This window comes from Peribacillus huizhouensis, assembly GCF_014138605.1.
Classification (GTDB): domain Bacteria; phylum Bacillota; class Bacilli; order Bacillales; family DSM-1321; genus Peribacillus; species Peribacillus huizhouensis.
The window spans coordinates 1-57,671 of the sequence record NZ_JACJHX010000014.1 but is presented as its reverse complement, the minus strand read 5'-3'; the positions used below and the strand labels follow the sequence as shown (position 1 = coordinate 57,671).

Here is a 57,671-nt window from a genome sequence, read left to right as displayed (position 1 = left end):
AGCAAATCTCTATTTTGTCAGGTGTGCTATCGGTGAGTCTTCTATCAGCATGTAATCTTGGTAATAATGAGGTGAATGATCAAGATGATGGAGTAAATTATCGACCAGTTCGTTATGAAAAAGACAATAATGATGTTCTTGATAATCGAACTCCTTTAACTCCTAGTAGAGACTTTGATCCAACTGATGTAAGGTTTGATAGGGACAATAACTTTGGCATAAATAACAACAGAGATACAGATATAGATCTAGAGCCATCTGAAGAAAGAAAAGGTTATTAAACAGATTCGCGTTAGTAGACGAAGCCCTAACTGGACTCCGTCTACTAGTTTTTTGATGTAACATCAATTGCTGATCTGTACTTTGTTTATATAAACAATTATTACTTCTCGGTACTTACAAATACTACAGAAATCTAAAGTGTAATTTAATGAGCTTCGAGAAAAGGGAAAAAAGTACTAAACCGTATCCAGTGGTCCGAAATAAGACCGTCTCTTGACGGTGCTATTTATACTTGTTTTTCATTTGTCAACCAAATATTCCGACGGATTTAGTAAAAAGAATTCATCTTGATGTAACATCTTTAACTGTATCAGAAATACGGTCAACGACTGCTTTTCCAACATCTTCAACCGTATCAATTGCATTTTTTGCTACATCGCTTACTGTTTCAACGCCACTTTTTACACTGTTTCGTCCTTGGTCAATAGCAGATTTATTTTGTTCAGTCATTCGTTATTCCTCCTTAAAATCAAATTCAATCTTAGTATAAGATCATGTAATTTATTTATTCATACATTTGAGGAGCAACACGTATTCAATTTAATGACTAGCAAAATATGAATAACTGTGGCGATATTTTAAATAGCTTTAAAATGTTTCGTTATTTTCCCAAGATTCAACGGTTAAATAGGCGTTATGAGGATCCATGCCTTTCCATATTAAATAGGTCATTGCAGCAACTTCTTGTAATGCATGCTCATATGAAATTGCTTTTGCTTCTTTTAAGCCATATTTAACAAAAGGATCAATGGTACTTAATACTTGATGTTTCAAATGAGGGTATAAAGTTTGTTTAATTACTTGCCCTGCCTATATCTCTGACTGAGGATATAGTGGAAACTGGCTGACATATTGCCGTTGATTATAAGGAATATGATAAGAATTGAAATAAAAGCAGATGGCACAGCGCGAAGTTTTTAATAGCTTCACACTACCATCTGCTTTTATTTAACACAGAACTCAAACATTCTTATGCAGAAATATCATCATCCGGATTACCCTCTAATGGTACTCTCTTATCCATTCTTAACACGTAATAACTTACTGCGACAATAGCGAGGAAAATGACTCCCACAATAAGAGATATTCGAGTACCAGGGTTAAACCACATACCAACTAACACCATCAGTAAAAAGGCAATTGTTGCATAGTTGCTGTATGGGGCAAAAGGCATTTTGAAAGGATGGTTGCCCATTTCTGTAGCTCTTACCTTTCTGAATCTAAGCTCACTAATAAGTATGACAAACCATGGAATCATTCCAGGTAAAACACTAGCACTGTAAACATAAAGGAATAGTTGTGGCGGTGCAAGGAAGTTCAAGACAACACCAATGGCTAAACCTAGAAGGACAGCGATCGTACAATATGCTGGCACTCCATTTTTTGATACTTTTGCAAAGATTATCGGAGCTTGACCGTTCAATGCTAAAGTGTAAAGCATACGCCCTGCACTAAAAATCCCACTGTTACATCCAGACATCGCTGCTGTAATGACGACAAAGTTAATAATACCTGCTGCTGCAGTAATACCGATTTTAGCAAAAGTTGAAACAAATGGACTACCGATGTCATCTAATCGATCCCACGGATAGACCGTTACAATGACAAAAATTGCGCCAATATAAAAGATTAATATACGCCAAATGATCGTTTGAATCGCTTTGGTTATGGTCTTTGTTGGATCTTTCGCTTCACCAGCAGTAATTCCGATAAGTTCAACGCCTTGATAAGATGCTATGACAAGGGAAAGCGCAAAGAAGAATCCTGAAAAGCCCCCTGTGAAGAAGCCGCCATTTGCCCAAAGGTTTGATAAGCCAATTGCATCGCCTCCATTTCCGATTCCGAAAAAGATAAGGCCTATACCAGCAATAATCATCAGCACAATTGTAATAATTTTAATAAGTGCAAACCAAAATTCAAATTCCCCGAAAGTTTTTACAGAGATGAGGTTTGCAGCTCCAAGAATAAGCATGGCGATCACACCTGGGATCCACGCTGGTAGATCTGGGAACCAATACTTCATATACATTCCAACGGCAATGATTTCGGACATGCCGACAATTACCCATTGAAACCAATTACTCCACGCAGTCATATAACCCGCTAAAGGATGAATATAGTTACTTGCAAAGGTTGCAAATGAACCCGTAGTAGGCTCTAGATAAAGCATTTCACCCATAGAGCGCATAATGAAAAATATAAATATTCCACAGACAGCATAAGCAAGCATAACAGATGGTCCAGTCCATTTAATAGTACTAGCTGAGCCCATAAATAACCCAACGCCAATAGTACCGCCCAATGCAATCATCTGAATATGCCGTGCCTCTAGCCCTCTCTTTAATTCTTTGTTTGCCAAAATTATTTCCTCCAATTGCCTATTTTACCCAATTCAGACCTTTATAGATTCTATCTATCAAAGTATTTTTGTTATATAATAATAATATTATGTTCTCTGTAAAAATACAATTGTATTTTCAGAAAACCACTTACCAATATTATCATAACAATCATTTCAATGATCTATTTGAACGTAAAGGTAAGACAATTAGTATTTTATTAAAATATTTACAAAAGAAGAACAATATGTTTATGAAGCTGAATACTAATAAAATGTATAAATAGGATGAAACAAATTCTTCCTATCACATGTGCTCAAAAGATAAATCATTTAAATAAAAACAGGTGGTAGCACGTATCTTTTTATAGATTATCGCGCTACCACCTGTTTTTTTCACGTACATTCAATATTGCACAACACTCTGCATGGTTTGGGATGTAATTAGGCACTTATCTTAACAGATGAGGGCCTCTATATTTGATTTATCTGTGAATTGGAATTGAACATCGGGTTTCTTCTTGTACGAGCTGTAATACATTTGCAAGTCGTTCTTCTGCTAAAGGATCGATCTGAAATTGATTATTTTCTACGTACTCAATCTGTGTATCCAGAACGAAGGCACCTTTCAATATCATTCTTGCACCTAGTGCCGATAGTACCGGCTTTAGCGCATAGTCAATGACTAACAAGTGACCAAACGATCCACCAAGAACAAGTGGCAAAATCGTTTTCCCCTCAAATCCTTTTTGTGGTAGTAAGTCTAGATAGGTCTTCAAGATACCACTGTACGAAGCTTTATAAGTAGGCGTTACGATAATAACCACCTCGGCTGCCGCTACCTTTGCATTCGCATCTATGATGGATTCACTCTTAAAGTTAGCGCTGATTAAATCTTGTGCAGGCAATTCGTGAACATAAATTGTCTCAAACACAAAATGGTTCTCAGAAAGGAACTTTTCTGCTCTATCCAGCACTCCCTTTAATCGAGACTTTCGGGTATGGCCTCCATAAATTATGACCGCTTTTGTCACGCCGCCCACCCTTTCCATGTTTAGAATTTCTATTTTTCAGAAAGATCTTAAGTACATTCATGCATGGATAATTTGTTAGATATTCTATTAAGCGTTTTGTTTCAATCCACTCTCGATGAATACTTTCCAATAATTATTTAAACAACCAATCAAGCCACCTGGCCCAAATTTAATCTTCGCTCTTTTATCACAGTACTGATTTAGACTTTGCGAAAATTTTAGAATGTATTTGCGGCGCTGAGTAATTTCCTTTACCCCTTTTTGGTAGAACCAGGAATCGATAGTATTATATACACCACGGTTTATACCAAATTCAGCATCACACCATTGTATAAATAATAAATCAGGCAAATGTATAAGGGCATTCATATCGTTTTTCATACATTCACCTTACACATGAACAACGTGTTTATTATTTTGATTGCTTCGATCGATAAATCGCAATTTTTCCCTAACATAAGCAACATCACTATGGATTTGTTTAACAAGTTCAGAAATATCGTTAAAGAACCTTTCTTCTCTTACCGGAAAACATATTTCCACATTTATATTTTCATGATAGATATGCTCATCAAAATCTAGTAAATGCACTTCGTAACTCACTTCAGAATGGTCATGAAATGTTGGTCTTATTCCTATATTCATAATGCCTGGAATTTTACTACCCTTCCAATCGACAATGACTCCGTAGACTCCATAATCTAACTTCGGAATTTCAGATAATAGGCGTAAATTGGCTGTAGGAAAACCAATTGTTCGACCTATTTGTTTCCCCAAAATGACTGTTCCATGGATGGAAGTAATGAATGAATTCATTTAGAAACACCCCATTTTTAGAGTAATTACATGGTGTAGTTATCTCTAACCGTTTATCCCGTATTAGCGGGCAGTAAGCCCCCCACTGATTGAAGTTTCGCTTTATTTGGCTGTGTAGCCCCCATCGATTACTAATTCCGTTCCAGTAACAAATTTAGCCTCGTCTGAAGCAAGATAGAGAACGCCATAAGCTACATCTTCTGGATTTCCCAAATAAGGAAGAGCTGTTTGGCTGTAAATGTATTCACTTCTTTCATCATCAGTAAGTTGTTCTGCGGTCATTGGAGTTAAAATATAACCTGGGAAAACAGAGTTCACTCGAATATTACTTTTTGCATAATCAATTGCTGTATGTCTTGATAAGGATCTAACAGAACCCTTTGAGGCAGCATATGCAGCAGAACTACTACCACCTACAAGACTGTCGATGGATGAAATATTAACAATTGAACCCCCACCTGTTCTAAGCATTTCTGCAATGGCATACTTCATTCCTAAGTAAACTCCTGTTGAATTGATGTTCTGAATCTTATTCCATTCATCCGAAGTGCAGTTTTCAATATTATTTGAGATAATGACCCCTGCATTATTCACAAGAATATCTACTTTCTCATAGGTTTTAACAGTATGTTCTATTACTTTTTTCCAATCTTCTTCTGAGGACACATCTAGTTTTATGCCAATCGCTTCTCCACCAAAATCTTTTATGTCTGATACTACTTGTTGAAGAAGATCCATCTGTACATCGACCGCAACAACTTTTGCTCCTTCTTTTGCAAATATTTCAGCCTCACAGGCTCCTTGGCCACTGGCTGCTCCTGTAATTATCGCTACTTTTCCGTTTAAACGCCCCATTAAAAACACCTCTTATAATTTTTCTGAAACAGTCCATTTACTTTATGATAAATAACTACACCTGGATAAAGTGAAACTTCTATCAGTGTGGGGTTCCTTCATCCCCTACTACTCCCATGAAAATAACCAATTTCAAACTTTTTAGTGAAGCTTGCTTCATGTTTGCTACCTATAAAATCGGGATAAAAGTATAACAAGCCCTTAATAGTAAACTACTCGATTATGTTTTAATCTTGGAAGGACCTCTTCCTTTAGTAGTCTCATAGATTTCTTCCATACTTCAGGATTGTCGAGATAATCATAACCAGGAGTCAGTAAAGTGCCAAAACCTCCAGAGATTTTATAGAAATGATCTAGTTTCTTTGCCACAGTATCAGGAGACCCGATAAACCAACAGTTTTCTGCTATATAATCTACTGTTACATCTTCATCTGGAATATTCTCATCCTCTTTAAAAATAGACAATCTGCCTAAGCTCTTAAATAAAGGAATGGTGTATTCTCTAAAATGTCTTCCCATCATTGAATTTACCGAATATTCATATGCCTCTTCATCCGTATCAGCGACAAAAACGTTTTTACCTACTCTCCAATCTTGGCGATCAGGGGTTTTACCACTTCGTTTCGCTCCTTCAACAACAGACTCCCAGTTTTTTGAAGCTGCACTATGTCTATAAGCTAAACTCATCGGAATAAAGCCCCGTTGTCCTGCGATTTTTAAAGTGGCTGAATGAGGACTCAACCCAGCGACTCCAATTGGAGGGTATGGTTTTTGATAAGGCTTCATATGAGGTCCTAATACTTCATGCATACGGTCCGTTTTATTCACATTCCAATAGTTCCCTCTATATTCAAACGGCTCTTGCTCAGTCCATAATTTAAGAATAATTTCGAGTGCTTCAGCTGTCATCTTAACATTTTCACCAGTACTACCATCTACGTTGAATAGAGCTAAGTCACTACCTAAGCCACTTGAGCCAACCCCAAATAAAAATCTACCTTGAGCTAAATGATCTAAGTATGCTACACGATGAGCCAGTTCAGCAGGATGATGGTATGGCAACAAGTGTGCCCCAACACCTAGTTTAATCTTCTTTGTCTGAAGCAGTGCCTGGGCTACCACGAGATCAGGGGCAGGAATCGGTTCCCACTCTGCTGTAAAATGCTCGCCCATCCACACTTCTTCATAATCTAATTCATCCGCATACCTTATCATTTCTAAATCCCATTGTGTCGCATCATAATAAGATCTTTCTGGTGGGTGGGAAGCATATAAAAACAGACCTAATTTCATCTAAAATTCCTCCTAATTTTTTATTTATCCTTTAATTGAGAGAGGCTTCTTTTCATTAGAGTGACAAGCAACCAGAACCTTGTAAGGGTTTACAAGAAATTTGTAGAGTAATTCCTCTCAATAAAGTGTATTTGCTTATTTATAACTATAATCACCGTCTTTACATAAGTAAAATGAATATTTATAATATTAAGTATAATTATAACGAATGTATGAGGTGAGCTAATGACCATTTCACGATATGAAGTAATCAATAGAGTTGTTGAATTAAAGAGTCTTACAAAAGCCGCAAATTCCCTTAATTTAACACAACCGGGCGTAAGCCATGCCATCAATAGTCTTGAAACAGAATGGGGACTACCATTGATCACTCGATCTCGATCAGGCGTTCAACTAACGAGTGATGGAGCCCGAATTATCAAACACATTCGCGAACTATTACTAATAAATGAAGAAATTAAACAAGAGGTAGCTGCAATTAAAGGAATGGAAGTAGGTACGGTAAAAGTAGGCACTTTTGCAAGTGTGGCATCTCAATGGCTACCTAAGATTATCACTTTTTTTCAAAATAGTTATCCGAATATTGAAATTAAATTGTTTGAAGGAGATTATAAAAAGATTGAGCATTGGTTAATAAATAATGAAGTGGATTGTGGATTTTTGGCTCTTCCAGCTTTGTCTAAATCCCTAGAAGTCATCCCATTAAAGAAAGATCCAATGGTTTGTATCGTGTCTAGTCAAAATCCGTTACATAAACAAAAAAAAATTACCTTTAACCAAATTGAGAAAGAACCCTTCATTATTCCTAAAGAAGGTGGAGACACGGATGTAACGCGAATTTTTAAAGAACATTCTATTAAACCAGATATAAAATATGAATTGTATGAAGACAAAGCGATCGTCTCAATGGTTAAACATAATCTTGGGATTAGTATTCTTTCAGAAATGGTGGCATTGGATGATTACTCTCAAGATTTTTCTATTCTTGATTTAGAGGTTGATAGTTTTAGGATCATTGGTCTCGCAACTACACCCACAATATCCCCAGCAACGGAAAAGTTTATAGAGTGTGTGAAAGTTTGGGTGGAGCAATTCACTTAAGATCTTCAATTCTAATTTATACGTGCATACAAGAAAGACTACAATGAAATGGTCTGCAGTAAAATTTTCATGTATCACCTTGTTATTGTTAGCAATCCAGTAAATAGTTAACATCATTTGATCTAAGAATTCTTTAAAGTCAGGAAAGGTTTTTTCGGCATTCAATTTCTTCTACAAAACTTTCAATAAATATGTCTAGCATAAGTAATCCTAATCCTAACTATCATTTATATTCATTTTACATAGATTAAAAATTGGTCAATACTTAAATAAATCGCCAATAAAATAAATTTTCGGCATTTTCTAAAAAACAAATTCGAAAAGGGGGTACACTATGATTTATATACAAAATTAGCTATGTCCATGGAGATTGTTTTAAAACCTTTCTACTGATCTGAGTGGGTTACATGTGAATAGTGTTTACATTGTACAGTACAGCATGATTATATCCATGTTTTCTGATATCAAAATTTTAAGCGCTTTCATATAAGAGATTTGGGATTCCAAACAGGACAAGCTAATTATGTTATTACAAAAGTAATGATGATATACAAGCAAATCATTCCAATGGTAATTCAATTACCAGAACTGGGGGATATAAATGTCAAACATAAGGAAACAGCCTCGATTGCCAAGACTGGGAGAAATTATTATTCTTTTAGTTTTTTTTATGGTTATAATGTTCAGCTCAGTTAGTGTGTTTGAAATAGATATTTCACTCTCTCTTTTCATTGTCTGGTTCGTCGTTATATTCTTCGGACTTTATCTTGGACATACGTACGATGACCTTCAAGAGTCAATTATTAAAGGTATCACTAATGGGCTTCAAGCTCCATTAATTATATTAGCTGTGGGCTCTTTAATTGGAACGTGGATTGCAGGAGGCGTTGTACCGAGTATTATTTATTACGGGCTTGAAATCATGCATCCGAGTGTTTTTCTGCCAGGTACAGTGATTATTTGTGCCATTACCTCGTTAGCTACTGGTACTTCATGGGGAACAGCAGGTACCGCAGGCATAGCCATGATGGGAATCGGTCAAAGTTTCGGATTACCGCTACCACTTGTTGCTGGTGCTGTCATCTCGGGATCATTTTTTGGTGATAAGCTATCACCAATTTCTGATACGACCGTATTAACTGCATCTTTGTCTAAGGTTAAGTTGATGGATCATATTCGATCTATGCTTTATGTCAGTCTGCCAGCGATCATTATTACTGCAATTTTGTTTTATATTGCGGGAATGATGTATGGAAATGAAAACTTAGATGTGAGTAAGGTACAAGAAAACGCCAATGCTTTAAGCAGCCATTTTAATATTACGTGGTATTCACTCGTCCCTGCTTTGATAGTCATGATTTTACTAGCTTTGAACAAACCATCTATCCCAACTATAACGTTTGGTGCACTTCTTGGAGTGATTTGGTCTTGGGCATTTCAAGGAATGGATTTTATTCCTGCATTAAGAACAGCTTATGAAGGATACAGTGCCAATACGGGAATTGAATTTTTAGATTTATTGTTAAATAGAGGCGGAATTAGTTCTATGTCTGGATTAGTTGTATTTTTCTTGGTTGCTCTTGGTTTTGGTGGTTTAATGGAGCAAACTGGAGTCATAAAAGTGGTCAGTGATATTCTTTCCCGCTGGGCAAAAAATGCCGGAAGATTAACTGTTTCAACTATTGCTGCGGGATTCTTTGGAAACTTTTTTGGAAGTGCTGCTTTTGTAGCTCTTATTACAGCTACTAAAATGACGGGAGAAAACTATGACAAACTAAAAATCGAACGACGCGTACTCTCAAGAAATGCTGAAACAGGAGGAACGTTGACTGGTGTAATGATTCCTTGGACAGAAAACGCCATGTACATGACAGCGGTTCTTGGTGTATCGACCTTTGCTTATACACCGTTTGTATGGTTTCCTTTTGTAGCAATTACTATTGCTGTTATATACGGGTATACAGGAAAGTTTATCTGGTATGTAAAGGATGAACCTACAGTTGAAGAAGAATACCGAGCACATTCGCAATAACAAGATACGAATCCCCTCTTGTCTATAGTAAAAAAGCACACATGATAGGGCCAGACTCACACTATCTACATCATTTAAAATCGATATATATAGTGTAAGTCAGACCCTTTCTTTGAAAAATATGATATTTAAATTGGAAACGATATAATAAAGTGAAACTTCCATCAGTAAAGGTTTTCTTCATCCCTCACTGATGGTTAGTCCCGTACTACTGTCGCTATAATCCTCGCTACCGCTTCGATCAATCGGACCTTTACGGGCAGTTTATCACACCCGACTTCATTTACATACTTAGAATCTTGAAGTGGGGGGCTCACTGCCTGTAAAGAGTAGGATAAAGGAATTACAGCCCAAAAACAGACCCGTATCTCTGTTACAACCGGAATCAAATGTTGAGTAATTAAAAGTAAAATCACAAAGAAATAATGACTTTACTCTCATTTCTTGATTAAATCGGTCACCTTATCCGACCTTGCTACTTCAATTCCCTTGTTAGTAGAATCTATATCTTCACTACTAATAATATCTTGGGCAGATTTTTTAAACTCAGATAAGGTTTTCCCAAAGGCAGAACCAACTTCAGGCAGTTTTTTCGGACCAAAAATTATCAGTGTAATGATAAGAATTATGATTAAACCTGGAATTCCGATGTTTTGTAACATACTCCATGCCCCTTTCTAAACAAGCTGGCCTCCATTTTTACTATATTTCACAATCCCTTCTGCTGCACGATAAGCGAGCGCTCCAAGCGTTCCCGTAGGATTATAGCCGCTATTATGTGGAAAGGCAGAGGCACCGACGACAAATACATTATCAGCATCCCACATTTGCGAATAATTATTCACCGCTGATATATTTGGGTCATCTCCCATTATGACACCACCCACATTATGAGTCGTCTGGTATGGCACAATATTGTAGTCCACTAATTTCCCAATATTCATAACGGTATCTGCGCCCATTTCCTTCATGATCTTTTCACTTTGCTTAGTTAAATATTCATGTAACTTTCGATCTTGATCAGTAAAATTATAAGTCATTCTTAATAACGGTACTCCATATGCATCTTTAAAGGTAGGATCTAAATCAAGATAGTTGTCCCGGTGAGGCAAAGATGCGCCTTGGAACCCAGCATTAATGGTCCGAGTATAATATTTAATCGATTGTTCTTTGAACTCTTTTCCCCATAATGGTGTTCCAGGAGGGACGGGATTGCTTGCAATTGGACGATATCCAGATTGACTAACGACCAATGTACCTCCATGAATAAAATCAAGATTACTATGATCAAAGTTATCGCCATTAAAATCATCAACAACTTGACCAAGAGCTCCAGCACCCATATAAGTATTAAATCGTTCCTTTTCAAAGAAACCGGTACTGCCAGGAGTTAACTGATAGGAGTAATTTTTTCCAATCACACCTTTGCCGGTTTTTGGATCGTATGGGTTTCCAAGCTTCGATACGAGTAACAACTTTGCGTTATTCATGACATAGCTTGTTAATACAACGACATCAGCTGGCTGGATGAATTCTTCGCCTTGTAAGGTGTCTATATACTTGACTCCTGTTGCCTTACCGCCTTCGTGAATGATTTCAATCACATTGGCGTGTGTTCTCAACTCGAATTTACCTGTTTTCATAGCCGTTGGAATAACTGTTATATTTGGAGAAGTTTTTGCTCCATATTCACATCCAAATCGCTCACAAAAGGCACAATATTGACAAGCATTAAGTTTTTCTCCATCAGGATTCGTATACGCCTCAGACAAATTTGCAGATGGTAAAGAAAACGGGTGTAAATTGAGCTTTTTTGCCGCGTCTCTAAATTTATTTGTTATGACCGTATTTTTCATTGGCGGTGTAGGATAATCACTGCTCCGTTTGCCACCAAGCGGATTTGGTTCACCAGAAATTCCGCATGTTTTTTCAAACGTATCATAGTATGGCTCTAACTCATCATAGGTAATGCCCCAATCCTGGAGCAAATAATCATCTTTAATTTTCGACTTCCCATACTTTTCGATTGTTTTTGTTTTAATTTCAAAATCGTATGGAAGGAAGCGGAAAGTATGACCATTCCAGTGGACACCTGAACCACCTACGCTAGAACCGAGGAGGAAAGAACCTAATTGCCTCATTGGTAACGCCCTTTGATCTAATTTGTTGCGAAATGTGATAGTCTCTTTTGACACATCTTGCATTAAATCATAGCGGATGGCATATCTTAATTCATCATGGATCATGGAGAAATCTTCTGTATTGCGATTCCCGCCTCGTTCTAAGCCAACTACGTTTAATCCATTTTTCGCACATTCGGCTGCGATAATTCCTCCAGCCCAACCAACTCCGACTGTTAATACATCGACTTTAGGTAATGTTTTAGCCACTTTTTACTTCCTCTCTGTCTTAAAATATGTATGTCTCATTCACGTTATTTTTTTGGTGAAGCAATATGAGAATGTAGACTGCTCGGTTCAATTTCGAGAAATTCCTTTGATTCAATTTGTGCCAAATAACTCATCTGATTGCCAGGAAACCCTTTCATTTTCCAACCCGCCATGTCACGATTACCACCATATAATGGATCAGCATAAACTCCTTCTAACACCGACATGCGAAGCAAAGTAAAGAAATCATTTGAGCTTACACCTTTCATTTTCACTTTTCCTTTTTCAAAAGCAGCCAATATATCATCTTGTTGTTGCTCGTTTAACTCTGTGAATTTCTTCTTAAAATTCTCTTTGCTAACCGACTGTATTCTAGCAATTCCTTGACTAATGATTTCATTTCTTTTTAAATGCGACTGGAAACCTTGCGTTTCTATACCAGGATAAAATGGCCCCAACATATAGTCTCGCGCATTATTTCCCCAAGCTCCTGCTAATTGATGATCGATATAAAAAGGAACATCTAAATCAATCGCACCTGGTCCAAGGTCATCCGCCGGAAAAATTCGTTCAGAGGCTTGAGCAAGAACTTTAAAATCCTCTTGTTTATTGAAGAACATAAGTGCTTGATTATAGCGTTCTACATCGGCTTTTTGGACACCTTCATTTTTAGTCTTACTTATTTCTGGAGATGGAGATGGAGCTGTCGGCATAAACATTTGAGAAATTGAAGCACCCAAAATCCCACCACCAATAGCTCCGCCAGCAACATAGCCTCCCTTACGAATAAATTGCCTACGGGTCATCGCATCTTTTCTTTCATCTTTTTCACTCATGGAATATCCCCCTTATACCTATAATTGATGTATTTGGAAATTATTATGTTCATTTAGTTTAAAAATAAACATTCGGCATCTGGAATTTTTACAAAAACCACTAAAATAAGACAAAAACCACCCCAGGAGAAGATGGTTTTAAATAGATATAACTTTTTTAGATTTTATGAAGAATTTAGAATGGGACATAAAAAATAAAGTATCACCACAAATGCCTGACACGACAATCCAGTTTTTTCATAAAATACAAATAAGAACAAATTTCCATATTCATGAATTGAGGAGAAAGTTGTGATATTAAGATATGAGAAACGATTTGGATAATCAGTACCTATTTCAAAATCTACAGGAAAGTTGGATGTCCTTTGACCAGGTTTTTGAACATATTGTGAAATTCATGAAATCTAAACCTTGCAGTCACTTTCGATTAATGGTAGGAACAGATTCTCAAGTTCACCAAACACATACGACCTTTATAACAGGAATTGTCATATTTAATGAAGGAAATGGTGTATGGGCTTGTATAAGAAAAGTTATAATTCCTAGGAGAATGTTGCATTTGCATGAGCGAATTTCCAATGAATTATCTCTATCCGAAGAAATTGTTGCTTTATTTACGGAGGAAAGAAAAAATCAATTAATCGACATCGTTCTACCTTACCTTTATCAGGGAGCCACATTTACAATGGAAGGCCATATTGATATTGGCGCTGGAAAAAAGAATAAAACGAGTGAATTTGTCAATGAAATGGTAGCAAGAATGGAAGCCATGGGTGTAGAACCGAAAATTAAACCGAATGCATTCGTAGCATCTAGCTATGCAAACCGTTACACCAAATAGAAGATTCGGATGAAAGCGATCTTGTGTAAAAAGCCAAAATAATTATTATGTTATTACGAATTGAAAAAAGTACGGATTATGTATAATTTATTCCTATCGGCAAAGTGCTGGTCGCACCCTGCCCTCTACACCAGTCAATAAATTAAACAGCAAGTCGCTCCCCGAAGCCCGATTCCAACTAAAGAACTGTTAATTCTGAATGGTGCAGAGGCTATGGGCTATTTTATTATTTTCATTCCCTCCTTTATTGTACATATATAGAAGCAAATTTTATTTAGAATGGTCCCCTATCTACTCTACCGATTTCTTCGATTTATTCCTCTTCGAGTACCTTATAAATGTCTCTCGTTTGAACTAAATCACCAAATATCAAACAAGCAATAATGTACCTGTTTTTTTTATATGTTAAAATAAAGGTATTTTAAAAGGTAGGTGGCACTAGATGCAAAAACTTCAGTATGAATCATCTTGGGATAAAACCTTATCCAATAAAGATCGTAAAATCATTGAAGAAATTTTTTTAGAAACTAGTTTGCCGAAACAAAGTCGTTTTCAATTCACCTCTTTATGGCAAGCAATGAATCATAAAGGTGAATTATTAGTTACCGTGCTTGTCCATAATTTCAGTCACCAAGTATGTTCATTTATTAACAAAAATCTGCGGTATATTGAAAAGAATGAAATCATTGCAGAGCATACTTTCACTCTCCCTTCACTAACCGTTCAGCCGGAAACGAGTATGCCGTGGACGTTCATTTTTCCTATTGAAAGTTTGATGAGTCATGGATCATTAGAAAATGGGCATTTAGAATATTTAAATGATTAAATTCAATTTGTCTGCTCTGATTGTAGTCTTAATAGGAGTCGCAAAACGAAGGGTCTGACCTTTTTGGTTTTGCGACATCTCCGTAATGGATTATATAGATCTGTAAAGAAATTCTCCCTCAACTCCAATTAAAAATAAGAGGGCTTGACATAGAGCTGCATTATCAGAAATGGTCGTAGAGACAGATATAAAAATGAGCTTCCTCCTCTTTTTTATCCCTATTTAGTACCATAGTTCCACAATGCCCCAAGTGCAAAGCATATCGGTTTTTAATTTGGATAGAATGAGTTAGTAAGTTAGTAATATACGAAGTTGCGGGATGGACTTACACACCAGAGACGCAATTTGCCGTAAGAAGTAGTCAGTAAAGTAACTTTATTAAATATTGCTATTCTATTACATTTGTTGGTGTTGCTACTTTTACAATAATAATACCGTCATATGCTTCATTGGGCGTCATTTCAATCGTGTAAAACGTCTTTAAAAACTTATACCACGCTCGGAAATCATCCCCAATATTCGGCATCTTCTGCTCCCTCGTGATGATATCCAATAACTCATCCGTCTCACTCGCTTTTCCAAAATCAACATAGAAAATATTTGACTCCACTTTACTGAATGCATCAACTAAATCATTGTGATTCTCCAGTGTATGACTCTGCCTTTCACCAGAGCCTCCATTTTTCGCCTGAAACTCGCTGATGATAAAATCAGTACCAATTGCAAAGTACTCTTCACCATATAACTCATCTAAATAATTCCCCATCGATTTGTAGCCAGCTAACGATGCAGATGTTTTTTCAATATGCCCATTATGTCCCGTGATGAATATTTTATCGTGACCTCGTGTTGCTTCAAATTCAACAATCCATTGTAAATTGTCCGCCAAATATTGATCACGAAGTTTCATATAATCTCCTTCATTTAAAAATAACTGAGTACGCTGTTTCATGATTTTTGCATATTGTAAAGCAAAGGCATAGGAATCAGTAGACGTTTGTTCCACGTAAGTCACTTCATTTGATTGCAAGTCTAAAATGATATTTTCTATTGTTTCATCGATTTCATTCAATTGCTCCATCGTTAACTTACGCATTTTATTAGTTGAAGCGTGTTTCAGCTGTGATGCATATTTTTTTACTACATCTGCGTTAACAACTTTATAATAGTCAAGAACGCCTTTCTTACTGTAGTCATAGCGTTGCATATCGTTTCCATAAAAATAAACTTTCTCGTCCCCGCTTACCGTCGCGTTATAATCATGCATCCATTGAACAAGATCAACCATTTGTTCTGTCTTATAAATACTATAATCAAGGGTATTCACTGCCTCTTCTGCTGTACCATTTCCGTTTAAAATGAACTGATTAATTCGTTGTCCACCTCCAAAATCACCTTCTAAGACAAAAACTCTTAATCTTTCATTTTTTACCAACACTTTAAAAACATCTTTTTTCAACTCTTGGAATTCAATGTTTCCATGTGTTGCCTCCCCCAAACCGATTATCTTCACATTATCTGGTATATCAATTTGTTCAACGGTTGAAGTGTATTGATCTGTTTCTTCAACTACTTTAGCACTCCCGCAACCTGCTAATAAAACCAAAAGAGAAACTACTGTAAATAATAAAGAACTCTTTGTAGAAAAAATCATTTTATATCCCCTCATTTACTTTGAATTTATAAGACATTTTCGCTGAGGATAAATTTTTACTGAATATGCCTTTTTACTAAAACGAACTGAATAATGGGATACGCAATACATAAAGTTATGAACAGCGTATAGTTCTCACCTTTTGCTTATCGTTCTTATTTCAAATACATATGTCTATAAAAACAAAGAATACAATATTAAATAAACAAAATGCTAAAAAGAGAATAATTTTTGATTCATCAAATAATTCTAACTATTCAATAGGGATTGAGACTATTTTTTTACTTCCCAGATGCAGATTTCAATTTATTTTCCACCCTTTCATTTACTCACACTCTTCAAAAGATAAGTTTGAAGGTTCGTCTAAGAGGTCAATCGCTATGTCAATATTAGTCGTCGGTGTAGTATGATCAACCTCCTCAAATTTAAGTTTATCAATCCAAACTTGCCCATTCCCTGAAAGAAGAACACCAAAGGAAATGACTGCACTGTTTTCAGGTATATCTAAAACGATATAATAATGATTCCATTCCGTATCTCCTACAATTGGCCGGTCACCCATATTATCAAATTGCAATACATCATGAAGTGCATCATCTACTCGCATCCAAAACCCACAGAATCCATCAACATTTTTTGATTTTATAAATCCAGATAGTTTTAATCGTTTGCCAAGATACTTATCTGCTTTAAATTCTTGCATCATTGTTGCAAACTCGCCTTGAGATTGTACAGTAACAGATTTTAAAAATCCAGATGCTTTCCCTTTATGAAAGATTTCTCGGTCAATTCCCATCTTATAATTAAATGGGTGACTGCCACTTAAGCGCCATCCTTTCAATAACTGTTCATTTTTCAACATGATTTCCTCCCTTTGTAGCGTTAATTTACCCATGATTTTACGATATTGTCCTGGCGGTAATTGATAATATTTCTTAAATGAACGAGTAAAAGATTCTTGTGTTTCAAAGCGATAATAGAAAGCAATTTCAATTATTTTTTCATCCGTATAGAGAAGCTTGTTAGCTGAATTCGCAATTCTTCTATAACGAATATATTCAGATGCGGTAACGCCAACCTCTTTTTGAAAAATACGATGATAGTGATACTTTGAAAAACCAGCAATCTGAGCAATACTTTCTAACGATAATTCTTTATCTAAGTTAGACTCTATATATTCAATGGTTTTTTGGATGATAGGACTGTAGCTCATTCTATGAACCTCCCTTACAAATAAGATAACAGAAAAAACTATGATTTTTTTGACATATATTGCTTTTTTGTCTCGTGAAAAAATAGTAATCTACTTAGCAAGTAATAACACAAAGAAAATTAAAAGCGCTTAACGATATAAAAAGAACCGTTATTTTTATTAAAATTTTGAATAATGATAACTACATACAGATTCTCTAAAATGAAAACAATAAATAAAGGTAGGTAGGAAATTTACACAATTATTTGTATATCATGGAAAATGATAGGCGAATTTGAGCAATTACTATTTCATGAGTCCCCCGTCTTCTCAAAGAGTAATTGAATTTAAAGAAGTATACCCGTATTATAAAATATAGAAAAATCTAAGTAGTAACAATTATGTTATGAAAATACTTAGTGAAAAGGAGGATTTATTATGTCCAATGAAATGTACCAATTAACAGCGATTATTATTTACATGGCTGCTATGGTTTTCATCGGTTGGTATGCATTTAAACGTACATCTAACCTAACAGACTATATGCTTGGCGGACGTTCTCTTGGACCCATGGTTACGGCTCTCAGTGCTGGCGCTGCCGATATGTCGGGTTGGTTACTCATGGGTCTTCCGGGTGCAATCTATTTGAGCGGCCTTGTTGAAGCTTGGATAGCAATCGGGCTGACGGTCGGTGCGTATTTGAACTATGTACTCGTTGCCCCACGTCTTCGCGCCTATACGCAAGTGTCGAATGATTCCATTACGATTCCAAGTTACTTGGAAAGTCGTCTGAAAGATAAATCGCGTCTATTACGGATTGCTTCAGCTATCATTATTCTTATTTTCTTTACTTTCTACGTATCTTCAGGAATGGTTGCAGGGGGGAAGTTTTTCCTTAGCTCATTCGGACTTGACTACCACGTTGGTCTTTTGATCGTATCTGCCGTCGTTATTTTCTATACGTTGTTTGGTGGATTTTTAGCGGTTAGCTATACAGACGTTGTTCAAGGACTTATTATGTTTTTTGCACTTATACTTATCCCAATAGTTGGGTTATTTTTTACAGGTGGACTCTCAGAAACAGCAACGAGCATCAGAGAGGTTAATCCCCAATTATTGAACTTCGTGTCAGGCGCTTCATTCCTCGGGATTTTGTCAGCGGTCGCATGGGGGCTTGGCTATTTTGGTCAACCACATATTATTGTCCGTTTTATGGCAATCAGTTCGGTTAAAGAAGTGAAAAACGCCCGTCGTATCGGAATCGCCTGGATGTTCCTCAGCCTTTTTGGTGCTGTTGCAACAGCACTTATCGGGGTTGCTTATTATCAGCAGCATAACGCTACACTTGCTGATCCGGAAACCGTGTTTATTGTTCTCGGACAAATCATCTTCCACCCGTTCATTGCGGGAATTATGCTTGCAGCGGTCCTTGCAGCAGTTATGAGTACAATTTCTTCACAGCTGATTGTCACGTCATCAGCACTAATTGAAGACTTGTATAAAGCGGTGATCAAGACAGATGCAACAGATAAACAATACGTATTTTTAGGAAGAATGGCTGTCCTTGTCGTATCGATTATTGCAGGGGCGCTCGCTTGGCCAAATGACGAATCCATTTTGAAGATCGTATCGTTCGCATGGGCAGGGTTCGGTGCTTCATTCGGCCCGGTCATCTTACTTTCTCTATACTGGCGGAAGATTTCAACTATAGGTGCCCTTTGGGGAATGGTTGCAGGTGCGATTACCGTTATGATTTGGGGAAATGTTGCTTCATTAACTAATACGATTTATGAAATTGTTCCAGGTTTCATCATCTGTTGGATCGTTACATACTTTGTAAGTCTTGCGACGTATCGACCGAATGCTGAAATTGATAAGGAATTTGGAGAAGCACTTGAACTTTTAAAAAAATGATCCGTAAAAAAGCCTGCAGCAATCTGCAGGCTTTTTTGAGTATAGACACATCATCTTTGCATAGAGATAGTGTCTTCAATGTCTTTATCAGGTACTAATCAATACTTTGAATTTTTTACGTTTCCTGAAACGAGAATAGAACCTGAAAGTACAATTAACGCACCAATAACAAATTGTAAAGTAATAGGGGTACCAATAAATAAGATTTCCGTTATTATAGCCCAAAAAACATAAGTATTGTTAAGCGATTGCCCCCTAGCAGCACCGATTAAATTAATTGACGTGTAGTATAAAGAATAATTGGCAAAACCTAATAAACCCGCTATGACAATTAGCCATACGATGTTAGATGATGCTGCCTGAAATGCTAAAGGATATCCTTGAATAAATGGTACAATTAATATTCCATAACAAAGTGCAGAGGTCATCTGTCTTATATTAATTGCATATAAAGGAATGACTTCTTTTCCTTTCATTCCCCAAGCACCGATCACCCCTTCAAGTCCCCAAAATACGGCAGCACCTAATGAAAACAATATTCCAATATAAAAATGACTATTGACGTTAAACTTCGATGGCACATAGGCTAATATTATTACTCCGATGATACTTAAAAGAACGCCTAACCACGTTCTTTTGTTCATTTTTTCCTTCAAAAAAAAGAAAGCAAGCAAAGCACCTATCCCAGGGAATATCGAAGCAATGCTTGCCGCATAAGTTGCACCTACAGATTGAATACCAAGAAAATAAAAGGTCATGGCCAAAGGACCACCGGACAATGCTCCCAATATTAAAATTGCTCCGCTCTTTGTTTTAAACAACTTTAATACATTAATAAATTCACCTTTTACAATCATAAATAAGGATACCCATAGAGCAGAGAAAAAATCATGCATAAAAGCGGCTATAATGGGAGCAAGGCCAACAGCCTGTTTAAAAGGTGTACTAGCTATTATTATGCCAATAATCACCGTATCTACTCCCCAAGCAACAGCTGAAGTAGCCCCTAGGGTTACACCCATTCTAGATTTTTTACTACTTTTTACATTCATCAACTCTACCTCTTTTCCAAGGATCATTTCACCAGAAGGTTCCTTGTATGCTGAATAATAAGGATAGGAAAAAATGAATATGATACCTTGCCACGCCCCACTAGAAAATGTGAACTAGCGCATACACCCGTTCCATTGCTTATCTTTTCTCCGTGCAGGCTGGAAATTTATATTTAATTTGTCTATCAAGAGTAAAGTTTATACCTCTCTATACAAAACTCCTATAGCGTTAAAACGCCTATTGTACGCTACACTCGCCTAATCACAATGGTGGCGGTGTGGAGCCAGAATCAGTGGTACCGTTTTTCGTTGCATTATATCCGCATTTAAACTTTCAGGATACATTGACTGAATTATCTGTTAAATATTTAAAAAATATCAAATTCTGTGCACTGACAATCAGTGGTTTATATGTGGTAATTATGTCATTTGTTTATCTCGTAGCGGAGCTAGACGATGCCCCAGATCTCATCATAATCGGTATGGCCCCAAGCCTAAACTAGTATACCGATTTCTCTAAGTGCCAGATTAAAAGCTGATTCCAGCCCTAATTATGCATTTTAATTTTTCTAGTAATCTCATGGAAAGCACATATCTCCACTAATTTTTAGGAATGTCATCAACAAAACGGAAATACATTAAAACAAGGCAGAAAAATAAGAGTTAGTTCAAACGTATTAGATTTTGCAGTGCCATTTATCTTCTTTTTACTTACCATGTATTACTTGAAAAAAGGTATTTCCTTTACATCATTAAAGGATCGGAAGAAAGATTGAACCCTAAGAAAATGAGTGAAAGTGACAAATTAATATCCTATATATTGAAAAATTGATAGTTAGGAGGGCTTAGGATGGTTAGTAAGGATGATTTTGTTCAGGGGTTTGTGCCGAACCATAATCATGGGTCCGTTGATTATACATCTGTCAGTGATGGCCATGTTCATCAATGTTTAGATGTTACTTCACCTCCTATTAAAATTGAGAATGATAACCATGTTCATTACACTGAAGGTTATGTGGTCTTTGAAGATGAGCATACTCATCATTACCAGGCATATTCGGGTCCTGCTATTCCTGTAGGAAATGGAATGCATGTTCATTATTATGATTTTTACACAACAGAAACCAACGGACATCGTCATCATGTAAAGGGTGTGGACCAGCCCGCTCCAGGAAATAAATAAAGAGGCGTTCAATTTGTTCCAATAATCTTACTTAATAATTAAAGTTTACCTGTCTAATAACATGCTTAAGCAGGGGTATTCATATTTTTATGCTTCGAGCTATTCTAACTCGAAGTTTCCTATTTGCTTCTCTTTTTTCTAGGGTGACTTTTGTTTAGAATGCTGTTTAAACCTTCCCGAAAATCTAAACCCAAAACAATCAGAATTTATATTCATGATACTTACCACAGCCTGTTTTAGATGTCGAGAACCTTACTTTAAAAAGAACAACTATAATTTTTGTAATCAACGGTGATAAAGTGAAACTTCAAGCAGTGGGATTTTCTATGATTAGAGAACTTTATAAACTATTAAAGCTATCTCTGAAAACAGGGTTTGATGTAAAAACCAAATTCTATCTCACCTTGCATTTCGATCACCTTTAAATCACATTGAAGAAAAATAATGCTACCTTTTAAAAGAGGTAGCATTATCTTGAAAATCCGTCAATGGTTTGATAAAAATGCTTATATATCAAGTACCGCAAAAGGTTTGGTAAGGAGTTGCTGACACCGGAAGTGTGGAGTATTCAGCCTGTTCGGTGGAGTGTGCGTAAGGGTTGGACAGAACATCCAAAAGCCGCTCCATCACACTATAATCTCCTTGCACAGCCGCTTCTAATGCTTCTTCTACCCGATGATTTCGTGGGATTATAGCAGGATTGCTGTTTCGCATCAACTGATTTACGGAGTCCTTCGATTCCTGTTGTCTACTTAATCTTGCCTGCCAGATTTCATACCATTGAGTGAATTCTGGAGTGCCAAATAGGACTGTATCTTCCTGTTTATCAAATGTTAATGCCGAAAAGGTATTCGTATAATCCGCATGATGCTTCTGCATCAGAATGAGGAGGCTATTGATCAAGGCTTCATCTTCTGTCTCTTCGTTAAACATCCCTAATTTCGCTCTCATTCCCGCGAGCCATTTTCCCTGATACAACTCCATAAAATTAGCAATCTCAGCCTGGGCTAGTTTGAGAGCCTGCTCCTGATCATCATGCAATAGAGGCAATAGGGATTCAGCAAATCGGGCAAGATTCCACCCGGCCATATACGGTTGATTACCATAGGCATAGCGGCCTTGCATGTCAATCGAACTGAATACCGTAGCTGGGTCGTAGGTATCCATGAAGGCACAAGGACCATAATCGATTGTTTCTCCACTAATGGTCATGTTGTCAGTGTTCATCACTCCATGGATAAAGCCAGCTAGTTGCCATTTGACAATAAGCTCAGCCTGAGACTTGATCACTTCTTGAAGTAAGGATAGATAGCGGTCCTCATCAGCTTCAATGTCTGGATAATGACGCTTTATTGTATAGTCAGCCAGAATCCTTAGTTCTTCAACTGTTCCCCATTGTGCAACGTATTGAAAGGTACCGACACGCAGATGACTGGCAGCCACACGAGTCATAATTGCACCAGGTAGCTCGGTTTCACGGAATACTGACTCACCAGTTGTCACCACTGCTAAACTACGGGTCGTAGGAATACCTAATGCATGCATAGCTTCACTGATAATGTATTCACGTAGCATCGGTCCAAGTGCCGCGCGACCATCCCCTCCGCGGGAGTATGGTGTTCTCCCTGGACCCTTAAGCTGAATATCCATCCTCTCACCTTGAGGCAGAATCTGCTCGCCTAACAGCACCGCTCTGCCGTCCCCCAACATGTTAAAATGACCGAATTGATGCCCAGCGTAAGCTTGAGCAAGAGGCTTGGCACCTTCAGGTATCTGGTTTCCAGCAAGCACTGCTACACCCTCTTCGCTTTGTAGCGCCTGAATGTTTAACCCCAGAGATGTTGCCAACTGATTATTAAGAACAATCAATTTCGGTGAGCGCACAGGAGTTGGGTTGATGCTAGAAAAAAATGATTTCGGCAGACGGGCATAACTATTGTCTAAGTTCCACCCTATTTCTTTACTCGTTGTCATAGTTTCTCCTTTTCTTCTTTTGACTTTTGTACATTCCAAAACACACTACATTCCTTTTTAATGTCTACTTCTGCCAATTTATTATACCGTTTCCACAGGGAGTTAGCGCCTTTTAAGTAAAGTTGATTGCCTATTACTGTTCTAGCTTTGACATCTTGATATTCAAGTTGTTACATTAGTAATTAATGATGGTATTCGTTCGACCATAAAAGGAGAGTAGGATATTTGTTTTTGTGAAAGGCTGTTTTCACATACTTTGTTGCTTTTCAATCATTTTTACACTAATAACCCGGGTTGATTTCCGTTGTAGAGGCGGTCTCAGAAGCCTCCTCAGTGCTTTGCACTTGCGGGGTCTCCCTCAACACGCTTTTCCCGCAGGAGTCTCGCATCTGTAACGAAGATCAACATCTGTTCGAATTGGTTTCTTGCTAAAAACAACAATCTTTACGAAAAGAGCCTTGTGAAAATAAGAGTGGGATTGTCGAGATAAGATATCCATGGAAGTAATGTAAGCAGGAAAATGGCAAGTTTGAAGAGTATTTCTTTAGAAGAACAAACATGAGTATCTAAAACTCAACTAACACGATGAAAAAGGTTCAGGTTCTCAAATGACATCACTTAATTAAGGTAGAGGTGCAGATCCGATTTTGCGAAGCCCCAACCCTTTTCCATAAAAAAGGAGACATTTTAAAATGACAACATCAGAAAAAAATGCGAGGACTTGCAACAAAGGACATACCTATTATAAAAGCAGCGATTGTCCAACCTGTCCGACTTGTGAACAAGAACGGAGACCCACTAATGGATTTCTTTCATTGCTCTCGGCACCAGCAAGACGAGCATTAGAAAACAATGGGATAACTTCTTTACAGGATCTATCTAAATATAGTGAAAAAGAGATTTTGCAATTTCATGGTATGGGACCGGCTTCTTTACCTAAACTTAGAAATGCTTTGAAGGAAAATGGGTTGTCATTCAGAAACTAATAGCAAGAAAGAGAATGCTTTGATTTTTTCTTCGAGTAATGAATGAGCTTTAAGTTAATGGGGGAAACAATAATTCAAACGCTCAGAGCGATCATTCTCTAAGCGTTTTTGTTTGTGAATAGATATGCGACCTTCACTGTAATGAAAGTGTTATTCGATATTTTTTAAGTTTTTCTCAGAGGTGCCTTTGATCTTCTTAAGAGAAAGAAAACCAAAACAGTTCCTTCATTATAATTCTTGATAAATCTATAATAGCTGGTTTAAAAACCTTTGTGTACGCTCATGTTTAGGATTTGTAAAAATATCTTCAGGATGTCCTTCTTCTATAATATTTCCGTCGGCAAGCATGACGACACGATCAGCAACTTCTCTTGCAAACCCCATTTCATGTGTCACAATGACCATCGTCATTCCTTCACGAGCTAACTCCTTCATCACTTGAAGAACTTCTCCAACAAGTTCAGGATCCAAAGCTGAGGTTGGTTCATCAAAAAGCATCACTTTGGGTTCCATTGCTAATGCTCTAGCTATTGCCACACGCTGCTTTTGTCCCCCAGATAATTGATCAGGATAAAAATGAGCTTTATCTTGTAATCCTACTTTTTTCAGGAGAATCCTCGCTTTTTCCCTCGCCTCTTCTTTGTTTTCTCCTCTTACAAAGATAGGGGCTTCGATAATATTTTCTAAAACAGTTTTATGAGGAAATAAATTGAAATGCTGAAACACCATACCCACTTTTTCTCTTACTTTATTCAAGTTCGTTTTCTGTGAGATAACTTTTTCTGAATCAATGCTAATCTCACCGTTCTCAGCTACTTCCAAAAAGTTTAAACAGCGAAGCAATGTACTTTTACCCGATCCGCTAGCACCGATTAGTACGACCACTTCTTGTTCTTTTATTTTCAAGTCAATACTCTTTAATACGTTAAGAGGACCAAAAGATTTTGAAAGATTAGTAATCTCTATCACGCAATACGAACCTCCTTCGGTTTACTTACATCCATTTTTTTCTCTAAACGATTTGTAAACCATGTAAAAATAAGGACGATTACTAAATAATAGAGGCCTACTACAAAATAAGTTTCAAACGGCATATAGTTTTCGCCTTGTACACTAAGAGCTGTATTGTACAAGTCAATAACAGATATGTAAGCAACAAGGGATGAATCCTTTAAGCTAATTATGAACTGATTGGCAAGTGGCGGAATGGACCTTTTGAAAGCCTGCGGAAAAATAATTCTTCTCATCGACAGTGAATAGGACATTCCTAACGATCTGGCTGCCTCCATTTGACCGCGATCAATGGACTGCACTGCCCCTCTAAAGATTTCCGAAATATAGGCACCTGTATGTATGCCTAATGCTAATGCTCCAGCCGTAAAACTATCTAAAGTTACAATACTAGCTATTCCGTAATAAAGAAACATGATCTGAACAATCAACGGTGTTCCCCGAATGATTCCAACATAAATATCAGAAATTCTATTTAAGAATTTAATGGACGAAATTTTAAACCCTGCAAAGACGATGCCAATAATTGTTCCAAAGAATAGCGAAACACCGGTGATTGATATTGTAATCCATGTAGCCTTTAAAAAAGCAATTCCATGTTCATTCAGGATGCCAATAATATTATGCAAAAAATCCATGATTTCTCAATCAGCCTCCTTAGAAAAAAAGTGTATTGTCAGACTTTACTTTTCCAAAATATTTCTATTAAACCATTTCATACTAATTTCTTCATACGTTCCATCGTCGACCATTGATTGAATCGCTTCGTTAATTTTTTCTTTAAGCTCAGTGTTTCCTTCATTAACTGCAACACTTACTCGATCCTCATTTAGCAATTCGCCAACTGGTTTAATTTTTAACCCTTTTTCCTTTTGAGCATTTAGGCCAACAATTTTATCTGTTATCACAGCGTCAAGACGACCTAACTCCAAATCTTGAAGAGCATTTGTATCAACTGGATATCCCTTTACCTTATCAGATAGTTCATCCGCCAGATCCTTCCACGTACTTGCTTGAATAACACCAATTGTTTTCCCTTTTAGATCATCCTTCGATTGAATCGTGCTACCTTCAGCTACAAAAATTTGAGCCCCAGATAAATAGTACGGCTCTGTAAAATCAACCTGCTTATCACGCTCTGGTGTAGCTGTCATACTCCCAATGATGGCATCGTATTTTTTCGCTTTTAAACCTTGAATAATCGTTTCCCATGGATTGGTTACAGGATTCGCTTCCAGTCCCATTCTTTTGGCAATTTCCGTTCCAATTTCTACATCAAACCCAGTTAGTTTTCCATCTTTTTTAAAATTTAATGGTGGATATATCCCCGTCATGGAAAAGGTTAAGTTCCCCTCTTTAACTAGCCCCATCTCCGTATTTTCAGCCTTCCCCGTCTTTTCTGTTCCACTTTCCTGTTTGCTTCCGCATGCTGACAAAAGAATTAGCATGGATGCCGCTATGAGAATCATCATTTTTTTCATTTAATATTACCCCCTTTTTTAAATAGACACTGCTAAATCAATCAAAGTCCATCAACAAAATGAAAACGCTGTCTTTGGGATATGACAGCGCTCGCATCCCCTCATTCATAAGCATTAGTAAAGATAGTTCTCCACAATTTTTTCATATTGTGACAGTGCTGTCCCTATTCGAGTGCAGCCCCAGCAATTCTGAACACAGTGATTTCAGAAGCTTCGGCAATTTATCCTTTTTCCTATTTTCATAGATTTCACAGAATCTCCAATAGGATACTAATATAAATCGCGACCTCTACCTCATCTAAAACTCTAAAAGATGAGGGATAAATATTTGTTTTATTCAGATAATTAATATTATATATAACGACGTCGTACAAAACAACAAAAAGTTGGAAAAATCGAAGTATTTCGATAATACTTGACGTTTATTTATCCAGTGTTATACATTTTTACAATAACACTCTAGTAAAAAGGAGACAAACCTATGTTGACATGCAGAGAGGAAGTATTAGCTTTTACAAAACAACTTGTTCAGATTGAAAGTATTGTAAATACAAATGGCGAAAAAGCGATTGCCCAATCATTATTTAAATGGGTCGCTTCTTTTCCATATTTTTCTCTTAATCCTTCTCAAATTCATTTGGAACAAACCATTGATGATGAACATGAAAGGTATAATGTACTAGCCTTTGTAAAAGGGACAAAAGGAAGTAGTAACAGAACTGTTATTCTAATGGGACATATGGATACCGTTGGCATTGATGATTTTAATCAACTCAAGCAACAAGCGTGTAACCCAGATGAACTAATGAACACTCTAAAAAATGAGAACCTTCCTGCTGCAGCTAAAAATCATTTAGACTCAGGTGATTGGTTATTCGGACGTGGTGTCCTTGATATGAAAAGCGGAGTAGCAAGTAATCTATACCTCTTAAAATACTATTCAGAGCATCCTGAACAATTAGATGGAAACATAATCTTCCTTGCAGAATGTGACGAGGAGGATAGCTCGCATGGCATACTTTCAGCGTTAAAAACTTTAAATAGCTGGAAAGAAGAACATGGATTTCATTATACGGCAGCCATAAATGCAGATTTTGTTTCAGCTCGATATGAAGGCGACGAAAACCGTTATATTTATAAAGGGACAGTCGGAAAGCTTTTGCCATCCTTCTTTATTACCGGTGCAGAAACCCATGTAGGCTCCTGCTTCGAGGGACTGGATCCGAACTTTATTGCTGCTGAGCTGACAAAGCAAATTAATTATAATCCTGAACTTTGTAACGAAGCTTACGGTGAAACAACCGTTCCGCCAGTTTCATTAAAACAAATGGACTTAAAACCGTCTTATACTGTTCAAACTGCATTATCTGCTTATGTCTATTATAATTTTTTTATCCATTCATGGTCACCTAAAGAGGTCCTTTCAAAGCTGAAGGAACAAGCAATGATTGCCTTTAGCAATTCCCTTTCTTTATTTGAAGAAAGATTTAAGCAATACTGTGCGATAAGCAAAGAGCCCTATATGCCGATTCATTGGCAACCAAGAGTTTTTACTTACGAGGAAATCGAGCAATTATTGATTCAGGAGAATGGCGAAAAATTTGTGACACATATGAATGCGTTCAAAAAAAATCTATTATCAAACACTGAACTAGATAATCGTATGTTTGCCGCTAGAGTGGTTGAAGAAGCTTGGAAATGGATGAAAGATAAAGATCCTGCAATCATCTTATTTTACTCCTCTCTATATTCTCCTAGGGTTGAATTGACAGGGAAAACTGATGATGAACAATTATTAATTGATGCATTAGACCAAGCTGTGGAGATGGTACAACCTAAATATCCATACCCAATTGTAACGAGAAACTTCTTCCCATACATTTCTGATATGAGTTTTGTTGCTCTAAGTGATGATGAAGAAGGAATTAATGCCGTTTCTAAAAATAACCCTTGTTGGGGTACAAAACACTACGTGAATTATCAAGACATACGCAAATTAAATGTACCTGTAATTAATATAGGACCATATGGGGTAGATGCGCATAAAAAACTGGAGAGAATGGAAATGACATATTCTCTTGAAATCGTTCCCAACTTAACAAATTATGTTATTCAAAAACTACTAAAGTAACTTACGTTAGAAGAGGGTACCAAAAGTAAAGGGTCAGATCCCGCAACAACTAAAAGATAAGTGTATGAAACACTACGTACTATTTTAGAGAGTGCGAGAATAGACCCTCTTGACGTACCCCCTTCTTATATTTTTAATCTCATATGTCATCAACGATTTTTTTATGATTTGAAATTATTTAGGTGTATCACAATAAAATCACCCAATATTCCTCCTGTTTTCTTTAAGAGAACTCCCTTCAATTTTAACGTCATCTTTTTTAAATACTAGAAAATATAAGAAACTTACAAAGATTGCTCCGCCAACAGCATTTCCTAAAAATACTGGAATCATATTCAAAAATAGTTCAACCCATGATAGATTTCCTGAAAAGATAGCAGCTGAGATAATAAACATGTTAGCCACCACGTGTTGAAATCCTATTAAAACAAAAGTCGTGATTGGGATCCAAATTGCTAAAATTTTTCCAAAGAAATCCTTCGCTCCATAACATAACCATACTGCCATAGCTACAAGCCAGTTACACCCTATTCCTGAAACAAAAGCGACCCAAAATGGATCTTTCACTTTCGCTTGCGCAGTTGAGACGGTCTTTTCTAAAAAGGCTCCCTCTGTTAGACCGACAAAATGCCCAAAAAAATAGGCAACAAACAATGCGCCCAACAGATTAAATAATGCAATTAAGAACCAATTACGTATTAACTGAAATAATGTAACTTTTTTTGCAAAGTAAGCGATACTCAATGTCATCATGTTTCCAGTAATCAATTCTCCTCCCCCTAATAAGATCAATACTAATCCGACTGGGAAAACAGCTGCTCCTATAAAAGTGACTAAACTTCCCCATTCATGAGGCATGGTTCCAGTTACTCGAATATAGGCAAGAAATCCAAATGCAATAAAGGCTCCGCCTAAAAAACCTAAAACTGCAAGAGATACATTAGATAGATTTACCTTTTCAAGACCTTTTTGAATAGATATGTCCGCAATTTCTTTTGGACTATAGTAGTTCATTATTTTCTCCTCACTTTTAACTTCTAATTTAGATTTCTACTTTTCTAGCCGTTCACAACGCATTTGGAAATTCTGTGATTCTACAAGTATGACACGTTCCATTAGAACGTCAAATGAAAAAATATATAACAGGATTTTAGATTATTATTTATCCAATCTGCTGGTTGATAAAAATAAGTTGTTGAGAAAAATTATCTCAACAACCTATAGCTTACGCTTTTCATAGTATAATTTGGTTAATAAAATATAGTTTTATTTCTTCTAGATTTATTAATAATCTATTTTTCTTGCGCTAAGGATATTAGATACCTTTAGTTTTTGCTACATCTCTAATTTTTTGTGCAACACCCGTTTCTATTGCAGCCTTCGCTACAGCTTCTGCTACACAAGCAGCTACTCTAGGGTCGAATGGATTTGGAATGACATAATCAGCATGAAGCTCTTCATCAGTTATTAATTCTGCAATTGCGTAAACAGCTGCCAGTTTCATTTCTTCATTTATTTCTTTCGCTCGTACGTCCAAAGCCCCTCGAAAGATACCAGGGAATGCAAGTACGTTATTGACCTGATTTGGAAAATCTGAACGACCTGTCCCTATTACCAGAGCTCCCGCTTCCTTCGCCTCTTCCGGCATAATTTCTGGCATTGGATTTGCCATTGCAAAAATAATCGGGTCACGATTCATGGAACGAACCATGTCTTTCGTAACAGCCCCTGCTGCAGACACACCTACAAACACATCTGCTCCCACAAGAGCATCTCCCAATGTCCCAACTATTTGTTCTTTATTAGTGATATAGGCCATTTCCTCCTTAAATGGATTCATTCCAACTAGGCGTCCTTCATAAATGATGCCTTTTGTATCACATAAAATGACGTCTTTTACGCCCATATGGAGAAGCAATTTAACAATGGCCACCCCAGCAGCACCGGAACCGTTTACTACAACACGAATCTCTCCTATTCTTTTGTCAACTAGTTTCAGAGCATTTAGTAATCCCGAAGCGGTTACAATAGCCGTTCCATGCTGGTCATCATGGAAAATTGGAATATTACATACTTTTCGTAGCCGCTCTTCAATTTCAAAGCATTTAGGGGCAGCAATATCTTCTAAATTCACTCCTCCAAAAGTAGGCTCCAATAATTTAACAGCTTCAACAATCTTGTCTGCATCTGTTGTATCTAAGCATATCGGAAATGCATCAACATCTGCGAAAGTTTTAAATAATAATGCTTTTCCCTCCATAACAGGCATGGCCGCTTTCGGTCCGATATTACCTAGACCAAGTACAGCTGTACCGTCGGAAATAACGGCAACAAGATTCCCTTTCATCGTATAATCATACGCTTTACTTTCATCAGCATGAATTTCGCGGCAAGGCTCTGCAACTCCCGGAGAATAAGCAAGACTTAGATCCCTCGCATTTTGTACTTGGACTTTCGAATGTACACCTAGCTTACCTTGCTTTTCTTTATGCATATTTAATGACTCTTCACGTAAAGTTGACATATTTTCCCCTTTTGTTTGAATTTTCAGAATTTTAATCAGATAAAGGAAGAAGTTAAAAAAAATCCTCTCACTTGGTAAAACGGTTTATATCTAATAAATTGAATCAATATTTATTTGCTAGTTCATTTGTTGTGAATTTAACCATTCACGTATTTTGAATTTTGTTTCGTACTAAAAGGGAAGGCTAACTCATCTGCAAAATAGAGGCTTCCAAATCAGCCTTTCACTTTAGAAAAAAACGGAATTATAATTTTTCTACCTTTTTAACATCTAACTGATGGTATTCAGATCCAGTAATCGTGTTTCTAATCTTCCGTTTCATTGGGAAATAATATAAAATGGCGGGCAAAAATAATCCTGCAGCCCAAGCTAAGTCTGCCCCATTAAGTGCTTTTGCAACTGGTCCTACATAAAAGGAAGCATTAATAAAAGGAATCTCAGCAATGATTGAAACTACGAATGCAAAGGAAGCAATCCAATTGACCTTGCCATACTGTCCATTAAGGTCAAATATATCTTTAACACTATATTCGCCTCGGCGCAATAGATAATAATCGACCAAGTTAATTGAAGTCCACGGTATCAAAAAATAACTCATAAAAAAGATAAAATTTAAGAAAAACTCGAGAAAATTTCCTTGTCCCACAATACATAAAATTGTTGCAAGGAATGTAATGCCTAGCAAGAAGCCCATCCGTACTTTTGGTGTAACTTTGAATTTAATAAACGGTTCAATAGTCGTAACCGATGACATAAATGCTCCATAAAGATTAAAAACATTAATAGCAAGTTGTCCAAAAACAATCAAAACATACATAAGGATTGCAAAGCTACCATATAGCGATGCTAAATTACCACCAGTATTATCCATGAAATTAGGAATCGCTATTGTCAATACCGCTCCTAATACCATCATCCAGACAGCTCCAATCACGGTCCCTGAATAACTATACCAAAACGTTTTTGCAGGTGGTGTATCTTCTGGAAGATACCTTGAGTAATCTGCAACATATGGAGCATAAGATAGCTGCCAAGTAACAGCAATACTAACCGAAAGAAAAAACGCTGACACGTCAATATTAGTAGGTAACCATTGTTCTTGTGGTACTGGCAACTGAAAAACAATATAGGTCATAATCAAAAAAATAAGCAACGATGCGGCCGAGAACCATTTTTGGACTTTGTGAATTAAATCATATCCATAAAGTGCAACTACAAAACAAATAGCACCGATTATGACTATATTCCAAGTTTGGTTAATTGGAAGTATATCACCTATGGTTTGAGCTGCAAGCAGTGTATTACTGGCGAAAAAGCCTAAATAAATAAACATGACAAGGAATAAAGGTATAATTGCGCCGATGACCCCAAACTGAGCTCTACTTTGAATCATCTGTGGTATTCCCAGCTTAGGACCCTGTACAGAATGGGATGCCATAAAAATGGCACCAATGAGCGAACCAATTACGATCGCAACAACACTCCAGAACAAATTAAGTCCTAACATTATTGGCAACGAGCCTGAAACAAGTGTAGTGATATTCATATTGGCGCCAAACCAGATTGGAAATAAATCTTTTGCCTTTCCGTGCCGCTCATTAGCTGGAATGTATTCTATACTTCGAGTTTCAACTTTCATAAAACTCCTCCTTGTAATCGTTTTCATCTTCTTATAAAAGCTAATCCATAAAGAGTGGGCAAGAAACTTAAGTTCACCTTAGCTGAACTTAAAACCATATTATTTCTCATTATGGAAAATAGCTATTTATCAAAGTTTTTCTAATGATAACTTTGAATAGATTTCTTTAAGATTATTAGGAGAAAATTGAAGTTGATCTGGGCATGTTGCCTCCCAGCCATGGTGTTCTTCTCCTATAAGCCTCTTTACTATATGAGTAGTATCGTATACTTTAAGATCATAGATCCAATTGGCCATCATTAATGTTGCTGCCATATGTGCTCCTGTCGTTGTCGTACCGCAAATATCCTTAACAAGATTTACTTGGTAATCACGATAATAAGCATCTAACACTGTAGCCAATACACAACAATCTGTGAGAACTCCTCCAATTATTAAATGTTTAACATCTAAACTTTTAAGCATCAAATCTAGGCTTGATTCATAGAAACCGCTGTATCGGTATTTATCCACAATGATATCATTTTCCTGAGGCTTTATTTCATCGATAATCTCAATCGTATCCGTGCCAGAATGATAATAGATAGGTTCCCCATTTTCATTTACTGGTTCTTTATTTGCCAGGCCAATAGCATCTGCTCTGCTAATATGGCGAGTGTAAATGATTGGAATCCCATGCTTGCGGCATATACTCACAAGAGTTTTAGCGTTTTTAACAATATCATTCATTCCAACAACATTTGATGTGCCACTTTCTTTTTGAAGATCAATCAATAGAAGAGCTGTTTTTTTCATATCCATTACGACTCACTCCTAAATACCTTTTACTCTTTTACTTCAGCCTTTTGTTTTTCGCTACATATCAATTATGGAGTTTCTGAATTTAATACCAACAATAGAATAAATTACCATGTACCATGCCAGTTACCAGATAAATAAATTTGGATTCTGGATCCAAAGTACAGGTTTTCTATTGTATTAAGCAATCTTCTTATTAACTTAATTCCCCACCGTTAATAAGGGTTAACGCTTCCCTAATTGGCCAATCAGAAAAGCGTTGTCACGATACACGCACTCTTTGTCATATCTTCATCATTCTTTCAGACGACTAGCCACTCTTTAAGCTCAAGTCGACGTGCGCCCTCGACGATATGCGGATCATCTTCCGCTAGTGATAGAGCCTCCTCAATCGAATCGGCAATATACACTACAAGTCCACCTGAACCGTCCAAGAATGGTCCTCTTGCAAAAATTTTCCCTTTTTTATCAAGATCGTCTAAATATTCGATATGACGTGGACGCACTTCAGTATTTTTTTTGGGATCTATCATGTGTAACATCGCTGCATAGTAAGGCATACTTCTTCACTCCTTAATTCCGGTTCCAAACAATTAGCTTCATTTCTGTCATTTCTTCAACTGCATATTTCAATCCTTCACGGCCTGTACCGCTTTCCTTCACTCCACCGTAAGGCATATTATCAACACGGAATGTCGGAACATCGTTGATCATCACTCCACCAACTTGTAAATTTTCTGCTGCATCTAGCGCTGTATGGACATTGTCCGTATAAATTCCTGCTTGCAGGCCATATTTAGAGTCATTGACCAAATTAATTGCTTCTTCCACCGTTTGGATCTTGTTGATTAGAACGATTGGAGCAAACACTTCTTGGCACGACACTTTTAAGTGCGAGTCAGCATCTAATATGACGGTCGGATGAAGAATATTGCCTTCCCTAAACCCGCCTGTTGCAATATTAGCTCCACTTTGTTTCGCCTCCTCAATCCAATTAAGAGTTCTATCAACATCATTTTGGGAAATCAAAGCGGAAACATCCGTTTCCGGATTAAGTGGATCACCTACTTTTAATAATTTAGTTGCTTCGATAAATTTTTCAACAAAACGATCATAAACCTCTTCATGAGCATATATCCTTTGCAATGAGATACATACTTGTCCCTGGTTCGAAAATGCTCCCATTACACATCGAGAGATAATCTTATCAATGTCTACTCCTTTATCAATAATAACAGCTGCATTGGATCCTAATTCTAATGTCACACGTTTTAACCCTGCTTTATTGCTGATACCAATTCCAACAGCTGGGCTACCTGTAAAGGTAATCATATTTACTCTAGAATCGGTGACCAACTTGTCACCCACCACTCTGCCTCCACCCGTAACCACATTTAATGCTCCTTTAGGCAATCCTGCTTCCTGCAATAGTTCGGCCAAGAACAACGAGGAAAGCGGTGTTTGGCTAGCTGGCTTTAGAACAATTGTATTTCCTGCTGCAATGGCTGGACCTACTTTGTGAGCAACCAAGTTCATAGGGAAATTGAAAGGTGTAATAGCTCCGATTACTCCAATTGGTTCACGTACCGTGTAGGCAAGTCTGTTTTCGCCGCCTCGTGCCGCATCCATTGAAAGTGTTTCGCCGTGAATTCGTTTTGCTTCTTCAGCTGCAAACTTGTAGGTTTCAATTGTTCGATCCACTTCACCCTTAGCTGTGTTAATTGGCTTGGCTGATTCCATCGATATAATTTGAGCAGCTTCCTCTGCACGTTTTTCAAGAAGTTGAGCCAATGTTTCCAACACTTTTGCACGTTGATGAGCTGGCATTTTGGCCATGATTTTCGTAGCGTTTTGCGCTGCTTCGATAGCTTGGTCAGTTTCTTCTTCTGTAGCCATTGGGATTTCAGCTAAGACTTCTCCAGAGTATGGAGAACGAAGTGGACTATATTCTTTTGCATCCATCCATGACCCATTAATAAGTAATTGTTTTTTTATTACATTGTTTATCGTTGTCATGCTCGTTGGTCACCCTTCCCTCTTTGTATTTCTCACCTACAGATTAGAGGCAATTTTTAAAACTCGGCGATTCTATTCTTTGAAAATAATATTCTTCTAATTTTATGATTAATCCACCTTGACCAAATTTACAGCGGTTATTTTCCAATTTAGAATTTCCCTTAATAAATTCAAGAAAAAATAATATACGATTACGTCTTTCTAAAACGTTTCGAATGCCTTGCTTGTAAAACCAAGCATCTATTGTATTAAAAACACCTCTATTAACTCCGTAGTTTTCATTACAAACATTAATAAACGATAAATCTGTTAAGTGTATGGTCTCTTCTACATCTAATAGCAATTTATTCACTCCTTGCTATCTAGCACTGTATTTAGAAATTTTCTTATGTCAAAACATGTTGTTTTCATGAAGATAAACAGTTTCTTATTTCATCCTTATATCATTTGTCAATAAAGGTCTCTCGATCAAATGACTTGTGTCACTTGATTCGTGTTTTTTAATGCTTTTTGCATAAAAACGACTTCTTCACTTAGCAAAGATACACGTTCTAATACATTCTCATCAACTAGTTCGTTTTGCGGACTGAAATGATCATTATGTGCATAAACAGAACTTGGTGCAACGAATGCACGGAAATAACCTGCAATTGGCTTTAGCTGATTCTCAATCACTAAATAATGTTGGTACGTTCCGCCAGTAGCAATAAAGCCCATCACTTTATTTCGAAAAATCGCAGGAGGTACTAAATCAAACAAGTTTTTCAGAGCTCCTGTCAGTGATCCTTGAAATATCGGTGTTCCAATTATGTAAAAATCCGCTGATGCTACGATATCAATTACTTCTTTGGTGTCCCCTGTATATGTTGATGGATCACGACCATCACAAAACTGAACATCATACTTTTTCAAATCAAGCAATTCGATTTCGATATCAGGATGATTTTTCTTTACTTCTTCCAATGCCTTTTCAATCACAACTTTTGTTTTTGAACCAGTTATTGTTCCTGAAATCCCCAGTAACTGCATTACATTTTCCCTCCTATTAATAGCCCTTACTTATAAAGTGATTTTTACCTATTAATATTTACCTCATGATGAACGGATCAGGAATGGGTTCAGAGGATGTATTGATCCAAACCACTTTGTCTTGCATATATTCATGAATGGCTTCATATCCGCCTTCTCTGCCATAGCCACTTAAACCAGAGCCGCCAATTGCCGCTATCGGTGATATACTACGATATGTATTCACCCATACGATTCCTGCACGGATCGCTTTTGCCACCCGATGAGCTTTTGCAATATCACTCACCCAAATCCCAGCTGCTAATCCGTAATCTGTACTATTGGCTAATTGAATAACTTCAGCTTCATCTTTAAAAGGAATAACACTTAAGACAGGACCAAAAATCTCTTCTTTGGTAATACGTGACTTGTTATCAGTGTGTTCGAAGATAGTAGGTTCAAAGTACCAACCTTTTTCTAATTGCTTAGGTCTTTTTCCACCGTGAACAAGTTTGCCCCCTTCATCCAACCCGATAGACACATATTTCTCAACACGCTCCAATTGTGCTTGCGTTGCCAATGGCCCCATTTCAGTTTCATTTTGAAATGGATCACCAATTTTAATTTGCGACACACGATCAACGAGTTTTTGCATGACTTTATCGTAAATATCTACATGTAAAAATGCACGAGAACCAGCAACACAACTTTGTCCTGAGGCACCAAAGATTCCTGCTATAATTCCCATCGCTGCATTATCTGGGTTGGCATCCTCAAATACGATATTAGGTGATTTTCCTCCGAGTTCAAGTGATACCTGTGCAAAGTTTTGTGCCGAATTTCTGACAATATGACGAGCAGATTCCGATCCACCAGTAAAGGCAATGCGCCTTACAAGTGGATGTGAAGTAAGCGAGTCCCCGACAGGCATTCCAAAGCCCGTAACTACATTTACGACCCCAGGCGGAAATCCAGCTTTCTCTACTAGTTTTACTAATTCTAAGAGAGATGCCGAGGTCATTTCAGAAGGCTTAATAACGATTGTATTCCCTGCAATAAGAGCGGGCGCTAATTTCAATGTTGTTAAATAAAGAGGAGAGTTCCAAGGTGTAATAGCTGCTACTACTCCAAGCGGTTCTTTTGATGTAAAAGCAAACATATCATTTTTATCAATTGGTAAGGTTCTTCCATGAATTTTATCTGCAAGGCCTGCATAGTAATAGAAAAATTCAGGCAAATACTTTACTTGACCACGCATTTCACGAATTAATTTTCCGTTATCAAGTGTTTCAACTTCCGCAAGCTCTTCAGCATGTTCAGCAATCAGCTCTCCAAGCTTTCTAACAAGACGCCCTCGTTCTGTGAATGTCATATTCACCCACCCTGAATGCAAGAAAGCATTATGAGCAGATTGAACAGCACGATCAACATCTTCAGCGTTCCCTTTTGCGACTTGGCACCATGCTTCACCGGTTGCAGGGTTATAGCTATCGAAATATTCACCACTAGCTGATTCTACCCATTCTCCATTTATATACATTTGATATTTTTTGAGCTCTGTCATTTTCGCTCCCCCTTATACCGCTAATCCTTTTGCTTATCTATAAACATTCGGATCGTATCATTTACAAATTGGGCCCCTTCGATCGGTAACATATGTTTCATATTCGGTACAATCACCATTTCTGACTGGGCAATTTGTTCGTGCATCTGTCTTGCCATTTCTGGATTAGATCCAATATCATCCTCACCTGTAATAATTAAGGTTGGAAGCTCGATTTGCTGAAGCTGCGGCCATAGTTCTTCATCTGCAGTTGCAAAAAGTGTATATGATGCTAAATATGATAAAGGTTCATTTGTTTGGAGCCTTGTCCGAATCCTATCAACTGTTTCTTTCTGGGTATTTAAGAAATCATGATTAAACCAACGTTGAATGGCTGGTTCAATTGAGACAGTTGGTCCTTGTACCTTCACTTCTCCAACTCTTGCTAATATGGCTTTTCTCTGCTCTTTCGTACGATTAGCAACGGCACTCATGATTGTTAACGTTTTCATTTTTTCCTTATACTTCAATGCGAATGCTTGAGCGACCATGCCACCCATTGAGAAGCCTATAATATGGCTTTTCTCCACTTGTAAGTAATCCATAAGTGCTGCTAATTGCTCGACATACTGTGCTAGGGAATAAGGACCCGGAGGATGCTCAGATCCTCCGTGCCCAACCATGTCATATACGATAACACGGAAATGTTTCGACAAGTCTTCAACTTGCTTTGCCCACATAGTATGATCTAGGCCAACACCATGAATTAGAATGAGCGATTCACCAATTCCTTTTTCTTCATAATGAATCGAATCTTTTCCATGTAATGCTATTGGCATTAAACCAGCCCCATTTCAATCATGTCTTGATGGCGGTTGCCTGTTCTAGGATGTGGACGTCCTCCTGTAGAAATCCCGATTGCGACAACAATCTCATCCGCTCTTGGTGCATCAGGAATAGCTGCTTCAAAAGTTACAAAGTGAGAACGCTCAGACTCGTCAGTTTTATGTACCATTGGAATCATTACAGCGGAGCCTGCACCGCCTCGCTTATTCGTAAAACTTAAAATACTCGTTCCTTTCACAGCATCACGGAATTTATTGCCGAATTTTAATGTATGGATAAATGCTGAAGCATGTTCAATTTCCCCATCCACTCCTACAACTGCTGCCTTGCCAAATGCTTCTACTTCATCAGGTGAACCAATATGCTTAAATAACTCAGCAACTAATAGTTCGCCTATTTCCGGTGCATATTCATCAATTTCCGGCTTTAAGTTTTCAACATATCCTCTATCAATCCAAGGATTTTTGATGACTGCCATCGTTGTTATCATCTTGATTGGATTATCTACTTTCTTACCACCTTCAATACGTGTTTCTTCAACGGCTGTATACACTTTGCGAATTTCCAACATTTACATAACCCCCAGTTTAGTTTTTGTGAATTTTGGCATAACTTCTTCAGTGAACAATTTCAAACTTTTCATCATTTTTTCATGCGGTAAACCATTGTGGTTCACCCAAAGTAGTAAAGTTTCTAAATTGAGTTCTTCCTGTAACTCTTGAATTTTTTCTGCTACATAGTCTGGTGTACCAAATAATAAATTCCTTGGATGCAAGAAATCATAATTCAACTCTTGTCCATCTTTGACTTTTTCCCCTGGATCCATGAGATTGCTAAGTCCTCTCCAATGACAAATCCAGCGATAGTTGTTTAATACTGCTTCTGCAGCATCTTGACGAGCCTGTTCCATTGTTTCAGCAACATACACATCGCGAACCAAAGCGATGTCTTGACCAAGCGGTACATCATAGCCTCTAGATTTGGAAGCCCTTTCACGATATAGTTCAAAACGCCCTTTCAATTCTTTAACAGTCGGCATCCAAAACATGCCTTTAATATTATTCTCTGCCGCCCATTCAATTGAACGAGGAGAATCTATTACTTGCCACAAAGGCAGTGATTCCTGATATGGTCTAGGCATAAGCGAGATTTTATTAATTTCACCTTTTTCCATGTCCATAAAATCCGGTGTTGCTGGGCTCATTGGATGACTCCATTTCAATCCTTTAGGAGGAAATTGATAAATGTCGCCTTCATGTGAAAAGAAACGATTCGACCAAGCTTTCTGTAAAATCTCTAACGTTTCTTCAAACAGTGCCCGGTTTTGCTCTTGGTTTTTTGGATCAGCCAATGAGTTTAGATTAGCCGCTTCTCTTCCGTATAATCCTCGAGCTAAACCAACTTCTACACGGCCCTTGCTCAGTTGGTCAAGCATGGCAATATCTTCTGCCAAACGAAGCGGGTGCCAGAAAGTTGCAACATTGGCAGCTTGTCCAATTCGAATTCGCTTTGTACGAGCTGCAATATCAGCCCCCATTAAAATTGGGTTAGATATTAATTCATTGCCTTCATGACCAAAGTGGTGCTCGGTGTACCAAATTGAATCATACCCATTTTCATCACAGTAAATAGCTTGTTCACGGGCTTCATCTAGAACCTTGTAATACTCATCGTGTCGGCCTGGTCCAGCAAGGTTGGCGAAGATTCCAAATTTCATAAATCATATACCCCCATTAATTTATATTTCTTGTCCCTAATTTTTTTGCAATATCAGTTTTAAGTTTAGCTCCACTTGCTCTAACATGCTCTCGCATGGATTTCTCAGCTTCTTCACAGTTACCGTTTTCTATGGCTGCTAAGATTAACTGATGTTCTTTAAGCGATTGTTTAAGGCGTATCGGATCTTCAATAGTTACAAAAACATACCGGTTATAAGGTATTTGATTGAGTAACAAATTTAGCATAGTAGTTAATTTAGAGTTGTCGGCCCCTTCTAGAATGACAGTATGAAAAGTATTATTCGCTTCCACATACTGTTTATTATCTGAAATTTGTATAGCCTTCTCCATGTCAGCAACTGCTGCTTTTAGTTTATTAATTTCTTCGGAATTCCCTCTTTCCGCTAGCAGACCTGCTGCAAGCCCTTCCAAAACTTCTTTTAAAGCAAATAATTCATTTAGTTCCTTTTCAGTAGGCTTTGTTACACATGTTCCTACTCTGGGAATAATTTCAACTAACCCTTCTCTTTCTAATTGTTTTAATGCTTCTCTAATTGGCGTTCTACTTACTTTGTAATACTCGGATAAAACAGCTTCTGATAACTTTTGACCTGGCTCATATTCACCAGTAACAATAGCTTCACGAATTGCGTTAGAAACTTGAGCAGTAATGCCTAATGTCAATATAGCTGTGATGAAAAACGCCTCCTCTTAAGTATGTACCATGTACCATACAAGGTTGGTTGATAAGGTAAGTATAGATTATTCAAAATTGCACGTCAATTAAAATTTTAGAAAATTTATTTTTTTATTAATCTTCCATTCTTTAATAAAATCATTTAGTACAGATTAGTATTCACTACGAATTTGTTTTAACTAAAACATCATTGCCCCTACTAAGCTTCCCTTGATTTTCTTCCTTTCACGACAATGAACATTAAGTAATTTTATATTTATTATTAGAATACATTACGCGGTTATCATATGTAGCCTATCCAACTACATCACGATCTCTATAAGATTATAATTCTCTAACTAGCTTAGAATAAGTAATTGGCTTTGTGGATGGCCAGATGGCCAGCCCCCATTTATCTTCCTTCAAAATTCATAGACACCTAAAGTTGTTATTAGGAATGTAGTAAAGATAAGGATCACTGGGCTTTAACTCGTTATTTTTTCCATCTCTCTACAGTAACATCGACTCGGTAATGAGGTTTTTTTAGACTCAAGTTCACTTACTCGTTTTTATCACATAGCATCATAACAATAGCATTCCACCAATTTAAAGAAAATTGATGATGTCGAAAGACTGAAGATGTGTTTAAGAAACAAACAAGGGCATTTGCTCTTTTTGTCACATTAGTGGTGCCAAAGAATCCTTGATACTTGATAATGCGATTTTAAGTAAAAGGAATTTTCATTTTACTTAAAGATAAGAACTTCTTATAGAGTGTTAATCAATTAGTGAAATTATTAATGAAGGCTAGGCTAATTAATTTACCATGAAGTTGACAATTTTTCCGTCTTAATTTTTTCTGAATATATTGACATTTGTATTCGCTTACAATTATAGTATTTCTATCAAGCTACTTGCATGGTACATGGTATGGTTCAACTTGCATGGTACATGGTAACAGGTAAATTTACAAGGGGGGATTATTAATGAAAGTTGAGACTCGAAGTATTGAATATATTCCTGCAGAAGAGAGGCACGGTAAGGCTCGCGATTTATTTCCTATTTGGTTTGGGGCAAACATGCATATTACTACGCTAGTAACAGGGGCATTACCCATTGCATTAGGTCTTAATTTATTTTGGAGTCTTGCAGCAATCATTTTAGGAACCTTACTAGGCGCCATTTTTATGGCTTCCCATTCGGCTCAAGGTCCTCAACTTGGAATTCCGCAAATGATTCAAAGCCGGGCGCAATTTGGGGTAATAGGGGCTATTTTTCCATTGTTTCTCGTTATGTTTGTTTATTTAGGTTTTTTTGCAAGTAGTGGTTTGCTTGCAGCTCAAACCTTAAGTAGCTTAACATCTATTGACCAAACATGGAGCATAGTATTTTTAAATGTTCTATGTTTTATAGCAACCATTTACGGTTATAACTTAATTCATAAAATGCAGAAATTATTGTCTTGGACATCATTTCTTATTTATCTAGTTGCCACATTTATTGTTTTTCAATTACCGCTTCCTTCAGGTAGTTGGACAATGGGTAATTTAGATTTACCGGTATTTTTGTTGGCGGTAAGTATGGTAGCAACATGGCAATTAGCCTACGCTCCATATGTTGCAGACTATTCTCGTTATCTTCCAGTATCTACTCCAGCATCTCAAACATTTTGGTATAGTTATGCCGGAACTTCAATTGGAACTATCTGGATGATGACATTAGGCGCAACCTTGACTATAGCGATTCCGAACTTCCTTGACCACTCTGGTGGAAATTTAGCACATTTATTTGGTAGCTTTGCCATAATCATGTTCCTCATTATTATCTTTGGACAACTTGCCATCAATGTGTTTAATTTATATGGTGCATTTATGGCAACCATTACAACGATTGAGCCGTTCATCAAGTTAAAGGTTACACCAAAAGTTCGGATTGGCATGATCTTTTCCGTAACAGTTGTAGGAACTGGTCTATGTTTATTAGGTCAAAGTAATTTCCTAGCTTTTTTCTTAAACTTTATTTTTTTCATTAGTTACTTTTTAATTCCTTGGACCTCTATTAATCTAGTAGATTATTATTTGCTACGACGTGGACGTTATAATGTAAAAGATATTTTTGATTTAAATGGCCAATATGGAAAAATAAATTGGATAGCTTGTATAGCTTTTCTTGTATCAATCCTTGCAGAAATCCCTTTTATTAATACATCATTCTACGTTGGACCTATAGCGAAGGCATTCGAAGGGGCTGATATTGCTTGGGTTATTGGATTGGTAGTCCCAGCAGTTTTATACTACTTCCCAATGAAAAAAAAGTTAAATAATGAAAAATGCGCTGAAGATAAAATCGAGAGAGTTATATAGATTATTAAGTTCTCAAATGATGAAATGAACTCTGAATGGGGATCCCTCTAGACTTAGTTCCACAATCTTCAGACCAGCCTATAATATCGAATTGTGTGCAGACTTGGGATTTGGTATTAAATTAGAATGGCTCTTAATAACAATTTATTTTATTAAAAATTGAAATGTAGATATTCTACATAAAGCAAGGGAGCCTATCATAATATAGGCTCCCTTTTATTACTCAAAAATTATTTTATTAATTAGATTTAGCTAAAAATAAACGTATGGAAGACAACAACAATACAATAATGCCGTTCATAATATAGAGTCCTGTAAAAAGAACAGTTAGTATACCTGCCCCCCAACCGCTTTCATCGAAGGTTAAAACAAAAAATAAAGTGCCGAAGTAGATAAGTGGCGTTAGCAGTAGAAAAATAATACCTGCCCATACCCTTTTTTTAATATTTTGTTGAGAAAATTTGAAGGTATAAAAGTTGATCAAGCCAAACACTATAATTTCTAAAATAATGGTTAGTGACAATCCAACAGAATCAGACATACAACATCTCCTTTTATTATTTAGAAGGGGTTATTTGGAAATTTTTATTAATTTAAGTTTATCATATGTTGTTTCAGTTAAGGACAGACAATTATCCTCAATCATTTTTCTTTAATCCCGATATCAACCAATTATTAAAATTCCTCTTTCCTTTTGCTAATATTAATCCCAATTGTACTTAAAAGCGTTATTAAACAACCTGGCCCAATTGATGAACAAGAAAAAATCCTGCATATCAATACAGGATTTTTGATCAAACTTTTTTTAATTATCGAATTTTATTTCAAAACCACAATATACCTGTCATTATTGCTAAGATTAACTTTTTGCAAATTCTGAGAAGGTGTTTTATGTTAACTACTGTCAAATAGTTCTTACGTTTATTAATCTGACTGCTTTATCTATGTGCTTATTACTACCATAATTCTAGATCGTCTACCTCTTTGTTGTTAAAATAGAAAACTTAAGAAAATGGGTATTGACGAGGCTCTTTTTGAACAGATACCCATTTAACAGTAGTAAATTCCAGAATAAACAGCCTACTTAACCCAAAAGGAGTTGCGTTGGCAACTTGAATCGCTTCTTGCTCACTATTTACTGGTATTAATACAGCAACGGGTGCGAAATTCTCATTTTGGGCAACGGCCATATCATTTTTTACATCAGCTAAGATAATCGGTTCCATAACGTTACTATTTTTTATCCCACTCTTAATGGGCAGTAAAGGTCCGATTGGTTCATCTGGTTAAGTTTAGTGCATCCGCAAACCTTTTTATTCCCTCATTTATAGTCTCTTCTTTCTCTCTAGCAAAAGTGAATCGTGCATAACATTTTTTAGATCCCATCATAGACCCAGGAGCATAAATAATTCCTCGCTTTATGGAGTTTTCCAACAATTTCATTTCATCTACATCTCTTTTTAGTTTGCACCAAATATGGATTCCACCTTGAGGAATAGTAAACTCCACTTCATCTTTTAGAAAATTATTAAAACTTGATACAATTTGATTGCGCCGCTTTTCTAATGCCTTCACTAATTTCTTGATATGAGAATGAAAATGCTCTGATTCTAAAAAATCGTTAGCGATCCATTGGGTAAAGCTAGCATGACCAAAATCAATTTGTTGTTTGGCATCAGATAATCTCTCTATTACCGATCTTGGCCCTATAATCCAGCCAATTCTTAAACCAGAAGCAACGACCTTCGATAAAGAGCTAATGTACAGGACATTTCCATGTTTATCAAGAGATTTTAATGTCGAAACTTCTTCTCCTTTAAAAGACATTAAACTATACGGATCGTCTTCCACAACAGGTATTCCATGTTCTGATGATATTTCTAAAATGGCTTTCTGCTGGCTCTCTTTAAGCAAGGTGCCTGTTGGATTTTGAAAAGCTGGATTTAAAAATATCATTCTTATGCGATGTTTTTTATGTAATTCCAATAACTCATTTGAATCTACACCATCTTCATTTACTGGTAAATAGAAAATTTTTAAACCTGCTGATTTAAATATTGGGAGATTATAATGATAGGATGGATCTTCAATCACCACTGCATCACCAGGCTTTAATAAGCATTGAACGACTAGGTGTAAAGCTTGTTGAGCACCAGAAGTAATTAGAATAGATGAAGGATTTGTTTCAATATTTCGAAACTCCATCACATGCTGTGTAATTGTAGTCCTTAAAACTGCATTCCCCTGTGGATGGTCATAACCTAGCCTACCGATAAAAGACCGTGTTGAAGTAATCTCTCTTAATGCGCTTATTGGAAAGAGGTCCTCCGATAATTCACCACTGGCTAAATTGATTAATTTTTGCTCTTCCATCTCTTTACGTATTCTTTGGGCGACCGGTAGATTCGGTAAAAATGAACCTGCCTCAATGTATCTGTTCCAACTAGGTATACGTTTTTTAGTTATTCCCCATATATCCTTACTTATAGTAGTACCACTTCCACGATTTCGTTGAATGAGACCATATGATTCAAGCTCATCATATGCGGCTACAACAGTACTCCTATTTATATTTAGCTCTTTAGCTAAGTATCTCTCAGAGGGTAGCGGTTTATCTGGCGGAAAAGTTCCATTTGCAATGCCATTTTCAATATACTCAGCAATTTGTTTATAAATCGGTTTTTTAGCTTTTCGATCAATGTTCCAGTCCATTTATTTGCATCCCTTTAAAAACTCATTTTATATATTGTAACCTAATTATCATTACTTTTTCTTTAATACAAATAAATAACCTATTGAGTCATCATAGGTTATTACCTTAATTCCCACCAAACGGAAAGACTAATATACACACCAAGTGCAAGGAAAGATAATAGAATAGCGATAACATGTATGAATGTTAAGTTTGAACTATTTTTTTAGTAGAGCCACTATACTTTTTGTCACTCTTACTCACTTCCCATATTTCCCCAACCAAAGCTAGTATAAAAGTAATCACGACAAAAGCAATCAACATTTTCATAGGCCACCACTTTAATGTACTTTTATAAAAAAGTCTGTCCAAAATGCCCAAATATAATATTTCATCTAAATCATCACTATAAAATAAATTGTACTGCTTGTCCCCATCCATTTTTCAATGAATTTTACCATCCACTTTATTGTATTACACCATTTCCCTTCATCCTGAACTCTTATTGAAGGCCCTTATATCAAGTCATTTTAATATTTTCAAACCCTATTAAACTGCTAAATATCCCTTTTTAAAAAAGTTTTTCTTATTTGAACAATTAGTGACACATCTCATATTTAATTGCATTTTAAAATTGGTGTCTTTATTATAAAGTGAAACTTCAATCAGTGGGGGTTTTACTGCCCGTTAAAGCGGGATAAAAATCAATAATAGTGAATCAGTTAAACGATCAAAACGATTTCATTTTCACTGGAATTAAAAAAGGAGTTAATATCATATGACATGGACAGTTGTTATTAGTTTAGTAATTGGATTTATTCTCAAATTTTTACTTAGTCCTCCAAGTGCAATGGTGGGATGGGTCTTAGGTAAATTTGAACTTCATCCAAAACTTGAGTCAAAAGAGGTTACTGTAACATTTAACGGAAAGAATTTAAAAGAGGAAGAAAAGGTTAGATTTACTGACTATTTTAATGAAGCTGACTTTTTAAAAAAATACTATATATTCCCAGGTAATGAAAAATTATTTTTACATCCAGAGACTAATGTTACTCCATTTGTCATCAACGTAAAAAAAGGCAAAAAAGAGGTTTATTTCTTTGTTTATAATTACGATAATCACGTTGATGTAGTCAAGCAGTCCAAGAAGAAAGTTGTTTCTTATAGTCTTAGTTCTGATAATCTACAAAAATTTACTTTGCCAACTAAGGGATTAGCATAGTACTAAAAGAAAAGGCTTGATATACAATTTAGTAACTTATGTTTCCATTAGCCCGTCATTATTTGAATGTAAATATAGTTTAAAATGACTAAATCTAAATTATTGTATTAGAATATATGATAACTTAAGATAAGCATATTGAGAGATGTACAGGGAAAGTCATTAGTACAAAGACATGATATTCTTTTAGAGAACTCCAATAAATGATATAAAACAAAATCCCCGGTTTGAACTGCCCCGTAAATGTTAGACACCAACTAACATTTACGGGGCAGTTCATATCAGGGATTTTTTCTATGTTTAATCATTATGGTTTATTTTGAAAGCACTACACTACATTTAATTTTATCCCTAAAAATTAATAACCATCTATCGACTTATCAGATAGATGGTTATTAAAGATGTTTAAAAATTTAGCATTTCCTTTATTTCACTATGTTTAATTTTTTGTCTGTTCTTCTTTTTTACTTTTTGTAATATCTTCTGAATAAAAAGAGATTTATTTTTAAATATAAGAAACTCTGTCAAGACGAAACGTTGCTGACAAATCAACTTTTAATTGGTGATATTCTTTTAAAACATCAGGATTATTTCTCAAATAATTTCTGAATAAAATTTGATTGTTCCAGCCTTCTCCTTCAAACTGATAAAAATGCATATGATGTGTACCAGCTCTCCATTTTCCTTTTCGGAAGAAACGTCTTTTAGGAAATTCTTCATGATAAACAAATTCAAATCCTATTTGGTTTAAAGACTCAATAAATTTGCTAACTACCTCTAAATCATTTACTCCAATAATAATATCTAAAATAGGTTTAACCCCTAACCTAAATTCAATAATTCCCATTTTTTCTAGTTTTCAGTTTTAAGATCATTCCTTTTTTAGACATCCGTGGACTTTTGCTGAGTAAAGAAAAATATGAAAATGATAATGGGAAGCACTATTAAAAATGTATTGTTTCTAGAAGTTTTTACTGTAGGAATATCTGTTAATGACATTTTACTCATTCCCTTTTAGATTAGTTAATAATTCCGGTGGAACGATATAATGCTGCGTTACAATTTTATTAAAAAAGTTATAATCTTCAATTGGAAGTGCCGGAAGAACTTCAGGATAACCGAAAATAGGACCTGAAACATTAATTGAAAAATCACCAGACGAAACAAATGTGCCAGTCACATGTATTACATCATTGATTAATAGTATAGCTATAATGATGTCCAGTATATCGATAAAAAGGTTACCTTCTTGCGAATGGTGCTTCCCTTCTAAACGATGCCCTCCAAAAAGAGGACCACCTAACGAGAGACTAAATCTGCCTGGTCTTACAAACACGCCAATGATTGTGATTTGCCCGGTTAATAACAGGATTGCTGTAGTAATTTCGATACTTCGTTGAAAGGAGTGAATTACTTTTTTATTTGTATCAAATTCACAGGTCTCATTCAATATCATCACTCCCTATGTAGGCATTATATTCAGATAAACTGACAAACGTCACTTAATTGAGATCAATAATCAAGGTTTTATCATAAAGTTTGATCATTTCTTACGGAACTAAAGCACCCCGTTAGTGAATATTCTAGTAAAAAATTTTAAAGGAATTTACGGATTTGAATTTGTTACCATACAATTTTATAATTGTGTGAAAAAGGATGAGGATTGTGCCTATTAATTCATTTGAAGATTATCCAATGACATGGAAGCCGACGTTAAACCGAGTAGATAGACCGATTTATCAGGCATTAGCTAAGCAGTTAGAATGTGACATTAAAGAGGGACGCTTAGTTCCAGGCACAAAACTTCCACCACAAAGAGAGTTAGCAGACTATTTGGATGTGAATCTAAGTACAATCTCAAAATCATTTAAGTTAGCTGAGTTAAAAGGACTGATTAGCGCAACCATTGGTAGTGGCACTTATGTTTCATATGATGCGATTTCGAATGCATACTTGCTTTCAGAAGAAAAGCCAAAACATTTAATTGAAATGGGTGCACTGCTATCAGATCGTGTATCATATGGACCTTTACATGACTTACTGCAATCCATGTTACAAGAATCCGATGGTGCGAGATGGTTTGGGTACAGCCGGCCAGGTGATACGATTTGGCAAAAAGATGCAGGCGTCAAATTATTAAAATATGCCGGTGTTGAAACGACTAGAGATCAGATCTTACTGGCTAATGGCGGACAAAATGCCATCACCGCAACACTTGCGGGTCTTTGTCAGCATGGAGATCGGATTGGTGTCGATCACCATACATATCCAGGCTTAAAGACAGCTGCCGCGATGCTGGGCATCCAGCTTGTTCCGATTCGGTCAGAAACTGATGAAATGAGTCCGGAAGCACTTCTGTATGCATGCAAAAATGATAACATTAAAGGCTTATATATTCTTCCGGATTATCAGAATCCGATGACCTATACAATGAGCGTTGAAACTCGCAAGGCTATTGCGGAGATTGCCATAAAGTATAATTTATTTATTATTGAAAATGGAATGTTTCATTCAATCCAAGATAAAGTATTGCCGCCCGTAGCGGCATATGCTCCTGGGCATACGATTTATGTAGCGAGTTTATCGAAATCGATGGCACCTGGACTCCGTCTTGCTTATGTGGCCGTACCTTACAACTTCCTGGATACTACTCGTAAAGCTCTTTATAACTTAAATATTTCCGTATCACCACTATTTGCGGAGTTAGCAGCACGAGCAATTGTATCGGGTCAGTTTGATAACATTGTTGGACTTCATAAAGAGGAAACTAAAGCTCGCAATCAATTGGTCAATCATTATTTAGATAAGGAAAATTGTTTAGGCGGAGAAACAGGGCTGTTTCGCTGGTTACATTTGCCGAACCATTATTCAGGGGACCAATTTGAACAAATAGCTGAAGCACAGGGGGTACAAGTTTATAGTGGAGGGCGATTTGCGGTAGGCAATGTTGCACCGGCAAATGCCGTGCGTTTAGCGATTTGTGCTCCAGAAACGAGAGCCGAACTTGAAAAAGCGCTTATTACACTCAAAAGATTAATTTAAATATTTTGAAATATAAAATAAATATTGTTTGCCATACAATTATAATATTGTATGGCTTTTTTGTACATGTTATGATATTTCAAATTAGTGGGAGGATGTCACGCCTCGATACAGTAAGGGAAGGGAAATAGCTAATGATGGTTAAACAATATGATTATAAGGAGCATTTAGAAATGCGCAACAAATTTGCAAAGAGAGCTAGTTTGGTTAAATCTTCTGAAACGCGTGAAATCTTAAAGGTCACAGAACGACCAGAAATGATTTCTTTTGCAGGAGGTCTCCCGGCTCCGGAACTGTTTCCCGTAGAGGAACTAAATGTGGCATGTGAAGCCGTTCTTAAAGTAGATGGCCCTGCTTCACTTCAATACAGTACAACAGAAGGATATATCCCGCTTAGAAACGCGATCATTAAACGGATGGATGCGATCGGTATTCAAGCACATTTACAGCAAATCTTGATTACATCAGGGTCCCAGCAGGCTATTGACCTGACAGGAAGGCTCTTTCTTGACGAAGGGGATACCATCATTTGCGAAAGCCCCACATACCTGGCTGCGGTCAATGCTTTTAAAGTATACAATGCCAACTTTGTAGAAGTAGAGATGGATGAAGACGGCATGATGATGGAAGCACTGGAGAAACAGCTTCAGGAGAATCCCCAGGCAAAATTTATTTATACCATTCCCGATTTTCATAACCCGACAGGCCGAACGCTCAAACTTGAAAGACGAAAAAGAATGATTGAGCTCGCCAGCCAGTATGACGTTTTGATTGTGGAAGATAATCCGTACGGAGCGGTCCGGTTTTCTGGAACTGCCCTTCCGCCAATAAAACATTTTGATACAGAAGGCCGAGTCATTTATCTGAGCACCTTTTCGAAAATCTTCACACCGGGACTTCGGCTTGGCTGGATTTGTGCAGATGAAGTATTTATTGAAAAATACGTGGCATTTAAGCAGACAGCAGACTTACACTCTGACAGCTTTGCACAGCGGATCACGGCTAAATATATGGAACTGTATGATATAGAGGCTCATATTGAAAAAATTAAAGCTGTATACAAAGAAAGATGCACAACGATGCTTACCTGCATCGATCAGTTTTTCCCTAAAAATATCTCCTACAGCAAGCCGGACGGCGGGTTATTTATTTGGGTAGAGCTTCCTGCTTCTGTTGATTCAAGTAAAATCTTTGTGGAGTGCTTGAAGAATAATGTGGCTATTGTTCCTGGTATTCCATTTTTTCCAAATGGTACACAAAAGAACACATTACGGCTAAATTACTCGAATACAACGAAAGAACAAATTAGGGAAGGTATAAAACGTATGGGTGAGGTCTTACATCATGAATTAAAGAAAGAAACAACAACTTCTTAAGTAATGACGAGGCAACCTAGCTTCTGTCTTTGTAGCTCTATATGAAGGAATGCTTAACTTGTCACTATCAATATCTATTAATAGAAATAGGGGGAATTATGATGCCATTATCAAATACAAACTTAAACACTTGGAAGCCATTTTCAACATCACCGCCACCACCGTTTACTCGATTTGTTAAATCAGTACTGAATAAGCTTATATTAAAAACAGATTAAGAATCTGCGAAATATAAGCTGTTTCGCAGATTCGAAGGAGTAAACAATGAAATCTAAAATTCAGTTTATATTATCAATGGTCATTTTCGGTACAATCGGTTTAGTTGTTCGATACATTGATCTTTCTTCGAGCGAAAGGGCCTTACTAAGCAGTTTCATAGGATGCTTATTTTTAACATTAATATTCTACATCATGAAGAAAAAAATATCATGGAATTTAGTTAAATCGAATGCTTTAATTTTGTTACTTTCTGGTATTGCATTGGGTGGAAATTGGGTTTTTCTTTACCAATCCTACGACCATACAACAATTGCCAATGCAACGCTAGGCTACTACTTTGCACCTGTGTTTGTGATGGTTCTTTCTCCATTAATCCTTAAGGAACAATTATCTATTAAAAAAATTATATGCATTGGTGTAGCGATCATTGGTTTGGTTTTAATTGTTGGTGAAGGCGTAAGTGCATCTAATACAGATGATATTCTTGGACTTTCCTATGGAATAATCGCAGCTGCGTTTTACGCTGCATTATTGCTATTAAATAAATTTATTAAAGATATGGGAAAGTTAGAGCTAACAATCATTCAACTAGGAATAACTGCTTTACTGCTCATGCCATACGTTTTCTTGACTTCCGGCTTTGGTATTTTTGGTGTATCCAGTTCTTCCATTCCATTTATTTTAATTTTAGGGATCATCAATACAGGGATTGGATTTTGGTTATTCTTCTCTGGCATGGAAAAATTAAAAGGACAAAGTATCGCTATGCTAAGTTATGTGGATCCCTTTGTAGCAATACTGATTTCCGCAATGATACTGCATGAACAGATGACATTGGTTCAAATGCTTGGTGGTACATTACTTTTAAGCTCAACATTTGTTAGTGAAATTAAATCAGTCAAATTTTCAAAACGAATAATAAAAACATTAGCTAAATAACGAGAAAACAGTGGGAACATTCGTTTCCCACTGTTTTTATTTTTATGCGGTTATTGAACTAAACCCCCGTTTTTCAATAAGATAAAGGAGCTACCGTAATAACTCCTTTGTTCAACTCTTGTAATAGTATGAGCTAGACCATCCATATTCTTTACCATTATCTGAACACCATTTTAGGAAACCTTTTTTACCCTCACTTTTAAAAGCAATCCAGTCATTCAAAAGATTTTTGTAATAATTTGCACTTTCATTAACATACTTTTTACTTTCAACATCAATCATTTCTGTGGAGAGGTTTTCAATTTTCAAAACTGCCTCTTGGTCCTCAGAAATATCACCAAGGTAGGCATCATCAGAAATGTGGTGAAAAGAAAACTCAAGGAAATTAAGATAATAATTAATGATCTCCATCAAGACTCTTTGTTCACTCTTTCCACCAATTTCAAGTGCCTTTTCTAAATATTCCATACGATTTTCGGCATTTAAGAATATGCCAAACCATCTGGTGTGAGCCTTCATCACCTGAAGCCTTAGTAAACAATTCAACATCTTCTACTGTGAAAGTCCGTTCAAATATAATTTTATCGCCTACTTTTAGAGACAATTTTATTTCCCCTTTAAATTTTAAAACTCCTCCTCAATTTAAATGTGACATATATCCAAATGCTGTTGTTCCATAAACACTTTTGAAATGTTTATTTAAATGGGTTAAATCAACAAAACCACATTCAGCTACTGCTGAATAAATATCTCCATTTTTTTCTATTAACTGCTTTGCACGTTCTATCTTACAGTTAAGAAAGTATTGGTATGGTGAAATCCCAGTATGAGCCTTGAACAATCTAATAAATGTAAATTTTGATAAATTAAGCTCTTTACATATCTGGTCAAGTTTAAGTACATTTTCTAAGTTGGTTTGAAGCATATCCTTTGCTTTTCTAATTAGGGCGTTATCTTTCTTGTAATCCGTAGAAAGATTAGTTTGAATAAGGCTATCTGCGAGGGATAAAAGTAATTCACTGCACAAAGCCTCATCTTTTTCGCTCAATATTGCATTAGCCAGACTTAAAACTCTTTGTTCAATTCTATAATCGTACACAATAGGGTTTGAAAAACGTACAATATCCTTTTTCTCAATAACTTCTAAAAGCAATTGTGGCTCAATATATAGCATCACATAATCAAGGCCTGTCTCATCATGTGCCCTTCCGTCATGTGGCTGCTCTGGATTAAAAAGCATAACACCATTTTGATATGATAATTGTAAACTGCCATCCAAGTTATACTGCTGAATACCACGCAATGTGACGCCTATTGCATACTCCTTGTGAGAGTGGTTTTTATAGGTAAAATCAGTAATACTTGCTGACAACGCAGTAATACCTGCTGACTTTTTATAGATAAATTTTTCCAATTTAATTCACCTCTTAAGTAGCTTACCTACATCCATATCATGATTGCAGCATAAACTAAAAACAATGCCATCAGTACATTAACAACCTTTTTATGCTTCTGTAAAAACTTCTTGAAGATCGCCCCGAAAAGTACCCATGTAATAAATGCCAAAAATCCAATACCAATTATAGCTATAACACTTATTGTAACGGCAGACTTTGAGACATAGTAAGGCATAATATAGGTAGGAATGACAGTCATTGTAAATAGTACTACCTTTGGATTTAAAAATTGAGTAAGGAAGCCTGACATAAACGTACCAGTTTGATTTGCAGATGGTTTCGATGCATCCGTTTTGTAGACTTGATAAGCGAGATAAAGCATATATAAGCTTCCGATTATCTGCATTATAATGATAATTTTAGGGATAACTGTTACAAGTAAAGTGTTTAACATAGCAGAAATAACAAGTAATAAACCAAAGGCAATCGTTGCTCCATACGTATATTCCATTGCCTTTTTTGTCCCAGAATTATGAACAGTGGATAATATGACGATATTAGTAGGTCCTGGTGTAAACGTAACAATAAAACAGTATACGACAAAAGATGTAATATTCATGAGGTAAACTCCTTTCAAGATATCCTCATATAACTGTACATCTTAAATTTAAATAACTTATAGTATGTTATTGCAGGAATCAAAAAAGCTTCTGTAAAGTTAACCCTACAAAGTTAGCCAGAATTAATAATCCTATTGATATTTGAACTAGCCTGCTTCTATAGTTCAATACTGCTTACTTCATTAAATAGCCCTTTAATGGAAAAAAGCGCTGTTCCTTGTAAAAGAAAAGCGCCCGATAGTTTAAGCGAAATACTTCACATACCCAATCCGATATAAACAAGGGGAGTAGTCCATCTTTAGTCCAAAACCAGAATAAGGATAAAAGGGTACCTTCCTTTTCAAAAGCAAGTCTTCCCCTAAAGAGATCTTTCGTTGAGATTTAAAACAAGTTGAATAAAATTAATCCCCATCGTTACTTCCAAAGACAACATTTTATGAAGCATTTAACATGAATTAGGCTTTTAAATCAGTAACAGTCACCTAAAAGTAAGCATACTTTGTTGAAGAGAGTAAACGTAGTATATCTTAATTACACATAACTGACAAAATTTCTTCCTTCAAATCTCTTGTTAGATGTCTGTTTAACCAATTTTTCTTAAATAAACAGGGGAGGTAAACATGCTCAATTTTCAAAATGAACTTCAAACTTTAGGAATGGATAATTTCCAAGTTGGTCAGTTAATTCCTACGGGTCCTCAGAGTCAGGATCCGAGAATATTTGGCGGTATGCGTTGTATGCGTTGCGGTGGCATGCGTTGTGGCGGCGGTATGCGTTGTGGTGGATTCCGATGTTTCGGTTGCTTCGGCTGCTTCAGCTGTGGTGGTTGTGGTGGTTGTGGTGGTTGTGGTGGTTGTTATAGCGGCTACGTTGATTACGACGATTGGTACAATTACTAATTCACAAAAGAAAGAATGGATATCTATTGAAATAAAGTGCCCATGCATAATTTGCGGGCAAGGGCACTTCTTTACTGATTTTCATTTTGGACAAAAAATCGTACACTAACTGATAGGGCACAATCGTAACGATCAAATAAGAAATGGGATTCCCACAGCAACCCCACTGTCCAACTAAAGCACCAGTTAGTTCAATAAAATATGTATCCTATTTTAAGTGGTCTTCAATAATTTCTCTGAACACGTTCTTAGCTTCTTCCAATGTTACTAACTCCCCGATAACCTTACTTCCAGGGATTTTTGTTGAAAGTGGTATACCTAAAAGATACCTTTGACACTTCCATATAGGAACTTCAAATATAATTTTATTGAACATTTTATTCTCTATTTCTATTTCTACTGAAACGAAAGAAAAATATCTAGGTTTAAAAGGGTCTGTTCCGTATTTTTTCAATTCAAGGTTAATCCTTTGTTTTCTCTCAGTAAAAGTAGGTGTATATTCACTTAATAATAATTCGATATGTTCATAAAAAGATTGTTCAGTAGCTTTAATTAACTCATTTAAGTCGAGAGAAAAATCCCTTTGTAAATATTTCAATGGACTGGTCCTTCCGCAATGGTTTTTAAAAATTTAGTTTAATCTTAAATAAGTTATTATACCTTCTAATCGATTAATTCAACTATCATTACTTAAATTCTTACTACTCAATTAAACTCCTTTAGTTGAAGAAGGGGTCTTTTCGAATGTATGATTTTAGATATTTTTGTACATTGAAAATATCTCCAAATTGGTGGTCGCGTTGTTGAATTAAAGCTCCCCGTTAGCCATCCATGAAGCGCAAAAATCAGCGCTTCACCACAGAGAATGAAAATGGTTTAGAACCGTCAATACTGATTCTACGGCTGGGAGAG

At 36.5% G+C, this 57,671-nt stretch carries 56 protein-coding genes, 1 pseudogene and 1 riboswitch; of the genes and pseudogenes, 16 read left to right on the top strand and 41 right to left on the bottom strand.

Annotated features, from left to right (window positions below):
- Positions 1–32 precede the first annotated feature (32 nt).
- Positions 33–281 carry a hypothetical protein gene (locus HNP81_RS18120; protein WP_182503544.1) on the top strand — a complete coding sequence of 83 codons (249 nt, stop codon included), beginning with the start codon at positions 33–35 and terminating at the stop codon, positions 279–281.
- Positions 282–564: 283 nt separating this feature from the next.
- Here HNP81_RS18120 and HNP81_RS18115 read toward each other — a convergent pair whose 3' ends face one another.
- The 8 genes from HNP81_RS18115 to HNP81_RS18080 form a co-directional block, all read right to left on the bottom strand.
- Positions 565–732 (bottom strand): hypothetical protein, encoded by a 168-nt coding sequence (locus HNP81_RS18115; RefSeq protein WP_182503543.1) that lies wholly within the window; start codon positions 730–732, stop codon positions 565–567.
- 138 nt (positions 733–870) lie between these two features.
- Positions 871–1,056, bottom strand: a complete 186-nt coding sequence (locus HNP81_RS23665) for a hypothetical protein (RefSeq protein ID WP_220478630.1) — start codon at positions 1,054–1,056, stop codon at positions 871–873.
- Between the two features lie 196 nt (positions 1,057–1,252).
- Positions 1,253–2,641 (bottom strand): amino acid permease, encoded by a 1,389-nt coding sequence (locus HNP81_RS18105; protein WP_182503542.1) that lies wholly within the window; start codon positions 2,639–2,641, stop codon positions 1,253–1,255.
- A 464-nt stretch (positions 2,642–3,105) separates the two neighbouring features.
- Entirely contained in the window at positions 3,106–3,654 is a 549-nt protein-coding gene (gene ssuE / locus HNP81_RS18100; protein WP_182503541.1) for an NADPH-dependent FMN reductase, read from the bottom strand.
- An 87-nt stretch (positions 3,655–3,741) separates the two neighbouring features.
- Positions 3,742–4,035, bottom strand: coding sequence for a hypothetical protein (locus HNP81_RS18095; protein WP_182503540.1), 294 nt, complete (start codon positions 4,033–4,035; stop codon positions 3,742–3,744).
- Positions 4,036–4,044: 9 nt separating this feature from the next.
- Positions 4,045–4,470, bottom strand: a complete 426-nt coding sequence (locus HNP81_RS18090; RefSeq protein ID WP_182503539.1) for a riboflavin kinase — start codon at positions 4,468–4,470, stop codon at positions 4,045–4,047.
- Positions 4,471–4,572: 102 nt separating this feature from the next.
- Positions 4,573–5,325 (bottom strand): SDR family NAD(P)-dependent oxidoreductase, encoded by a 753-nt coding sequence (locus HNP81_RS18085; protein ID WP_182503538.1) that lies wholly within the window; start codon positions 5,323–5,325, stop codon positions 4,573–4,575.
- Between the two features lie 201 nt (positions 5,326–5,526).
- Positions 5,527–6,618 (bottom strand): LLM class flavin-dependent oxidoreductase, encoded by a 1,092-nt coding sequence (locus tag HNP81_RS18080; protein ID WP_182503537.1) that lies wholly within the window; start codon positions 6,616–6,618, stop codon positions 5,527–5,529.
- A gap of 225 nt (positions 6,619–6,843) precedes the next feature.
- On the opposite strand from HNP81_RS18080, the gene HNP81_RS18075 reads away from it, so the two are divergent.
- Positions 6,844–7,719, top strand: a complete 876-nt coding sequence (locus tag HNP81_RS18075; RefSeq protein WP_182503536.1) for a LysR family transcriptional regulator — start codon at positions 6,844–6,846, stop codon at positions 7,717–7,719.
- A 601-nt stretch (positions 7,720–8,320) separates the two neighbouring features.
- A complete protein-coding gene (nhaC, locus tag HNP81_RS18070; protein ID WP_182503535.1) occupies positions 8,321–9,751 on the top strand; it encodes a Na+/H+ antiporter NhaC in 1,431 nt (476 codons plus the stop codon).
- Between the two features lie 437 nt (positions 9,752–10,188).
- Here the strand turns inward: nhaC and tatA are convergent, their stop codons facing one another.
- Genes tatA through HNP81_RS18055 form a run of 3 tightly spaced genes read right to left on the bottom strand, consistent with a single transcriptional unit; the run spans position 10,189 to position 12,977 of the window.
- Positions 10,189–10,413, bottom strand: a complete 225-nt coding sequence (gene tatA / locus HNP81_RS18065) for a twin-arginine translocase TatA/TatE family subunit (protein WP_182503534.1) — start codon at positions 10,411–10,413, stop codon at positions 10,189–10,191.
- A 15-nt stretch (positions 10,414–10,428) separates the two neighbouring features.
- Complete coding sequence (locus HNP81_RS18060) at positions 10,429–12,141, bottom strand: GMC family oxidoreductase (protein ID WP_182503533.1); 1,713 nt, start codon at positions 12,139–12,141, stop codon at positions 10,429–10,431.
- 44 nt (positions 12,142–12,185) lie between these two features.
- Positions 12,186–12,977 carry a gluconate 2-dehydrogenase subunit 3 family protein gene (locus HNP81_RS18055; RefSeq protein ID WP_182503532.1) on the bottom strand — a complete coding sequence of 264 codons (792 nt, stop codon included), beginning with the start codon at positions 12,975–12,977 and terminating at the stop codon, positions 12,186–12,188.
- A gap of 358 nt (positions 12,978–13,335) precedes the next feature.
- Between HNP81_RS18055 and HNP81_RS18050 the strand changes: the two genes are divergently transcribed.
- Together HNP81_RS18050 and HNP81_RS18045 are read left to right on the top strand one after the other, a co-directional pair.
- Complete coding sequence (locus HNP81_RS18050) at positions 13,336–13,818, top strand: ribonuclease H-like YkuK family protein (RefSeq protein WP_376766766.1); 483 nt, start codon at positions 13,336–13,338, stop codon at positions 13,816–13,818.
- A 442-nt stretch (positions 13,819–14,260) separates the two neighbouring features.
- Positions 14,261–14,644, top strand: a complete 384-nt coding sequence (locus HNP81_RS18045; protein ID WP_182503531.1) for an SLAP domain-containing protein — start codon at positions 14,261–14,263, stop codon at positions 14,642–14,644.
- A 388-nt stretch (positions 14,645–15,032) separates the two neighbouring features.
- On the opposite strand, the gene HNP81_RS18040 is transcribed toward HNP81_RS18045, so the two are convergent.
- Both HNP81_RS18040 and HNP81_RS18035 read right to left on the bottom strand, forming a co-directional pair.
- Entirely contained in the window at positions 15,033–16,298 is a 1,266-nt protein-coding gene (locus HNP81_RS18040; protein WP_182503530.1) for an erythromycin esterase family protein, read from the bottom strand.
- A gap of 325 nt (positions 16,299–16,623) precedes the next feature.
- Positions 16,624–17,511, bottom strand: a complete 888-nt coding sequence (locus tag HNP81_RS18035) for a helix-turn-helix transcriptional regulator (RefSeq protein ID WP_182503529.1) — start codon at positions 17,509–17,511, stop codon at positions 16,624–16,626.
- Between the two features lie 417 nt (positions 17,512–17,928).
- On the opposite strand from HNP81_RS18035, the gene putP reads away from it, so the two are divergent.
- A complete protein-coding gene (gene putP, locus HNP81_RS18030) occupies positions 17,929–19,404 on the top strand; it encodes a sodium/proline symporter PutP (protein ID WP_028390109.1) in 1,476 nt (491 codons plus the stop codon).
- Positions 19,405–19,502: 98 nt separating this feature from the next.
- On the opposite strand, the gene HNP81_RS18025 is transcribed toward putP, so the two are convergent.
- Positions 19,503–20,456: a DMT family transporter gene (locus HNP81_RS18025; protein WP_182503528.1), complete on the bottom strand. Its 954-nt coding sequence runs from the start codon at positions 20,454–20,456 to the stop codon at positions 19,503–19,505.
- Positions 20,457–20,734: 278 nt separating this feature from the next.
- On the opposite strand from HNP81_RS18025, the gene HNP81_RS18020 reads away from it, so the two are divergent.
- The gene (locus tag HNP81_RS18020) at positions 20,735–20,959 is read left to right on the top strand and encodes a DUF2975 domain-containing protein (protein WP_182503527.1); all 225 of its coding nucleotides are present in this window, start codon (positions 20,735–20,737) and stop codon (positions 20,957–20,959) included.
- Between the two features lie 347 nt (positions 20,960–21,306).
- Positions 21,307–21,639 carry a YmaF family protein gene (locus tag HNP81_RS18015; protein ID WP_182503526.1) on the top strand — a complete coding sequence of 111 codons (333 nt, stop codon included), beginning with the start codon at positions 21,307–21,309 and terminating at the stop codon, positions 21,637–21,639.
- A gap of 513 nt (positions 21,640–22,152) precedes the next feature.
- On the opposite strand, the gene HNP81_RS18010 is transcribed toward HNP81_RS18015, so the two are convergent.
- Positions 22,153–23,613, bottom strand: coding sequence for a protein adenylyltransferase SelO (locus HNP81_RS18010; RefSeq protein WP_182503525.1), 1,461 nt, complete (start codon positions 23,611–23,613; stop codon positions 22,153–22,155).
- 692 nt (positions 23,614–24,305) lie between these two features.
- Between HNP81_RS18010 and HNP81_RS18005 the strand changes: the two genes are divergently transcribed.
- Positions 24,306–24,599 (top strand): RNA polymerase alpha subunit C-terminal domain-containing protein, encoded by a 294-nt coding sequence (locus tag HNP81_RS18005; protein WP_182503524.1) that lies wholly within the window; start codon positions 24,306–24,308, stop codon positions 24,597–24,599.
- Between the two features lie 246 nt (positions 24,600–24,845).
- Here the strand turns inward: HNP81_RS18005 and HNP81_RS18000 are convergent, their stop codons facing one another.
- Genes HNP81_RS18000 through HNP81_RS17990 form a run of 3 tightly spaced genes read right to left on the bottom strand, consistent with a single transcriptional unit; the run spans position 24,846 to position 27,091 of the window.
- Positions 24,846–25,568: an amino acid ABC transporter ATP-binding protein gene (locus HNP81_RS18000; RefSeq protein WP_182503523.1), complete on the bottom strand. Its 723-nt coding sequence runs from the start codon at positions 25,566–25,568 to the stop codon at positions 24,846–24,848.
- Positions 25,565–26,248 carry an amino acid ABC transporter permease gene (locus HNP81_RS17995; RefSeq protein WP_028390103.1) on the bottom strand — a complete coding sequence of 228 codons (684 nt, stop codon included), beginning with the start codon at positions 26,246–26,248 and terminating at the stop codon, positions 25,565–25,567. The genes HNP81_RS18000 and HNP81_RS17995 overlap by 4 nt, the downstream gene beginning before the upstream one ends.
- Before the next feature lie 45 nt (positions 26,249–26,293).
- Positions 26,294–27,091: an ABC transporter substrate-binding protein gene (locus tag HNP81_RS17990; RefSeq protein WP_028390102.1), complete on the bottom strand. Its 798-nt coding sequence runs from the start codon at positions 27,089–27,091 to the stop codon at positions 26,294–26,296.
- A gap of 116 nt (positions 27,092–27,207) precedes the next feature.
- A riboswitch (Lysine riboswitch) is annotated at positions 27,208–27,391 on the bottom strand.
- A gap of 181 nt (positions 27,392–27,572) precedes the next feature.
- Between HNP81_RS17990 and HNP81_RS17985 the strand changes: the two genes are divergently transcribed.
- Entirely contained in the window at positions 27,573–29,222 is a 1,650-nt protein-coding gene (locus tag HNP81_RS17985) for a M20/M25/M40 family metallo-hydrolase (protein WP_182503522.1), read from the top strand.
- 198 nt (positions 29,223–29,420) lie between these two features.
- Here the strand turns inward: HNP81_RS17985 and HNP81_RS17980 are convergent, their stop codons facing one another.
- The 13 genes from HNP81_RS17980 to HNP81_RS17920 all read right to left on the bottom strand — a co-directional run bounded on the left by HNP81_RS17980 (position 29,421) and on the right by HNP81_RS17920 (position 41,998).
- Positions 29,421–30,236, bottom strand: a complete 816-nt coding sequence (locus HNP81_RS17980; RefSeq protein ID WP_182503521.1) for a formate/nitrite transporter family protein — start codon at positions 30,234–30,236, stop codon at positions 29,421–29,423.
- 301 nt (positions 30,237–30,537) lie between these two features.
- On the bottom strand, positions 30,538–31,746 hold the full coding sequence (gene ystJ, locus HNP81_RS17975; RefSeq protein WP_182503520.1) for an NADP-dependent malic enzyme: 1,209 nt from the start codon (positions 31,744–31,746) through the stop codon (positions 30,538–30,540).
- Between the two features lie 244 nt (positions 31,747–31,990).
- Positions 31,991–33,385 carry a purine-cytosine permease family protein gene (locus HNP81_RS17970; protein ID WP_182503519.1) on the bottom strand — a complete coding sequence of 465 codons (1,395 nt, stop codon included), beginning with the start codon at positions 33,383–33,385 and terminating at the stop codon, positions 31,991–31,993.
- 129 nt (positions 33,386–33,514) lie between these two features.
- Entirely contained in the window at positions 33,515–34,186 is a 672-nt protein-coding gene (locus tag HNP81_RS17965; protein ID WP_182503518.1) for a cysteine hydrolase family protein, read from the bottom strand.
- Between the two features lie 299 nt (positions 34,187–34,485).
- A complete protein-coding gene (locus HNP81_RS17960; RefSeq protein ID WP_028390098.1) occupies positions 34,486–34,743 on the bottom strand; it encodes a YciI family protein in 258 nt (85 codons plus the stop codon).
- Between the two features lie 13 nt (positions 34,744–34,756).
- Positions 34,757–36,199 carry an aldehyde dehydrogenase family protein gene (locus HNP81_RS17955; RefSeq protein ID WP_028390097.1) on the bottom strand — a complete coding sequence of 481 codons (1,443 nt, stop codon included), beginning with the start codon at positions 36,197–36,199 and terminating at the stop codon, positions 34,757–34,759.
- A 43-nt stretch (positions 36,200–36,242) separates the two neighbouring features.
- The gene (locus HNP81_RS17950; RefSeq protein WP_034300229.1) at positions 36,243–36,542 is read right to left on the bottom strand and encodes a hypothetical protein; all 300 of its coding nucleotides are present in this window, start codon (positions 36,540–36,542) and stop codon (positions 36,243–36,245) included.
- Positions 36,543–36,667: 125 nt separating this feature from the next.
- Positions 36,668–37,228 carry an NADPH-dependent FMN reductase gene (locus HNP81_RS17945; RefSeq protein ID WP_182503517.1) on the bottom strand — a complete coding sequence of 187 codons (561 nt, stop codon included), beginning with the start codon at positions 37,226–37,228 and terminating at the stop codon, positions 36,668–36,670.
- 58 nt (positions 37,229–37,286) lie between these two features.
- Entirely contained in the window at positions 37,287–38,771 is a 1,485-nt protein-coding gene (locus HNP81_RS17940; protein ID WP_028390095.1) for an aldehyde dehydrogenase, read from the bottom strand.
- Positions 38,772–38,791: 20 nt separating this feature from the next.
- Complete coding sequence (locus HNP81_RS17935) at positions 38,792–39,589, bottom strand: alpha/beta fold hydrolase (RefSeq protein WP_182503516.1); 798 nt, start codon at positions 39,587–39,589, stop codon at positions 38,792–38,794.
- Positions 39,589–40,167 carry an amino acid synthesis family protein gene (locus HNP81_RS17930; protein WP_028390093.1) on the bottom strand — a complete coding sequence of 193 codons (579 nt, stop codon included), beginning with the start codon at positions 40,165–40,167 and terminating at the stop codon, positions 39,589–39,591. Before HNP81_RS17930 ends, HNP81_RS17935 begins: the two co-directional genes overlap by 1 nt.
- On the bottom strand, positions 40,168–41,313 hold the full coding sequence (locus tag HNP81_RS17925) for an LLM class flavin-dependent oxidoreductase (RefSeq protein ID WP_182503515.1): 1,146 nt from the start codon (positions 41,311–41,313) through the stop codon (positions 40,168–40,170). It abuts the gene before it with no gap.
- Positions 41,314–41,329: 16 nt separating this feature from the next.
- Positions 41,330–41,998, bottom strand: coding sequence for a GntR family transcriptional regulator (locus tag HNP81_RS17920; RefSeq protein WP_220478628.1), 669 nt, complete (start codon positions 41,996–41,998; stop codon positions 41,330–41,332).
- A 978-nt stretch (positions 41,999–42,976) separates the two neighbouring features.
- Here HNP81_RS17920 and HNP81_RS17915 point away from each other — a divergent pair.
- Positions 42,977–44,353: a purine-cytosine permease family protein gene (locus HNP81_RS17915; RefSeq protein WP_182503514.1), complete on the top strand. Its 1,377-nt coding sequence runs from the start codon at positions 42,977–42,979 to the stop codon at positions 44,351–44,353.
- Positions 44,354–44,591: 238 nt separating this feature from the next.
- Here the strand turns inward: HNP81_RS17915 and HNP81_RS17910 are convergent, their stop codons facing one another.
- The 3 genes from HNP81_RS17910 to pdxR form a co-directional block, all read right to left on the bottom strand.
- The gene (locus HNP81_RS17910; protein ID WP_028390089.1) at positions 44,592–44,894 is read right to left on the bottom strand and encodes a hypothetical protein; all 303 of its coding nucleotides are present in this window, start codon (positions 44,892–44,894) and stop codon (positions 44,592–44,594) included.
- A 463-nt stretch (positions 44,895–45,357) separates the two neighbouring features.
- Positions 45,358–45,597: an aldehyde dehydrogenase family protein gene (locus tag HNP81_RS17905; RefSeq protein ID WP_312859700.1), complete on the bottom strand. Its 240-nt coding sequence runs from the start codon at positions 45,595–45,597 to the stop codon at positions 45,358–45,360.
- Between the two features lie 34 nt (positions 45,598–45,631).
- Positions 45,632–47,065 (bottom strand): MocR-like pyridoxine biosynthesis transcription factor PdxR, encoded by a 1,434-nt coding sequence (pdxR, locus tag HNP81_RS17900; RefSeq protein ID WP_182503512.1) that lies wholly within the window; start codon positions 47,063–47,065, stop codon positions 45,632–45,634.
- A gap of 758 nt (positions 47,066–47,823) precedes the next feature.
- Between pdxR and HNP81_RS17895 the strand changes: the two genes are divergently transcribed.
- Positions 47,824–48,267: a YfmQ family protein gene (locus HNP81_RS17895; protein ID WP_028390085.1), complete on the top strand. Its 444-nt coding sequence runs from the start codon at positions 47,824–47,826 to the stop codon at positions 48,265–48,267.
- 505 nt (positions 48,268–48,772) lie between these two features.
- Here the strand turns inward: HNP81_RS17895 and HNP81_RS17890 are convergent.
- Positions 48,773–49,114 carry a GrpB family protein gene (locus HNP81_RS17890; RefSeq protein WP_182503511.1) on the bottom strand — a complete coding sequence of 114 codons (342 nt, stop codon included), beginning with the start codon at positions 49,112–49,114 and terminating at the stop codon, positions 48,773–48,775.
- Between the two features lie 153 nt (positions 49,115–49,267).
- Positions 49,268–49,723, bottom strand: a complete 456-nt coding sequence (locus HNP81_RS17885) for a hypothetical protein (RefSeq protein ID WP_028390084.1) — start codon at positions 49,721–49,723, stop codon at positions 49,268–49,270.
- 209 nt (positions 49,724–49,932) lie between these two features.
- Between HNP81_RS17885 and HNP81_RS17880 the strand changes: the two genes are divergently transcribed.
- The 3 genes from HNP81_RS17880 (at position 49,933) to HNP81_RS17870 (ending at position 53,843) form a co-directional block, all read left to right on the top strand.
- Complete coding sequence (locus HNP81_RS17880; RefSeq protein WP_182503510.1) at positions 49,933–51,309, top strand: aminotransferase-like domain-containing protein; 1,377 nt, start codon at positions 49,933–49,935, stop codon at positions 51,307–51,309.
- Between the two features lie 173 nt (positions 51,310–51,482).
- Entirely contained in the window at positions 51,483–52,685 is a 1,203-nt protein-coding gene (locus HNP81_RS17875; RefSeq protein WP_182503576.1) for an aminotransferase-like domain-containing protein, read from the top strand.
- A 264-nt stretch (positions 52,686–52,949) separates the two neighbouring features.
- Positions 52,950–53,843: a DMT family transporter gene (locus tag HNP81_RS17870; protein ID WP_182503509.1), complete on the top strand. Its 894-nt coding sequence runs from the start codon at positions 52,950–52,952 to the stop codon at positions 53,841–53,843.
- A 111-nt stretch (positions 53,844–53,954) separates the two neighbouring features.
- Here HNP81_RS17870 and HNP81_RS17865 read toward each other — a convergent pair whose 3' ends face one another.
- From HNP81_RS17865 to HNP81_RS17855, 4 genes and pseudogenes are all read right to left on the bottom strand, one after another.
- On the bottom strand, positions 53,955–54,311 hold the full coding sequence (locus HNP81_RS17865) for a hypothetical protein (protein ID WP_182503508.1): 357 nt from the start codon (positions 54,309–54,311) through the stop codon (positions 53,955–53,957).
- A gap of 37 nt (positions 54,312–54,348) precedes the next feature.
- A pseudogene (locus HNP81_RS24005) lies at positions 54,349–54,447 on the bottom strand (enoyl-CoA hydratase); the annotation flags it as partial.
- Between the two features lie 33 nt (positions 54,448–54,480).
- Complete coding sequence (locus HNP81_RS17860) at positions 54,481–55,257, bottom strand: AraC family transcriptional regulator (RefSeq protein WP_182503507.1); 777 nt, start codon at positions 55,255–55,257, stop codon at positions 54,481–54,483.
- A gap of 26 nt (positions 55,258–55,283) precedes the next feature.
- A complete protein-coding gene (locus tag HNP81_RS17855; protein ID WP_028390079.1) occupies positions 55,284–55,859 on the bottom strand; it encodes a LysE family translocator in 576 nt (191 codons plus the stop codon).
- A gap of 621 nt (positions 55,860–56,480) precedes the next feature.
- Here HNP81_RS17855 and HNP81_RS24750 point away from each other — a divergent pair.
- Entirely contained in the window at positions 56,481–56,759 is a 279-nt protein-coding gene (locus HNP81_RS24750; RefSeq protein ID WP_182503506.1) for a heterocycloanthracin/sonorensin family bacteriocin, read from the top strand.
- 208 nt (positions 56,760–56,967) lie between these two features.
- On the opposite strand, the gene HNP81_RS17845 is transcribed toward HNP81_RS24750, so the two are convergent.
- On the bottom strand, positions 56,968–57,357 hold the full coding sequence (locus HNP81_RS17845; RefSeq protein WP_182503505.1) for a hypothetical protein: 390 nt from the start codon (positions 57,355–57,357) through the stop codon (positions 56,968–56,970).
- Positions 57,358–57,671 lie beyond the last annotated feature (314 nt).

Excerpts from the sequence above, each read along its gene's own strand:
- HNP81_RS18095 (WP_182503540.1), bottom strand. The coding sequence starts at position 4,035 with ATGAAAAACGATATGAATGCCCTTATACATTTGCCTGATTTATTATTT.
- HNP81_RS18115 (WP_182503543.1), bottom strand. The coding sequence starts at position 732 with ATGACTGAACAAAATAAATCTGCTATTGACCAAGGACGAAACAGTGTA.
- HNP81_RS17865 (WP_182503508.1), bottom strand. The coding sequence starts at position 54,311 with ATGGAATATTTAGAAAAGGCACTTGAAATTGGTGGAAAGAGTGAACAA.
- HNP81_RS18005 (WP_182503524.1), top strand. The coding sequence starts at position 24,306 with ATGACAACATCAGAAAAAAATGCGAGGACTTGCAACAAAGGACATACC.
- HNP81_RS17940 (WP_028390095.1), bottom strand. The coding sequence starts at position 38,771 with ATGACAGAGCTCAAAAAATATCAAATGTATATAAATGGAGAATGGGTA.
- HNP81_RS17910 (WP_028390089.1), bottom strand. The coding sequence starts at position 44,894 with ATGTCTGATTCTGTTGGATTGTCACTAACCATTATTTTAGAAATTATA.
- HNP81_RS17985 (WP_182503522.1), top strand. The coding sequence starts at position 27,573 with ATGTTGACATGCAGAGAGGAAGTATTAGCTTTTACAAAACAACTTGTT.
- HNP81_RS17930 (WP_028390093.1), bottom strand. The coding sequence starts at position 40,167 with ATGTTGGAAATTCGCAAAGTGTATACAGCCGTTGAAGAAACACGTATT.
- HNP81_RS17925 (WP_182503515.1), bottom strand. The coding sequence starts at position 41,313 with ATGAAATTTGGAATCTTCGCCAACCTTGCTGGACCAGGCCGACACGAT.
- HNP81_RS18045 (WP_182503531.1), top strand. The coding sequence starts at position 14,261 with ATGCAAAAACTTCAGTATGAATCATCTTGGGATAAAACCTTATCCAAT.
- HNP81_RS18075 (WP_182503536.1), top strand. The coding sequence starts at position 6,844 with ATGACCATTTCACGATATGAAGTAATCAATAGAGTTGTTGAATTAAAG.
- HNP81_RS17875 (WP_182503576.1), top strand. The coding sequence starts at position 51,483 with ATGCGCAACAAATTTGCAAAGAGAGCTAGTTTGGTTAAATCTTCTGAA.
- HNP81_RS17980 (WP_182503521.1), bottom strand. The coding sequence starts at position 30,236 with ATGAACTACTATAGTCCAAAAGAAATTGCGGACATATCTATTCAAAAA.
- HNP81_RS18080 (WP_182503537.1), bottom strand. The coding sequence starts at position 6,618 with ATGAAATTAGGTCTGTTTTTATATGCTTCCCACCCACCAGAAAGATCT.
- HNP81_RS18040 (WP_182503530.1), bottom strand. The coding sequence starts at position 16,298 with ATGATTTTTTCTACAAAGAGTTCTTTATTATTTACAGTAGTTTCTCTT.
- HNP81_RS17965 (WP_182503518.1), bottom strand. The coding sequence starts at position 34,186 with ATGGATATGAAAAAAACAGCTCTTCTATTGATTGATCTTCAAAAAGAA.
- HNP81_RS17960 (WP_028390098.1), bottom strand. The coding sequence starts at position 34,743 with ATGCCTTACTATGCAGCGATGTTACACATGATAGATCCCAAAAAAAAT.
- HNP81_RS17935 (WP_182503516.1), bottom strand. The coding sequence starts at position 39,589 with ATGCCAATAGCATTACATGGAAAAGATTCGATTCATTATGAAGAAAAA.
- HNP81_RS17895 (WP_028390085.1), top strand. The coding sequence starts at position 47,824 with ATGACATGGACAGTTGTTATTAGTTTAGTAATTGGATTTATTCTCAAA.
- ystJ (WP_182503520.1), bottom strand. The coding sequence starts at position 31,746 with ATGTCAACTTTACGTGAAGAGTCATTAAATATGCATAAAGAAAAGCAA.
- HNP81_RS18055 (WP_182503532.1), bottom strand. The coding sequence starts at position 12,977 with ATGAGTGAAAAAGATGAAAGAAAAGATGCGATGACCCGTAGGCAATTT.
- HNP81_RS17990 (WP_028390102.1), bottom strand. The coding sequence starts at position 27,091 with ATGAAAAAAATGATGATTCTCATAGCGGCATCCATGCTAATTCTTTTG.
- HNP81_RS17890 (WP_182503511.1), bottom strand. The coding sequence starts at position 49,114 with ATGGGAATTATTGAATTTAGGTTAGGGGTTAAACCTATTTTAGATATT.
- nhaC (WP_182503535.1), top strand. The coding sequence starts at position 8,321 with ATGTCAAACATAAGGAAACAGCCTCGATTGCCAAGACTGGGAGAAATT.
- HNP81_RS18085 (WP_182503538.1), bottom strand. The coding sequence starts at position 5,325 with ATGGGGCGTTTAAACGGAAAAGTAGCGATAATTACAGGAGCAGCCAGT.
- HNP81_RS17945 (WP_182503517.1), bottom strand. The coding sequence starts at position 37,228 with ATGCAGTTACTGGGGATTTCAGGAACAATAACTGGTTCAAAAACAAAA.
- HNP81_RS17970 (WP_182503519.1), bottom strand. The coding sequence starts at position 33,385 with ATGAAAGTTGAAACTCGAAGTATAGAATACATTCCAGCTAATGAGCGG.
- HNP81_RS18025 (WP_182503528.1), bottom strand. The coding sequence starts at position 20,456 with ATGAATGTAAAAAGTAGTAAAAAATCTAGAATGGGTGTAACCCTAGGG.
- HNP81_RS17885 (WP_028390084.1), bottom strand. The coding sequence starts at position 49,723 with ATGATATTGAATGAGACCTGTGAATTTGATACAAATAAAAAAGTAATT.
- tatA (WP_182503534.1), bottom strand. The coding sequence starts at position 10,413 with ATGTTACAAAACATCGGAATTCCAGGTTTAATCATAATTCTTATCATT.
- HNP81_RS17855 (WP_028390079.1), bottom strand. The coding sequence starts at position 55,859 with ATGAATATTACATCTTTTGTCGTATACTGTTTTATTGTTACGTTTACA.
- HNP81_RS18035 (WP_182503529.1), bottom strand. The coding sequence starts at position 17,511 with ATGAGCTACAGTCCTATCATCCAAAAAACCATTGAATATATAGAGTCT.
- HNP81_RS18090 (WP_182503539.1), bottom strand. The coding sequence starts at position 4,470 with ATGAATTCATTCATTACTTCCATCCATGGAACAGTCATTTTGGGGAAA.
- pdxR (WP_182503512.1), bottom strand. The coding sequence starts at position 47,065 with ATGGACTGGAACATTGATCGAAAAGCTAAAAAACCGATTTATAAACAA.
- HNP81_RS24750 (WP_182503506.1), top strand. The coding sequence starts at position 56,481 with ATGCTCAATTTTCAAAATGAACTTCAAACTTTAGGAATGGATAATTTC.
- HNP81_RS17995 (WP_028390103.1), bottom strand. The coding sequence starts at position 26,248 with ATGGATTTTTTGCATAATATTATTGGCATCCTGAATGAACATGGAATT.
- HNP81_RS17915 (WP_182503514.1), top strand. The coding sequence starts at position 42,977 with ATGAAAGTTGAGACTCGAAGTATTGAATATATTCCTGCAGAAGAGAGG.
- putP (WP_028390109.1), top strand. The coding sequence starts at position 17,929 with ATGTCCAATGAAATGTACCAATTAACAGCGATTATTATTTACATGGCT.
- HNP81_RS18050 (WP_376766766.1), top strand. The coding sequence starts at position 13,336 with ATGTCCTTTGACCAGGTTTTTGAACATATTGTGAAATTCATGAAATCT.
- HNP81_RS17870 (WP_182503509.1), top strand. The coding sequence starts at position 52,950 with ATGAAATCTAAAATTCAGTTTATATTATCAATGGTCATTTTCGGTACA.
- HNP81_RS18010 (WP_182503525.1), bottom strand. The coding sequence starts at position 23,613 with ATGACAACGAGTAAAGAAATAGGGTGGAACTTAGACAATAGTTATGCC.
- HNP81_RS17955 (WP_028390097.1), bottom strand. The coding sequence starts at position 36,199 with ATGACAACGATAAACAATGTAATAAAAAAACAATTACTTATTAATGGG.
- HNP81_RS18015 (WP_182503526.1), top strand. The coding sequence starts at position 21,307 with ATGGTTAGTAAGGATGATTTTGTTCAGGGGTTTGTGCCGAACCATAAT.